A 57,671-nucleotide genomic window follows, 5' to 3' on the forward strand; every position below is an offset into this window, starting at 1 on the left:
TTCAATAATTTGCTGTAAAATTATAAAGGAATTATTATACATTACTGAAACTGAAGGAGGTACAAGCTTGATACGCAAACTGAATGAAGCCGACCGGGAAAATTTGATGGAACTGGTAGGCAAAAATCCGGCTATCAATTTATACATTATCGGAGACGTGGAAAATTTCGGGTTCGAGCAGGATTTCATGGAGCTTTGGGGAGAAAGTGACTCTGTAGACGGGCCGTTAAAAGCAGTGATACTGCGTTTCTACGGAAGTTATTTGCCATATTCAGAGGGGCCTTTTGATGCGGAGGGTTTTGCGGAACTGCTGGGCAGAAACAAAAACGCCGAAATGATCTCCGGCTCTTTAGAGGTCGTGCGGACACTCAGTAAATGGTTGAATATCCGGCAGGAAAAAGAGATGCTTTTCGCCGAGCTGACAGAGATGAATGAGGAAATCCGTACAGCGGCATCCGCTCCTGTGCCCATCCGAAAAGCCACGACACAGGATGTGGATGCTATTTGTGCATTGACGGATGTTATTTCAGAGTTCACCAGCAGTCCGGAGGACGCGCGTAAAACCCTGCATAAAACGCTGGAAAGCGGAACCGGACGCACCTACTTCGTCGAACAGAACGGGGAGGTAATTGCTACTGCGTCAACCGCAGCGGAAAATTCGCGGTCGGCGATGATAGTCGCCGTAGCCACCCACCCGGAATACAGGGGACAAAAATTAGCTTCACGGGTAGTCGCACAGCTTTGTGCCGATATTCTGGCCGAGGGAAAATCACTATGCCTTTTTTATAACAATCCTCAAGCAGGCTTAATCTACAAAAAACTCGGTTTCCGTGATATCGACAAATGGTCCATGACTTATTTACATAAAGAAAATCAACTTACAGGCGCAGGTATATAAGCCTCAGGGCGACAGAATTTCCAACACGATTACCGCTGATTCCTCATGGACTCTTTCCCGGTCCACAGCGGACGGATATCCCGCGATTCATCCCAGGTCTGTTCCGCGGAGATGCAGCGGAACAGCGGTTCTACGTAAGGGGCTGCGCGTGCGTAGCCGTCCAGTGCGCGAAGCTGGTCCTGCAATGGAGCCCAGGCGGGGCGCAGCGGATCTTTGCTGCCGCTGTAATAGGCGGCATGCAGCTCTTCCCGGTCCAGCGGGCGCAAGGTCAGGTCTTCATAGCGGCTCACGATCAGGTGAGCCAGGAAGACCGCGCCTTTGGCGATGACCGGGGACACCAGGAAGCTCGGCAAGGTCCGGTATTCAAAGCCGCCATGCGGCTGAATACGGAAATCGCCGAGCACCCCGTAACGCGGACGCCGCGCCGCAGCCCGGGCGTCCTCCAGCAGCAGCAGCGGCAACGCCAGATAGTTGTCGAGCGCACGCAGCAGCGGCGCCGTCAGCCGGACGCCGCTGAAGTGCAGGTGGCCGCCTAGGGCCCAGCCCTGCAGCGGCATGCCTCCCGCCCGCCAGCGGAGCGAGCGGTCGGATACCATCCGGTCCGCCGTGGCTGCGGCGGACATCAGCTGCGCCAGCAGTGCGCGCGGTTCCCCGCGCGGCGCAGGGCGCAGCTCGGCGACCGGGAACATGCCGCGCGTTCCCGGAGGTCCGGCGTCGCAGCCCGCGACGCCGTCTACGGGCAGGAACCGCGATGCGGGCACGACGCGGCCGGAGGTTTCCCGGAGCAGAAGAAACTCCGGGTCCATGCCCATCAGCATGCCTGGACGGCCAGGCAGCTCCCGGGCCAGGTCGCGGTCCAGTGCCAGCGACGCTGTACGGTAAGGCTCCGGCAGCGGCTTGCCGGCAGGTTCCGCAAGCGGGAGGATCTGTTCCACAAGGTATCGCCTTCCCCGCATAGCCTTTAGCCGGACTTCACCACTGTCCAGGCCCAGGCTGTATAAAGCTCTAACAGCAATTCCCCTCACCAGTCCGGCAGTTCCGCGCCGCTCCGGGACGGGACTGTAATGCGCCTGTTCACCGAGTATTCCGTAATCTCCGGGATTTCCAGGGTCTCCATGATCTTCATGGCTATCAATTTCACCCTCATCTAGCAAGCTAACACCGGTGCCCCCGGACACACTATCCCTACCGATTGAGGCAGCTGGGCGGGTATTCCCCGCTGCAGCACTCATGGCCCGGCCGGTACCCAGCGGTGTGATCACAAGCACCGCCAAATTGAATACTTTAACCAAGTATTGCTGTTTGTGTCTGTCCATATCGGGACCCTTCTTATATGTATGGCCATTTGCAACAGCTATTCTTCCGGCTTGCCCTGCATCCCTCTCCAAGCGATTCCCGCCGGCAGACAGAGCAGCCTCCAGTCCACAGCGCCGCAGCCGGAGCTCTTGTTGCTCCGGAGTTAGCTGCAGGTACTCCTTTAATCCTTCATTCACGCTGGCTCCTCCCTAGTGGTTCGTTCCCCTAACTTTAGAAATAAATAAAAAATAAAAAGGAGGGCATTCGCCCTCTCGCCGCCGCCCCCACTACATATAATGGATTATAACCCACCCGATATTCAGTTGGCGGCGGCGCATTCCTTCCTTACAGCTCATCATCCAGGGCGTCAGGATCCAGATCATCGAAATCAAAGCTTTCACCGTCGAAATCGTAATCCTTGTCTTCCGGATCATCCGTTTGGTCAGTGACAAACACGCGAACCTTGGTCTCAGCCACCAGTTCCGCTTCGAATTCCCGCTCTACGCGAAGTGTCACACTGCCGCCGCCCGGAGAGACACCGGCTTCCACACAATTGGGTTCCTGCGTTGCCTCCGCAGAGACCTCTACCGTGGAAGCACGGTGTCTCGGATCCAGATACGACAGCGGAATGAGCTCCACATAGGAGACCGTTTCCTTGGCTACCTCGGTCTGCTTGTTTTTGTCGTACGAATACCAGATGTTCACATCGTAAGTACCGATTACTTCGATTCCGTTTCCGGCGGCAACCGCTTCGTACTGGTGGTTAATAATCCAAGCCCCCAGAATACTTGTCGGATGATGTGGCGGAGTCACGGTATGAGTTGCGGTAGAGAACTTACGACCTTTGCCGCAAATTGCCTTCGTAATGATCTCCCTTGTTTGACGTTTATGACTTAATGACATCTTTAAACCTCCTCCATACAATCATTCACTATCAAGTGTATGCACGTTCTGGGCATTTGTTGATTGTTAGAGTAGAAATAAATTTGGGTAAGCCCTCCATGCGCCCCGTTATAAGATTCATAGTTCATTTTATTGCAAAAATCCCCCGGTTATGAGTACATAGCAAAAAAACGGACAGCCCATAGGGCAACCGTAGAACTTCCGTTAAGCCGCGACTCCACTCCCGCTATTGTAGCCGTTATTCTTAATATCAGAACAGCAAAGACACCCGCAGCAACCGCCTGCGGGTGTCTTCATACGGGGTTTTATAGCGGTATTACCCGCATAATCCCCAAATCCCGGTGCCTGCTGAGATCAATGAAATCCTCATCAATATTAACCAATGGCCGCAGCGGATCATGCGCGAGAATCATGATGATTTTGCCTATCCGCCCATCCGAGAGCACTACTTCGTTGCCTATCATTGACTGCATCAGCTTATTGATAAAGACACTGCAAATATAAGGGTCAAGCTTGCCGTAGACATTATCCTCCATCTGCCTCAAAACCTCATATAAAGGCGAGGCCTTCCGGTAGTAGCGGTCAGAAGTCATCGCATGGAAAATATCCACCACGGCAACTATTTTACTGAAATCCGTAATCCGGTGACCCAGAACACCGAAAGGGTATCCGCTGCCATCCATGCGTTCATGATGCTGCAGCGCAACGAGTGCCTGCATATGATTGGTGCCGACCGTGTCCCTGATCATCTCGTATCCAATAGTGGTATGCTTTTTCATCATCGCAAGCTCTTCTTCATTCAGGGGTCCGGGCTTGGACAAAATTTCAGCAGGTATCATAATTTTCCCGATATCATGAAGCGTTGCGGCAATGGTCAGCATACTTAGTTCTTCCGGTTTCAGCTTGAGCCACTTCCCCAGAAGTGTAGACAAAATTCCGACTGCAACATTATGTCTGTATGTATAATCATCCTTAGACTGCAACGCAGCCAATATTCCGTAAAAATCGTTTTTCTCACTAACCCGCTGGATAAAGGGAATGACTTCATTGCGCAGCTCAATCATGGGCAGCCGTTTGCTCTTGTTAAAACGTAGTTGCTCAAAGATACTCTCCATCGCAGACGTGCACTCGTCAACCGCAATCTGATAGAAAGCTGCACTGTCCACTTGAACCACATCATGTGGCTCGAGAAAGATTTTGTGCTGACTGATCAGACGGATATGATCACTGCTTAACAAAGTCAGTGCGGGCAGAACAAACACGCCATTATGATTGAAGAGATTCTCAACAAGCTGTTTACCGATATATTGTTCATTGCTGTTGTTCAACAGTCCTCACCTACCTGCGCAGAAATTCACCTATGCGAACTGTCTGCAGTAATTGGAACTTTCACTGCCCCATCTTCTAATGAATAACACGTTAATCCTGTTGCCTGAACAAAAACTGAATGACGGGACAATTACCAGCTCACTTTTAGTTCTTACATTTCTTATCGTTATTTTACGCGGCAATGTTAATACCTCACCGACATTTACATTTTTTAGATTACGAGGATCACCGGAAAGTGGCCGGTCGTTTCAGCGGTTTGGCTTCAACCGGAACCTTATGGCGTTTGGCAATTTTCAGATAAAGCGCCAGCTCCCGGCAGAGCTGCAGAATCGCAGAACGGACCTCGAACTCTTCACGGGTTTCCGGCAGCTCCATCCGCTCGAACTCCTGCTCAAGCGCATCCAACAGCTTCTCCGTCCGTCCAGTGTATTCCTCTGCCAGTACATCATTAGAGAGCTGATCGAACAATTCGGCAACCATATCTCCATGCGGCAGCTGCCGGTACACCTGGGAGAGTAATTGCATCATATTCTGGATTGACTCCAGTTGCTCCTTTCGCATATAGAAATAAATATTCCAGGCCTCATCCGGATGAATCACATGGTTTTCCATTTCCCTGGACGCAGCCGTCAGCCCCCGCTGTACGGCCTCGTTCGCACCGATAAGCTCCTTACCGTCCCAGATATAACCCGGGTCCCGCAGCGTCCTTGCCATTTGTACAAATATAATCGAAAAGTACTTGTCGACCTCCTTGCGGATACCCGCAATTACCCCGCCGGTCTGCGGCATATAGATCAGATTGACCAGCCCCGCCGATCCCAGGCCCACAACCAGCAGCTCAATCTGCTGCAGCAGAACATGAAGTGACAGTTCAGCTTGTCCGAACACGCGGAACACGATTACCGAGCTGGTAACGATGCCCTCCTTAAAGCCCGATTTAACGATCAGCGGGAAACCGAACAGCACATACAAGCCAAGTACCCAATAATGAAAGCCCAGGATGAAAAACAGAATACAGCCTAAAAAGAGTCCCACAAGCGAGGCTGAGAAACGTGCCATTATCGTTCGGAGACTCCTTTTACGCGTAGTTTCCACTCCGAGGATCGCAAGCAGGCCTGCGCTCTGCGCGTTAGGTATGCCTATTGCGGCTGCCAGCAGAATGGACAGCAGCGTCGCCGCCGCTGTTTTGATAATTCGAAATCCCATGTAAATACCTCTCCTTGGCGTTTCATCATTCAGGTAAAGATATAAACATGGTACAAGATTTTCCGGGGAGACACAATATGACATGTTTCTCACCGTCTCGACAATAACAACTTCTCCACATAGACAACCATCTGGTACATCGCCGTAGCCACCGCTGCAATAATCAGCAGACTGGACATGACAAGAGTGAAATTGAACACCTGAAAACCATATATAATCAGATATCCAAGCCCCGACCTCGCTACCAAAAATTCACCGACAATTACACCCACCCAGGACATGCCAACGTTTACCTTCAAGGTAGAAACAACCGTAGGGAAGGATGCCGGCAGGATAACCTTGAAAAACTCCTGTACTCTTGTCGCCCCAAACGACCTGACCACCTTCACAAGATTCGGGTCTACGCTGCAAAAACTGTTATACACAACAAGAGTCGTAATGAGAACAGTGATGGATAAAGTAGTGATGACGATTGCAGTAAATCCGGCACCGAACATCACGATAAAGATAGGCCCCAGCGCCACCTTAGGCATACTGTTGAAAACGACCATGTACGGGTCAAGCACCGCTGATAAAAAAGGCGACCACCAGATGATCACTGCCAGCAATGTTCCAAGCAGCGTTCCGAGTACAAAGCCGACCACGGTCTCCCCTACGGTTATGCCCAAATGCGGCCAGAGGCTTCCGCTGATCATGTCTTCCCAGATCTGACGGAAGACCTTCGTCGGATAGCTGAACAGCAGTTCGTCAATCCAGCCCAGCCGGGCCCCTGCTTCCCATAGCAGAAAAAACAGCAGCAGCAGACTGCCACGCACGGCCATGACCCTGCTCTGCCAGCGCCGTTTTTTCTTCCTGTAATCGTTATGTTTCTGCTCCAGCCATTGTGCGCGGGAAGCCGTTATTTCGCTTTGCTGACTTGATTTCATACGTCTTCCCTCCCAGCCAACTCCATTTCCTTCCAGACGCCATGAAAAAGCTCCGCGAAACCGGGCAAGTCCCTCGCATACAGCGGGGGCGTATTGCGGATTTCCTCCGGAACGGTAAATATCTTACGTATTCTCCCCGGGTTCCGCTGCAGCAGTATCACCCTGCTGCTGACGGCGATCGCCTCTGACAGATCATGGGTAACCAGTACCGCAGTGGTCCCGCGGCGGCGCAGCGTCTCAGATACCAGATCCTCGAGCTGCAGCTTGATTTGATAATCAAGCGCAGAGAACGGTTCATCCAGCAGCAGCAGGCCCGGGTCGGTAGCCAGTGTCCGTACCAGTGCCACACGCTGGCGCATACCGCCGGACAGCTGTGACGGATAGGCTTGCTCTTTGCCCTCCAGCCCCATATCCTTCAGCAGCTCCAGCGTCTTTTGACGTGTGTTTTCGTTCAGATTTCCGGTGAGCTCCAGTCCAAGCAGAGCGTTGTCCAGGATCGTCCGCCAAGGAAAAAGGTAATCTTGCTGGAGCATATACCCTACCTCCGGGGAGGGACCCTTGAGACGATGTCCGTTAACGAACACTTCGCCGCGGGATGGACTGAGCAGCCCGGCTATGATCGACAACAGTGTCGTCTTGCCGCAGCCGCTCGGCCCGACGAGACTGACGAACTCTCCTTGTTCTACACTGAGGCTGAGGTCCTCAATGGCCAGAGAAGCCTCGCGGTCACCCAGATAGGCATGCGTCACTTCCTCCAATTGCACTACTGGCAGCATATCAGCCCCTCCTAACCCTTAGTCTGAAGACAACGCTACTTGACGTTGTCTTTCGCATTTTCCGCAAAGCTGTTGTTCACAATTTTCTCCGCCGGAACCCGTTCTTTCAGCTCTCCGGCATTATCCATAACATCCAGCAGATTGTTCCACTCTTCGCCTTCCACCACCGGATCGACGGCATAGGTGTCCTGCTCTTTATAGCGCTTGATCGCGGAGATCACAATCTCACGCTCCGTTTTATCAAAATACGGAAGTACCGCATCGGCAATCTCTTCCGGACTATGCTCTTTCACCCATAGCTGTGCACGCTGGATTGCATTGGTAAATTTTTGCACAGTATCACTATTTTTCTTGATATAACTACCCTTGGACATAAAAGCCGTATAAGGTAGGTAACCGCTCTCCACCCCAAAGGATGCCACCACCTGGCCCCGGTCTTCCCTCTCAAAAATGGAAGCCTGTGGCTCAAACAGTTGTACATAATCACCTGTCCCGGAGGCAAAGGCACCGGCAATATTGGCAAAGTCGATATTTTGAATCAGCGTGAGGTCCTTTTCGGCATCAATCCCTTTGTTAAACAAAGTAAAGGCACCCGCCATTTGCGGCATACCCCCTTTTCTTTGTCCGAGGAAGGTCGACCCCTTTACTTTATCCCAGTTAAAGTCCGCATCCGGTTTGCGGGCGAACAGGAATGTACCGTCCCGCTGGGTCAGCTGGGCAAAAGTGATAACGGGATCATCCGCTCCCTGCTGATAAACATAAATTGAAGTCTCCGGACCAACAAGCGCCACGTCAATGGCTCCTGAGAGCAATGCGGTCATTGTTTTGTCACCGCCGGGTATAGTCTGAAGCTCCACATCCAGCCCCTCTTCCTTGAAGAAGTTCTGGGATAATGCCACATATTCGGGCGCATAAAAGACGGATCGGGTTACTTCGCCGATCTTCACTTTTACCGCAGCCGAGTCTCCGCCGCAGCCGGCGAGCACTGAAAAACACAAGGCGAGAATCATGAGCGACAGTGACAGCTTTTTCTTGTTTTTCATTCTTCATTCTCCTTTCTTCCCGGGTCTTTTTGCCCTTGTTTACAGCATATGCGAATACCAAAAGAAAGGTTAAAGAGAGTAACTTTCAAGTGAAAGAACTGGCGCGATTCGACTAAGACATCAATAAAGCGCTTACTATATTTTCATATTAATGAAGCTATTTATTGGAGGGGTCCGCAACAGATGAAATACAAGCCTTTGACCTTGCCTAATCGCTCATGCTGCGCACTTTGACCATTTGCAGGAATATCACTACCATGCTTGCCGGATGCTCTGACAACAACATAAACGCCGTCCAGGCTACCGCTTCTACGGCACCAGAACTTTCACCTGCGCCTTCAAGCGGCGGATTACTTGAATGATTCCGGTTAGCGGCAGCAGGCAAAGCATATCTACGAAGATCAGGTATGGGATAGAAGCGAGGCAACAACTGCCAAAAACGTGGCATGGTGGCAGGAATTCCGCAAAGCGATAATCGAGGTAAACCGCTAGCTTATATCGTGTGGGAGGTATGGGAGAATTCAGCTGTTTCCGTAGGGGGCCTATCTGGATCATGCCTTTGATTCGGGGTTTAATTTCAGCCTGGCCGAAGCAGTGCTGAATTCTGCCAATACAGAAAAAGACAGTGGGATTGCCTTTTACTCTGGAGCGAACTTATAAGCTATATTCGCAGATTTCAGGGGGGAGCCTTAGCCAACTGGCGAACAATCCGGATCATGCCAGAATGGCGCAGCTATTCTGCTGACCTTGCCGGACAACCCGTTTATTTATTATGGGGAAGAGATAGGAATGCTTGCAGTGAAGCCCGATGAAGGCCTACGTGAGCCTATGAAATGGACTGCCGATGGTCAAGGAGATGGCCAGACCACCTGGGAGCAGGCGATGAATAACACCGCTAATTCCGGTGCTGATGTGGAGAGTCAGCTGCAGAACAGAGGTTCTCTGCTGGAGCATTAACGTCAGCTTATTTCCTTGCGCAATGAAGTACCTGCACTGAGAGACGGTGGAATTCGCGAATATTCTTCCGGAAACAGAGGCATTATGGCCTTCGAACGGATCACTGCCGGAGAGCAGGTATTGGTGGTTCACAATTTAACTGGCGGGACACAGAACATTTCGCTACATCCCGGCACGAACACCGTTACTTATTCTTCAATAATCAAGACGTTCCGGGGAAAAGCGGGTCAGGCGGACAACATGCTTACACTGCCTGCTTATTCCACAATTATTCTGGAGTAAACACTGGAGATGTTTGCAGCACCCACTCATAGAGAGCAGAGCATATCTGCGCTTTCGTAACCGGAATGGCAACCATCCAGTCCTCCGCGGCTTCGCAGCTCATACGCAGCAGCCAGCCGCTGGAGGTATCTTCAATAAAAAAGGCATGCTGGAGCTTACACTCCTCTTTGCTGCGTGAACACAGCTTAAGCTCTCCTTCAGCCGTTTTGTTCTTCATGACCTTCGCAAGCTGTGCGGATTGCAGCAAATCCCCTGTTTCCGCTGTCAGACATTCTGCCAAAAAACACAAGCTGTAGGTTGCGGCGCTTTCTTTTAGCTCCTTATATCTCCGTCTGGACAGATGCAGACATGGTACATCCTCTACGGTAAACTCTGCAGGCTCAAAGCAATTAAACAGATAATAACAAGCACGCTGCACCTTCTGTGGATCGCTCAGTCTATAGACGAAGGAATCTGAGGGCTCAATGCCTGCGATCAATGTTACATCCTTATGTACCTGCAGGCAGATATCCTGTACTTGCTCACCTTCACAGTATTTTAACCGGCATATTCGGTCCGCGGATGCTGCCATTTGCATCAGATCCGAAATTTCCTTCCCCGCTGGCTTATCTGGGAACAGAAAATTAGCTAAATATACCTTATCCTTTTTATTCACATTGATATATCCTTCCCGGATCCCGCTAACCTTGGAATCACACTGCAATAAAAAAGTCCCAAACTATAAAACTTGTAATCTTTATGTTATCATAAGCTAATTTTAAGGTAAAATTAAGAAACGAGGGGTATGATCTATATCATGAAATACTTGTAGCGAGGTGATTTCAAAATGAGAATGCTCATCACATTTCAGAACAAGCTTGTACCTGTATACTTCACTACAGAAAACAAACAGCCCACCCAGAAGGTTATCCGGTTGCTGAACAGCACGCTGGAGCTCAAAATCCAGAAGGGCAAAAGTGCTCTTCAGAAATGCTTAAATTCTCTGATTAGTATCGAAATTAAAGGCTCTGAAGCTATATTGCACAGTTATAGTGAAAATGATTCATTGGCTCTATCCCTCTATTAATTAGAGGGGTATTTTTTTATGCAATAAAAAAGCACACCCCTTCATTAAGATGGGATGAGCTCCGCTCGTTCTATATGTTGGCCGGGTATCTGTACGTCAGCGGCATATCTCAACTAATCCGGTGATTTCTGTTCTCTTCCTTTTCTGCCTTCTGAATCCGCAGTTTGAACAACTTCACTAAGTTGCGACGAGTCTGCTCTTCGTGACAGTTGTCCAGTTTTTTAATGATAAAACGGTCAATGGACATATCAATCGCTCCTTCTTCAATAAGTTGTATTGCCAACCTGAGGTGAGGAAATCTTTTCCTATAATCCTTGTAACACCTATATAACCGGGTCCTGTATTCCTTAAACTTTGCCCAAAAATGAAAAAGAAGCTGAGTCAGAGCGCTTTTACTACATATTGATGTTCTGCCAAAAAAACAATTCGTTTATAAAGAGATGTAGTAGCCCTGCAAAGAAAAGGCCTTTGCTGTCGAGCGAATAAAAATTTATTTCGACTGTTATTTACAAACTAATTATTAAATGCTATATTATTGATAGTAAGTATTAAATATATATTTAAGGAGAAATCATATGTCTAATGTACTTTTCATCAAAGCCAATAACCGCCCTGCAGATCAATCCGTAAGCGTTCAGCTTTACAACGAATTCCTGGCAAGCTACAAGGAGTCCCACCCGCAAGACGAAATCACTGAACTGGATTTGTTCGCGGAGCAACTTCCTTATTATGACAACACGCTGATTACCGGTGTTTATAAAGCTGCACAAGGCTACGAAGCTACTCCTGAAGAAGCTGCCGGTGCTGCACTGGTTAAGAAATACCTGGATCAGTTCCTTGCCGCTGACAAAGTAGTATTTGCTTTCCCGCTCTGGAACATGACCGTTCCGGCTGTACTTCACACTTACATCGACTACCTGAACCAGGCTGGCACTACATTCAAATACACTGCTGAAGGTCCAGTTGGCTTGCTGACTGGCAAAAAAGCAGCTGTACTCAATGCCAGAGGCGGCATCTATTCCGAAGGACCGGCAGCAAGCGCTGAAATGGCCGTCAACTTCATCATGGGCAACCTGAACTTCTGGGGCTTCAAAGATACTACTCAAGTGATCATCGAAGGCCACAACCAGAACCCTGCACAATCCGCAGAAATCATCGCAAGCGGATTGCAACTGGCCAAGACTGCTGCTGCATCGTTCTAAGAACACGCCAGCATTAAAGGTCCGGTTCTAAAGATAGACATCTGCACTTTAATTAGATATATGCATTGCAATTAGCCGGACTTTTATTTATATATAGCAAGGGCGCAGCTTCTCTGGAGCTGCGCCCTTGCGTTACAAGAGGGGCTCCTTACAGCCATTCTAAGGCTTCAAGGGACCCTCTTGTTCAGGTTACTGTAGCTTAATTATACTGTTCCTCAATATTCCTCCAGCTCCCGGCGCCAGCCGGAATTTCTGGAACGGGAAGGCGCTGCCTTGGTCGCAGCGGCTGCTGTTTTGCGCTTCTGCTTCACTTCTTTGCTGCTCTGGTACAGCAGCTCCTTCTGGGTTTTGCGGTAATTCAGCAGCCGTTTTTCTTCCAGCTCTCCGGTCGATACTGCCGCGAGGACTGCGCAGCCCTCTTCTCGTTCATGTCTGCAATCGCTAAAGCGGCAATCTGCTGCCAGACTGCTGATATCCCCGAATGCGAGATCAAGTCCGCCTTCATCCTCCCACAGCTGCAGTTCACGCATTCCCGGGGTATCGACAATGATACCGCCGTCCGGGAGGATGAACAGTTCCCGGTGAGTGGTCGTGTGCCGCCCCCGGCTGTCCCCTTCCCTGACATCCTGGGTGAGCTGCAGGGTTGCTCCGCTAAGCCAGTTAACCAACGTTGACTTCCCGCAGCCCGAGGAGCCGGTCAGGGCCACTGTCTGACCGCTGCCAATATAGGGCAGCAGTTTATCCCGCCCGTCTCCGAGCAAGGCGCTGACTGCGTACACGGCCACTCCGGGTGCTGCCCGCTCCATCTCTGCAATTTTGCTCTCTGCATCATCACACAAATCCGCTTTGGTCAGCAGGATCACCGGGTTTGCCCCGCTGTTCCAGGCCATGATCAGATATCTTTCCATCCGCCGGACATTAAAATCGTCATTTAACGCACTGACAAGGAATAAAGTGTCTACGTTGGAGGCCACAATCTGTTCCTCATTTGTATTTCCCGCTACCTTCCGCGAAATCACACTTTGCCGGGGCAGCACGCCATGAACAACGGCATGTTCTCCGCCATCCATCATCACCAGCGACACCCAGTCACCGATTGCCGGATAATCCCCGGAATCGTTTAAGGTATGTCTGAGCCTGCCTGCCAGCTCCCCCCAGGTTTCTCCCGTTTCTGTCATAACCCTGTACTTGCTGCCGAAATCGCCGACAATTCTGCCGGGTACAAATGTTTTGTTTTCCAGACTTTGATGCAATTCGTTCCACTTGTTCATCCAGGTTTCATTCCAGCCATATTGTTCTATTGTCATCTAAATCCTCCTGATTGTTTAGTTCGTACACTCCCGGCCCGGCTTCGAAAGAAGCCGGCGGCGGAAATAAATCACTTCGTTTCTTCTGACTAACGTGTATTACGGGAACACAAAAAGCCGCCGGAATCCTCATTCCGGCGGCGGACTTCACAGAAACTCTCCCCTGCACTATGGCAAGGGACAATTTCTGTGAAGTCAAGATCAGAGCATGCCGGTCCCCACCACGAAGAGGAGGATCAGCACATTTCTGTGCGTGAATCCGGTATGCACGATACAATAACCGTATCCGTACTTACCGATCCACACAAAAAAGCCGCCGGAACACATACGGTTCCCGGCGGCTCTAAAAGGCATCGTAGAGCTTACCCGCAAAGCTGCGTGTTACTTACACTGCAGCTGCTGTTCCCGGAAGACACGTATCCACAACAGTTGTTACCAATCGCGCAATTGCAATATAAACTGTCATATAACATCGTCTCCTTCCGAACTAATATGCTGTAATAATAAACTTGCCGGCAGCATATTGTCAACATCAAAGCTAAAGAATCCCCTTCAACTCATCAAGCTCATGGATGGTTTTCCATGGATGCACATCCAGCTTGTCATCCCATTCATGATTACGCTTCAGCCAGATTGTTTCCATACCCGCCTTGCCTGCACCCCAGATATCGTTCACCGGATGATCGCCGATGAACAGCGTCTGTTCCGCTGTCGTGCCCAGACGCTCCAGTGCAAGACGGTAAATAGCCGGATCCGGCTTGCTGATTCCGGCTTCGCCGGAAATGACTATCGACTTAAAGAAGCCGCGCAGTCCAAGAAGATCGATTTTGCCATATTGGATCTGTTTCTTGCCGTTCGTAACCAGACCCAGAATATACCCCTGCTCCCGGCAGTAGTTCAAAATATCTTCGGCGTACTTCATAAGCGCTCCGTGCCCGGTGTAGGTCTCATCATAATAGGTCCGGATGTCCGCAGCCGACACTGCCTTCTCCCATGGCAGCACCTCACTAAGCTCGGCAAAAAAACCGTCCTTGTCCCGGTACCCGTCAGCATCCCGCACAATAATATCCTCTACTACCCGCTGCGCTTCTTCCGGCTGCAAATGCCCGAGGAAATCACGTACAAATTGTTCGCTGAAACTGCGGAAGGTTGAATCACGGTCCATGAGCGTGTTATCCAGATCAAACAGTAGTGCTTGTACTTTGTTCATGCAATAATTCTCCTAATCTATAAATTCTTCCGGAACGTGTTACCAGTAATTCATTGTACTATGCCAGCATGAACAAAGAAAAGACCGTTCTGCTGACAGGCACCTCAGTGCCCCTCAACTGAACAGTCTTCCTCGTGTTAAGTGTAAATCGTTCATTCATTCAAAATGCTCCGGGCGATGGGTCAGCATCATCTCTTCCTCCGTGATGTACAGCGGAAATGGCGGTGTTTCTTTCAGATAACGTTCAGTGTGCAGCAGGCGGTAATGAACCTCCGGCAGCCAGGTATCCTCAAGCAGCGGCAGCTTGCCGGTGTCGTTAATATAATTATCCACAGCCGACTGAACCATATCAATATAATAAGGCACCATCTTGTCAGCTTCCTCAAAAATTTCGAAGGTTTCCCGCGACATGTAAAACTTTTGATGAGGCACTCCGCCCAAATATCTCTTGAGCCGGATAAGGTCAATGCTCTTATCCTCCAGAATCAGTGCGGTACGATTGATCGGAGCAGGCATATCTTCTTCAAATTGCCTAACAGCTTGCTTGATCTGCGGCAAAGTAACAGTGAGATGAACGGGAGGTGTATTTTTTTTCGCGCGTTTGAATATCATACTGAAAGTCTCCTTTCGAAGTATATGTCAGATAACGCTTACAATTCCAGTTTATTCGTTATTCGGACATTTAATCAGTCGAACCTTCAATTGTCACAAAAAATCCCCATATATTAGATCATTATTTGACATTTTCCCAGTGAGTCCACATCTCCGGAGGGTTAAGCTCGTATTTGTCATTTTCCCGGTACATAAACTGGTGCATGATGAACTCCCGGCGGATCGTGGCATAATCTTCATGGAATGGTTTGATAAACTCGTTGATTTCTTTTTCCGTATACATCACACCGGGTTCAAGCTTCTCAACCATATATTGCAGTGCAATCAGCTTCTTCTTGTATTGTGCGGGAATCTGGCGCAGCCGGCCGTCTTTGGCAAAAAAGTTGCGCAGCACTGAGTCCTTCAGACTCTTGTCTGTAGATAACTCGTCCATATCGTCTGCCCCCTTGGCAAAAATAAATTTAAGCGATGCCTCTGAACCCGCCTTGATAAACTCGGGGTTCAGCGAAAAGTAAACCGTATTCTTGTCTCTGCGCTCCTTGATCATTGCGGCCTCACGAAGCTTGGCAGCATGATGGGTTACGGTAGGCTGTGATAAATTAAGTTTCTCTGCCAGCGCCTGTCCGTGCACCTCCCCCTTGGACAGCAGCAGCAGCATGCGCAGGCGTGTCGGGTCGGATAAAGCTTTATGGTAATTCACAATTTTCTCCAGCTGCATCGGGGTCACTCTCCTATAACATTTGCAAGCAATTTTCACAATCAAACTATGTTTAGATATATATCTAATTATACTCTAATCCAAACTCCAGAGCAATAACGATTAGCTGAATATGCTGCACAGATAGCAAAAACATTAAATTTAAGGTACGATTTAGAGAAAAGAAAGTATACACCAGGAGGTTGCCATCCATATGAAAGACGTCATTATTATCGGGGCAGGTCCGTGCGGGCTTTCGGCCGCAATGGAATGCCAGCGCCAAGGGCTGTCCAGCCTGATTATTGAAAAAAACTTTATTGTCCACTCCATTTATCTGTATCCGACCAGCATGCAGTTCTTCAGTACAACCTCTTTATTGGAGATTGGTAATGTACCTTTTACCTCACCCAATGACAAGCCTTACCGCCATGAAGCACTCGTCTATTACCGCCGCGCCGCCGAGCAGCATGGGCTGAAGATTGCCGCTTACGAAGAAGCGCTCTCAGTCGAACGTCTGGCGGACGGAAGCTTCGCAGTACATACGATCACTAAACGGGGGGAACAGCTAACCCATGCAGCCTCAAACGTGGTGATCTCCACCGGTTATTTCGACCAGCCCAATATGATCGGCATCCCCGGGGAGGAGCTCCCTAAGGTCACGCACTATTTCGGTGAAGCCCATCCCTATACGGGGATGAAGGTTACTGTCATCGGCGGCAGCAATTCAGCTGTGGATGCGGCACTTGAATTAATGCGGGTGGGCGCTTCCGTAGATATGGTTTACCGGGGAGCCAGCATTTCGCAGAACATCAAACCGTGGGTACGGCCAATCTTTGAAAGCATGGTGGCTAAAGAAAAGATAACGCTCCATCTGGAGTCACGGGTAACCGAAATCACCCCCGGTTCAGTCATTGTTACTAAATCAAACGGTGAGACACTTGAACTCGACAATGATTTTGTACTCGCCTTAACCGGCTTCCGCCCCAGCAGGACACTTTTGTCTTCCGCAGGGGCAATCATGGACGACGAACAGGATAAACCTGCCTATAACCCGTCCACGATGGAAACTAACATCCCGGGACTTTATGTAGCCGGAGTTATCGCCTCCGGACGTAATGCAAATGAGGTATTCATCGAAACCGGACGGGGTCACGGGAAGCTGATTGCGGATCACATCATTTCAAAACGGCTTATTTAGGATAAGGAGTGTTTCGTTACGATGGATATCACCTCGCTCCTCCTGCTGGGCCTCGCAGCCCTCGGTATTATCAGCAGCAATTCGCCGGTAACGATCGCAATGGTTGTGCTGCTGCTGCTGAGGGTGCTTAGACTGCAGCAGGCTTTTCCGTGGCTCGAAAAGTATGGCCTGACTGTCGGGATCATCATCCTTACCATTGGCGTGATGACCCCGCTGGCGAGCGGTAAAATATCGCTGCAAATGATCTGGCATTCCTTTTACCACTGGAAATCGCTGCTTGCCATTGGGATCGGTATCCTTGTTGCCTATTTGGGCGGGCGTGGAGCAGTGCTTATGGGCAGCCAGCCTACGATCGTTGCCGGCCTGCTGATCGGCACGGTTATCGGTGTCGCTTTCTTCAAGGGCGTACCCGTAGGTCCGCTGATCGCGGCAGGTATCCTCTCCCTGCTGATTGGACGTGGATAATAGTTTAAAGATGGAGACAGGCAGGCCACTCTACTCACTGTGAGCGGAGTGGCCTGCCTGTTTGGCATGTCCAGATGGGGATGAAGCTTATAAACCTGTTCCCTCAACCCGGTATTTCTCCTCGAGTTCTGAGCGGTAATGGGGGTCATAGCGAATGAGCTTGGGAAGTGAGCAATCGGGCATTCCGCTGTCGCTGCCGTCCGGATGAGTGCCCGTTGGCTCAGTTAGGGCCTGTTCCTTGACTCTTCTGACAACCTCCTCGTCTATTTCTACCGTTTCCTCATCCACAACTTCTGCATCAACAATGCTAAGCGGGACGAGCACTGTTTTACAGATCTCCATGCCACTGTGATCTGTGAATGACACATGAATGCTCAAGCTGACTAAACCGCAATCCATAGGCTGGATTGTATAGATCCTCAATAAAAGGTCATTTGGTATTTCGGGCTGCTCAATAATGACTCTGCCACTGGTATCCTGTGGATAACCCTTTGCTTTCCCGTCCCAATGGATCCCTGCTGGAAGCTGCAGTTCAAGTACCGCTTGCTTCCCCCCGCCAAGTGGCTCCAAATGGACCCAGAGGTGATTCATTCCCTCTTCATTCTCCAGCACAGACTTTGCAAGACGCACCTCGATCGTGATTGCCGCTCCAGTCATGGGGTGTTGCCTCCCTTCAGCAGCCGGTTCACCGTTTCAACCAGCTCGGACTTTAGTTCTGCAGATATGCGCGGACTAACCGTAAGCATCACATCTTCATTAATGACTAGGGTCTCATTGCGGAAAATATGCTCCGTTTGGTAGAAACGCAGACGGTCGCCAATCTTAGCCACTTCCTCCGCAGGCAATTCCGCAAGCTTCTCTTGAATATCTGCCAGACTCTCCCCGCTTTTGGACAAGGTGAGGATCGCCCGCAAATATTCCAGATGCCGGCCGGTATAGACCCGTTTGTTGCCGGATAATTCCAGCGGTGGCAGAAGCCCGATTTGCGTATAGTACCGTATCGTTCTTAGATTCATATCCGGCTCTTCCCGCTGAAGAAGATCGGCAAGCTGTTTGCCGGTATAGGTATTCATCCAACCATCCTCCACTTCGCAAAAATGATTTAAACTTCCGACATTAGTTACACTTCACTGTTATAGTTACAGTATACTGTAACTTAAATTCAAATGCAAAGAAAAAGCGGCTCCCGAAGGAACCGCTTGGCAGTACACTCTATTCATGCATCCAGCCGCTGCACATTGAACAGCCGGGCGTAACTTCCGTCAAGCGCCATAAGCCCTTCGTGGGTACCCCGCTCGGTGATCTCTCCATTCTCCAGCACAACAATCTGGTCTGCATGGGTAATCGTGGACAGTCTGTGGGCGACAATCAGCGTTGTGCGCTCGGATGAAAGCGACTGGAGCGCCTGCTGGATCAGATGCTCCGATTCCAGGTCCAGTGCCGAGGTAGCCTCGTCAAGAATAAGCACCTTCGGGTCCTTGAGAAATACCCGCGCAATCGCCACGCGCTGTTTCTGGCCTCCTGACAGCTTCACCCCCCGCTCTCCTACCTCAGTTTCATAGCCATCAGGAAGCTGCATGATGAAATCATGCGCGTTCGCCGCCTGCGCTGCAGAGACAATTTCCGCCTCACCAGCCGCCGGATTGCCGAAGAGAATATTCTCACGTACCGAACCGCTGAACAGGAAATTATCCTGCAGTACCATGCCGACAGTCCGCCGCAGACTCTCCTGTGTCAGCCCCCGGATATCATGTCCATCCATTCGCAGATTGCCTTCACTGATATCATAGAACCGCGGGATCAGACTGATTAGGGAGGACTTTCCCCCGCCGCTCATCCCTACAAAGGCCACCGTCTGTCCGGGGTTTATCCGCAGATTAATATCCTTCAGCACATATTCGTTCTCATCGCCATATTTGAACCATACCTGATCGAACTCTATATCTCCTGTCGGATTGTTCAGCGGCTTTGCTCCAGGCTGATCGACGATATCGTAAGGTTCGTCCAATAGCTCCATGACCCGCTCCAGCGATGCAGAGGCTTGAGTCAACACGGTGGAAGAATTGATCAGCCGCCGCAGCGGGGCATACATCCGGTCCAGGTAACCGAAGAAGGCAACAAAGGTACCCAGCGTCAGATTGCCGTGTATCACCTGATATCCCCCATAACCGATCACAAGCAGCGGGGCGATGTCCGTTAAGGTATTGATAATAGCAAAAGTAACGGCGTTCCAGCGCGTTTGGGCCATCGCCTTTTCCAGAAACTTGCCGTTGATAGCCTCAAATTGCTTCTGGTCCACCCGCTCCATCGTGAAGCTGCGGATAATCGCTATGCCCTGAATCCGCTCATGCAAATAGCCTTGAATCGCTGCCAGCGCCTGGGAACGGTCCTTGGTCAGCAGCTTGAGCCGCTTATAAAGTGTGTTCACGGCAATGCCGTACAGCGGCAGGATGGCTATGGATACAAGCGCCAGCACCGGATTGAGGTAGAACATGAAACCTAGTGCAAACACGAGCGTGAACATATCCAGCCACACGTTCATCATCCCGACTTCCACGAGATTCTTTGACTGCTCCACATCATTGATGAATCTGGATATAGCCTCGCCAACCTTAGTATTCTGATAGTAACGCAGTGACAGGCGCTGCAAGTGGCTGTACAGCTTGTTGCGCATGTCGAACAGCACTTTGCTTGTGATCAGCTGGGCAAAATACTGACGGAAATACTCAACAGGACCTCTAACAATGACGAATAGGAATAATGCGCCTCCGAGGACATACATCAGCTTCGAGACACGTTCCGCGACAGTCAGTGCGGAGTTGCTCAGAAGATCATCCACCACATATTTCAGAATCAGCGGCAGTGTCAACGGAATGCTAAATTTGATCATACCGATAATAAGCGTCAGCACAATCCATTTCATATAAGGCCGGACAAAAACAAAATAAGATTTCCATTGTTTCACAGATGGTTACGCCCTTTCTCTTCACCTTGTTGACTGGGTACTGTTGACATTTGCGCTCCACAGTGTTTTTATAATTTTAAGTCCATCAGTACGATTGCAGTACCTGAACTTCAGGAGGATAACGATGTCTAGACAATTTGTGACAGAAGCGGTCATGATGGCAATTTATGGCCAGCTTCTCATCCCGCAAAGCCCTGTAGAATATATAGTGCCCTATACAACCATCATGGAATTGTATGAACTGCGGGACAGTGACGAGCCGTTAATGAACCGGGCGGATGATGATCAGCACGTCAAATTGAAGATCCGTGAACTGATCGCCTATTTCGAGGAACCCCTCAATTCCAAGAAGATCAACCGCTGTCTGGCTGTTCCATGGGCCAAGAGCTCCGGCATTCTGCTAGGAGGGCAGGCACAGATCACCATCATCAACAGCATTGATAATGCTACATACGGAGAACTGTTTGATCCGATTGAAACTGAGCTGCTGCTCTCTTCCCAGCGTGAGAAAGTACCGATTCTGACCGACCAGTTCGAGCTCATTCAGCGCATCATCGAAGGCGGAGTCCCCGTCCAGGTGTATGACATTGATGACTTTGATTTCGCTATGGAGGAAGAGACTTTCCGCAGCTCGCACTAATGACGTTTTAGAATTTATAGGCCCAACCTTATAGATTCTTGTATCCGTAAATTCTCTATCTGAAAAAGCCCCTGCCTTTTGGCAAGGGCTTTTTCAGACAGCAACCTGTGCTGTAGCATAGCCAGACTGCACTGGGCAGAATTACTCCTGCACTCCACCGGCCACCGGCAGAAGCTCATACTGGTAGTCGATATCATCCTCAGCCTCCACATAGACAATGGATAGGCTGTATCCCTCCATATACCACAAGTCCTGCTCTTCCATATAAAAAATCAGGCCTCCCTGCTCAGTCTTCACAGCAGGACGTCCCGGCAGTTCGGTGGCGATCCCCAGTGAAAACCCGGGATGCAGGCCTCCTCCTGAACTGTAACGGGGAAATAACCGAATGTGCGCCCCTGTCTGCAGATCTAATTCCCGCTTAAACCAGGTGGCGGCTTCTGGGCTGATTACCATCTTCATGTCTTTTAGCTCCTCCCGTTTTTACTTATCATACTGAAAAAAAGTCCATATTCCAAATTATCGCAACGTATTTTATCATACTGCTAATTCGAAATTTGTTCAAAATTACATTTGACAATTCTTAACTGCGGATGATAAACTCTGAACATAACGAAGCGTCTTCAAGTTATTACCAAAACTAAGGAAAGGGTGAGCGCGGTGTTTAACCTTGTTAAAGTTGATTTTTATACTATTGTCGGCAACTGTACACAACTGAATACCAAAGCAGCCCAAGTAGTGGAAAGCACCTGAAGAATCATGTATGTAACGCGTACATCTTGATTTCAGGTTATGCAAGTCTCTTCCATGTCTCAGTGCTGTCTTAGCACCGTTGACATGATAACTGCTGTATATCACAGGCATATCATCCGTTTTCGGATGATATGCCTTTTTGTATGCTGTTAAGGGCTGAACCACTATTGACACCATTCCAACAGCCGACAATACTTCAATACGAAAGGAAGGGATTTCCCTTGTTCTCCGTTCTCCGAAATCTCGGTTGGTTCTTCCGCCGGGAGAAAAGGCGCTACACTGTAGGCCTGATTTTATTAATTGTAGTTGGTGTGCTTGAACTGCTGCCTCCTCGTCTGCTCGGCAATGCCATTGACGAAATCGTACGCGGCTCGATAACCTCCGGTTCCCTCATGAAGTATATTGGCCTGATCGTCCTCATGCTTCTAATTATTTATTGGATCACCTACATATGGATGCATAAACTGTTCGGGGGTTCCAACCTTGTGGAGCGTCTGCTCCGCTCCCGCTTTATGAATCATCTCATGACGATGACTCCTTCCTTCTTCGAGCGCAACCGTACCGGTGACCTTATGGCCCGGGCAACCAATGATATCCGGGCCGTATCGGCAACCGTAGGCTTCGGGATGCTGACTCTGGTAGATTCAACGGTTTACCTTACTGTTGTGCTGCTGGCCATGGGCTTTCTGGTCAGCTGGAAGCTGACACTCGCGGCAGTGCTGCCGCTTCCGCTGATCGCCATCGCCATGATTTACTATGGTAAGGCCATTCATGACCGGTACAGTCTGGCACAGGATGCCTTCGGAGATATGAACGACCAGGTACTGGAATCCGTATCCGGTATTCGTGTGATCCGGGCCTACGTACAGGAACGTATGGACGAGAAACGATTCTCCGACATTACGGAGGATGTATACCGCAAAAATATGGCGGTAGCCCGTGTTGATGCCTTTTTCGAACCAACGATCCGCTTTTGTGTGGGACTAAGCTATATTATCGCGCTTACCTACGGTATTTATCTTGTATTCCGCAATCAAATTACACTCGGAGATTTAGTCTCCTTCAATATGTATCTGGGGATGATCGTGTGGCCGATGTTTGCGATCGGTGAGCTGATCAATATTATGCAGCGCGGCGGAGCATCCCTTGAACGGATCGATGAGACGCTGAATTCCCGTCCCGATGTTGAGGATATTGCTCATCCGGTTCCGGTTGAACACCCGACGCGTATTGAGCTGAAGGATGTAACGTTCCGTTACCCCACTTCGACCATCGACAATTTGAGCGGCGTCAGCTTCTCCCTCTCCCAGGGACAGACGCTCGGGGTAGTCGGACGCACAGGCAGCGGCAAATCGACATTGCTGAAACAGCTGCTTCACGAATATCCGTCCGGTAAAGGCGACATCCTGATCTCCGGTGTGCCGATTGGGCAAATTGCCCTCGACCGCCTGCACGGCTGGATGGGTTATGTGCCGCAGGAGCAAATTCTGTTCTCCAAATCGGTTCGCGAGAACATCCAGTTCGGCTACAATAACGCCAGCGACGAACGGATTATGGAAGCCATCACGGCAGCAGCTTTCCAGAATGACCTCGGTACCTTGTCTGACGGCCTGGATACCTTAGTGGGTGAACGCGGTGTCTCTCTTTCCGGAGGCCAGAAACAACGTGTCTCGATCTCCAGAGCCTTTATCTCAAATCCCGATATTCTGATCCTGGATGATGCGCTTTCTGCCGTTGACGCACGTACAGAAGCCAAAATAATCGAGAACATCCGCTCGGAGCGGGCCGGCAAAACCACGCTGATCTCCACTCACCGTCTCTCTGCTATTGAGCATGCCGATCTGATCGTTGTGCTGGATAACGGACATATAACAGAGCGGGGCACCCATGAGGAGCTGCTGAACATGAACGGCTGGTATCGTGAGCAGTTTGACCGCCAGCAGGTGGAGAACAATTTAACGAATGAATAAATGATGAGCATAGGCTTTTTGAAGCTCCCTAAAAACGTTTAGGAGGTGTCCCTGTTGACACAAAGTACGGGCAAACGCCTGCTGCAGTACGCATTAACTGCCAAAAAAACATTTATCGCAGCACTACTGCTGCTTACTATCGGAGTGGGAGCCGAGCTGGCAGGGCCTTTTATCGCCAAGAGCATGATCGACAATCATCTGCTGGCCATAGAGAAGCCCTACTTCCAGACAGACTCTTCCAAGGATGCCGCTGAATATAATAATTCCTTCTACAAACGCGGGGACCGGTTTGCCGAAGGCGAAGCCAAGGGCCAGGAAATCCGCCTGCTACAGGTTGGAAAAAGCTTCTACTTTATCAATGAAGCCGTAGCGCAGCCTGAAGGCGAGCGGACCTTCCGTGACGGAGAGATGCATATCCAATACGGAGACACTCTGAGTGTCTATCCTGCCGAGAAGCTCTCGGCAAATGAATTATTCGCTTTTTACAAACCTGAATTCCCCGGCATTTATAAACTGGTAGGACTGTACGCGATATTCCTGGTCATCTCGATCATAGCGGAATTCGGTAAAACCTACTGGTTGCAATCGTCGGCCAATCAGGTCATCCGCAAGCTGCGGACCGATGTATACGCCCATATCCAGCGGCTGCCGGTTTATTTCTTCGACAATCTGCCTGCGGGTAAGGTCGTCTCCCGGGTTACGAACGATACAGAAGCGGTCAAGGATCTGTTCATTGCCGTATTATCCAACTTCAGCACAGGGATTATCAATATTATCGGCGTTTATGTCGCCCTGTTCCTGCTGGATATTCACCTCGGACTGGTCAGTCTGTTCATTGTCCCGATTGTGATTCTCTGGATCGTGCTGTACCGCAAAGTTGCCACCAAATACAATACCATCATCCGCTCGCGGCTTAGTGAGATCAACGCCATTATCAATGAATCGATTCAAGGGATGTCAATCATCCGCATTTTCCGCCGCCAGAAGCAGAGCAGTGAAGAATTCGAGCGCCTGAACGATGATTATCTGAAATATCAGAATAAAATGCTTAACCTGAATGCCTTCACTTCGCACAACCTGGTGAACTCGCTGCGCAGCCTCTCCTTTGTACTGGTATTATGGTACTTTGGATTCGGCAGCCTGGATGGCTCTACCTTTGTGTCGCTGGGTGTGCTGTACGCCTTCGTCGACGTGCTCGGACGGATGTTCCAGCCGATTACCGGGATGGTCAACCAACTGGCCAATCTGGATTCCTCGATGGTCTCTGCCGGCCGCGTATTTACACTTATGGATGAACCCGGCGAACCGGTGACCGATGGTTCCATGCCGCGTTACAAGGGAGATGTGGTGTTTAAAGACGTTTCCTTTGCTTACAAAAAAGACTTCGTCCTGCGCGACATTTCCTTTGAGGCCCGCTCTGGTGAAACTGTCGCTCTGGTGGGGCATACCGGCTCCGGTAAAAGCTCGATCATCAATCTCCTGTTCCGCTTCTATGATCCGCAGCGCGGAAGCATTACCATTGATGGTCAAGAAGTTAAAGATCTGCCGAAGCAGTGGCTGCGAAGCCATATGGGTATTGTGCTTCAGGATCCTTACTTGTTCACAGGGACCATCGCTTCCAATGTCAGTATCGGAGACGAGCGGATCACACGGGAGCGGGTGGAACGGGCACTGCGGGAAGTCGGTGCGGATAAGCTGCTGTCTCATCTGCCCAAGGGCTTCGACGAGCCGGTGGTGGAGAAAGGCAGCACGCTTTCAGCCGGCCAGCGTCAGCTGATTTCATTTGCCCGGGCGTTGTCCTTTGATCCGGCCATTCTTATCCTGGATGAAGCGACCTCCAACATCGATACGGAGACAGAGAGCATCATACAGGAAGCGCTGGAGGTGCTGAAGAAAGGCCGCACCACCTTCATCATCGCTCACCGCTTATCCACGATCCGCAGTGCGGATCAGATTCTTGTCCTGCATCACGGTGAAATCGTTGAGCGCGGCAGCCATGATGAGCTCATGGCGCTGGGTGGACGCTACTTCCGCATGTACCAGCTTCAACTCGGTGCCGGTGCCGAAGCAGTAGCCAACTCGGCTTCCGCATCTTCTTCCGCCTCTGCCGCAGTCCTGCAGCCTTCGTTCAAGCAGGGCTAGTGATTCAACAGCTTCTCCCCAAAAAGAGACAGTTCCTCATGTATTGAGGAGCCTGTCTCTTTTTAATTTACTTAATAGTAATACTTCCTGTAAGTTTGTAATCGGATCTGCTGCGAGATATCCTAAAAATGAATTCATGACCAAGGCATACGCACCGTAAAACACACCTAAAGAGGTAAACGTTTTTTGATTTTTAAAATAAGACATGCCCACAAAACAGAAAAATAGAGCAACGGCCCCCCATACTCCGATAAAATATGTAGAACCAACTCCAATGCTTATGAATATCATTAGCCAAATTATTATTTCTTTGACACTAAAGTAATAGCGGGAAACGGATTGATAAATAAAAAAGAAGCTTATTATTTGAATTATCATTATTAAATGGATCATTTTAAACACCACCAGTCTTCACACGAAAAATCCCCTTTACCACCAATTGTCATATTAACTTAATGACACTTTCCAGTCTATCACTAAACTTCCCTTAGTCCTGCTAAATTGTATTTGTATACAGAACATTTGTTCTATATAATGGAAACTAATTCATAGGATTGGAGTGATTGATAATGATTACTTACAATATAAGCAAGAAGCAGGCTAGACTTTTTTTGCTGCAGCATCAGGGGCTAATCTCCGGTGGTCTTCCTGGCGGCAAGACGGGGATTTATGAATTCGTGCGCCATGTAGGCTGTATTCAGTATGATCCGCTCAATATTGCCGGGCATAATCATGAGCTTGTGCTTCAGGCACGGATTCCCGGCTTTATTCCCTCTCAAGCCAATGAGCTTCTGTACCAGGACAGGCTGCTGATCGACGGCTGGGACAAGAACATGTCGATCTATTGCACAGAGGACTGGCCCTGCTTTCAGCGGCTGAGGGAAGCAGCCTCCGGGCGTCACCAGGGAAATGAACCTTTGGAAGCAACGGTGCTGCAAGTCCGTGATGCGCTAAGTCAGCGCGGCCCCCTCTCTTCTCTGGACCTGGAAGGCAAAGAGAAGATTAACTGGGCCTGGGCCCCTGCCAGATTGTCTCGGGCAGCTCTGGAAACCATGTACTTCCGGGGTGAAGTGTCCATTCATCACCGTGTGCACACACGCCGCTACTACGATTTCACGTCACGCCTGCTGCCGGAGCAGGTCGTTGCAGCAGCCGATCCCAATCCCACGACTGAACAATACCATGACTGGTACGTGCTGCGGCGCATTGGCAGCATCGGACTCCAGTGGAATAAGTCGGGGGACGGATGGCTTGGCATCTCCGGTCTGAAGAGCAAAGAGCGGACCGCGGCAGTGCAGCGTCTGCTGCAGAAGGACAGCCTGCGTGAGGTGCAGGTGGAGGGTATTAAGCTGCCGCTTTACATGCGGACAATGGATGCGCCCGAGCTTGAAGCTGTGCTGCAGCTGGGGGAAGAGGCTGAAGATTCAAGAAGTTTTTCTCCGGGAAGTTTCGCCGCTGCTCTGGCTCCCTTGGACAATCTGTTGTGGGATAGAGAACTGATCCGGCAGCTGTTCGGATTTCATTACCGCTGGGAGGTATACAAACCTGTGTTGGAACGGGAATATGGTTACTACGTGCTTCCGCTCCTCTATGGTGACCGTTTTATCGGCCGGTTTGAGCCGGTCATGAACAGAAAAAGCGGCATCCTTACCATTACCCGCTGGTGGTGGGAGCCTGAGGAGGTGCTTACTGCAGAGAGGGTACCCGCACTGCGGCAAGCTTTGTCCTCCCTAGCGCGCTGCACTGGAGCATCCGCTATTCAATTTGCCCCGGAGGTAATCAAGGCATGTGGACTTGAAGCGCTGGAGACAGCAAATCTGTAGCACAGCTCCTCATTAAACACAAAAGAACTCTCCTATGAACAGCATTTCTGCTATCTGGGAGAGTCTTTTTGCCCTTCTATGTATACACGTTAGCGAAGCGGTTTCTGCACGATATAATCTACGAAGCCCTGAGTGATCAGTTGACCGTCATATATTCGCTCCAGCACCCTGTCTTCCTTATACAGCAACTTCATCCCGCTGAACAATTCATCCGGTTCTGTAGCGGTATAGTAAGAGTGGATCACCGGCAGATCATCGTCAAACTGCTCGTACTGGTTCTGTCCAAGATCGCCGCCTTCACCGCAGCGGAAATCATTCACCGTCAAAAAGTTAACAAACATGATCCCACCAGGCTTCAGCACTCTCTTCATCTCTTCTATGGATTGGACGACCTCCAATTTCCTCATATGAAAGATAGAATTATAGGAGTAGACGAAGCTGAATGACTCATCATCAAAGGCAAGCTGCCGCATATCCCCTCGCTGTATATCCAGTTCATAGCCCTTTTCTGCAGCCCAGGTCTGAGCTATATCTATTTGCTCCGGATTACAGTCTATGCCGCTGGCCACATACCCATACTGGGCGAATAAGCCAAGTGGAGGACTGTCTCCACCTGCTCCGCAATCCAGCACAGTCCGCTCAAGATCACTTTCATTACAGAAACTAAGGTATCTGTACAGTGGAATTTGCTTATAAACTTCATTCACATTAAATCCTCCTCCTCAAGACCCAATTTCGTGTACATCTCCGTGCAGTAGCCCTGCAGCTTGATTTCCAATCTTCTGGCCTTGTTCTTGAAACGCTTCAGCTCACGGATCATGTGGGCCCTGCCGGCCGGAGTGAAGGTCTCCTGAATGCGTTCCTTGAAATAGTCATGGACAATATGGTTGCGCTGCTTCCAGACTGCTTGCAGCTGCACCGTCTCCTCTTCCGAGAATGGAAAATGATGCTGGATTTCTTTGATGAGCTGGCCGAGTGAATTGCTGAGTTTGCGCTGATACAGATCTGCGAGATCCGCTTCAGTAGGTGTCTTCCCCTGAGACAGCTTCGTAAGCAGCAGCAAATTGGTCAACTGCTGCTCAAGAGCCTGACAATAATAGACTGCCAGCCCGAAATAAGCAAATAGCTCTTTGGATTGTTCACTCTCCGGTATTTGTGTATCCTTCATCTTTCCTCCCGTTTCTCTCTCTTCATTTTTTCATAAAATGAATTCTAATGGCTTCACGCCAAGTCTGTTTCTCACAAGTTTTTGTTAACATCCATTCGGCTGGTGCGGTACAAATAAAAGCAGATCAGCACGGAAATATAGGCCAGCGCGTGGGCGAAGGAACCCAGCAGTGATGAAGCAGGCAAATCATCCGCGTTCATCAAAGCATCCATAACCGGTGACACCGGCGGCAGCAGGATAGGCATGACAGGACCCGGGACAAGCTCCTGCAGTTTGGTACCGCCTATAGACAGTGTGATGATGATCAGCATTGATCCCGCAGCATAGCTGTTTTTGGAAACCCAGGAGGACTGCAAATAGAGCGAGATTGCAATTCCCAGGAACCCCAGCAGCGCATGTCCGGCTAAAGCAAGAAATAAACGGTACCCTCCCACGGGATCGCTAAAATTCCCCGTAACTATAGGATACAGCACAATCACGAGGCTGAGCAGCAGAGTAAGCACCCCCATTGTCAGCATTTCCCCAATGCTGTGCTTAACCGCACTTCGCAGATGAACCACAGCTACCTGCCGCTGCACCGCCTGCTGATGATTCAGAAAGCTCAGTCCCAGCCAGGCACAACCGACGAATAACATCACTGCCGACGCCGCATAGCTGTTCATCACCGGGTTAGGCTTATAGGAGTAGAGAATCAGCACAGCGATCAGAGTTCCGGCAACGGGAGCGAAATACCGCTGAGAAAAGGTATAACTGCGGAGAAAATACGCGATCAGCGATCTCATAAAGGTTGTTCCTCCTGGACAGTCTTCGGGTCCATCCATTGCATAAGCCCCGATAAGCCGCGGCGCCGTTCTACAGAAATCACCGATCCGCCCGCATCAAGCACATACCTGAGACATTGATCTGTCCATTCCCTTTCCACAGTTAAACCGGAACATTCCATCCCGTACTCATCCCGAACCGCTTCTATACAGATCACCCCGGGCATCTCCGCCAAAGCCGATTTTTGTTGAGGAGCAATAGCTGTGCACATTATGTATGTGGAAGGCTTATCCTGCAGATCCGCTGTTTCTGATACCTTCATGACCGTTTGGCCTGCTTGAAGCACATGTACGCCATCGGCAAGGGTTTCCACACAAAGCGGCTCATGAACGGAGAATACCATCGCTGTACCGCCTTGCTTCAACTCTTGAAGAAGTTCAATCAGCGTATGCTGTGCCGGAAGATCCAGGCCGGACATAGGCTCGTCAAGCAGCAGCAATTCTGGCTTCGGAAGCAGACTTTGAATCAGATTCACCTTTTGCAGCATACCTTTCGAATAGCTGGTCATGGGATACGTCCGGAACTGCTCCAGATGAAAAGCCTCCAGTAGCGCTGTTATGCGCTCTTTCAGTCCCGCCTCCGGCATCCCGCCGATCCGGCCCATACTGCGTAAGTACTGTTCAGCAGAAAATTTAAGACCCGGGAAAGCCTCGGGTGCATAACCAATCGAAATCGTCCCCTTGCTGCGCTCAATTACCCCGGATGTAAGCTGGGTAAGTCCAGCTAAAATGGAGAGCAGCGTACTTTTGCCGGAACCGTTACGTCCGATCAAAGCCAGAGCCGTTCCACTTTCCACCGCGAGTGAGACTTCACGTAAAACTGGGCGTCCTCCATAAACCTTGGTAGCCCGGGTAAGTTCAATCAAAGGGCCGCTGCAGTCCGTCAATCGGTGTTCACTAATACTTCGAAACGCCATTCGGCTGTCTTCCCCCTTAGCCAGAAGCCAAGCTTGCTTAACGCATCTAATGGACAACTGGTTCTTCCACTCTATAATTCGCCGGAACTGCACTGAATTCCTTTGAGAAAGAACAGATTGAGGATCCATTCCATACAAAAAAACCAGAACCGTCAGTATAATTACTGGTTGGTCTGGTCTTGTATAGTCTGCTGCAAAACAGAAATTTTAATTTATGCGTACACCTCAACGACATCGCTGATTAGACGGCAAGCTAATGCGGCATTGCGGCAGGAATCGATGCATTCCTGGCAATGAGTATGCTCATGTCTGCTGCTCTCGTCGGCACAACGTTCGCAAATTTCAGCACATAAGCGAAGGATTTCCGCTACAAATGGACTTTGGCGGGTCATTGCCTGAACGGCGAAAGAGCAAATGTCCGCGCATTCCCGGTCAAGCCGGATGCTCTCCCGAAGTGATGCTAGATCATATTCTTTCAGGCTTGAGACATAGCTGTAGTTACAGGCGTTCATACATTTTATACAAGCGTCAATGCACTCCTGATATTGAATTCGGGTCATAGCCTAATACCTCCTGCAATTATTATAGGGTATGCCTATCTATTAACCTGCAAGAAAAGGAACGAACCAATTCCCCTGTCAAAGGAAGCTTAATTAAAGGCTCCTCTTCACTGTACCCGGCCGGATCAAAGTACGCTTCTCCAGCTGAAGCAGCCTGCTGCGCAGCTCGCTTGAAGAGAAGTGCTCACCGATAAATACTGCAACATCAGGGACATCGCCCTGAGGAGTTATTTTCATGAAATCAGCTTCCCTGTAGGCATATTGGAACAGAAAGCGGCTCGCAGTGTCATTAAAAGTTACGATCCCCTTAGCCCGGTATACATCCCGTGGAAGCTCCTTAACGAACTGCTCGAACTCCTCACTGTTCACCGCACGTTTAAAATAATGGGTATATGCCATTACATGGTCATGGGTATGATGGGATTCTCCCCCAGTCTCCGTACTTAAACCGCCGTCTGCCGGACCGGCTGCTTCATCCTCTGCATCCGCCTCTGGACGGGCCTCCGCATGAACTCCGCCGACGCTGCCAAGCAGCACTTCCGGCTCCAATTCACAGCGCACCGCAGGCATGATCTGTGCGTAGGCATTCCATTTGCGCAGCACGGCGGATATCTCTTCCGCTTCCTCTATGGTTACGCGGTCGGTTTTGTTCAGTATCAGCACGGACGCGCAGCGGATCTGCTCCTGCATCAGCCTGTAGGTAGCGCCCTGCTGGGACCGGTACAGCTCCAGCAAATGTGCGGTATCCACAACGGTAATCAGCCCTTTAAGCTCTACCAGCTGATACAGCGAGGTTTCGGTTACGGCATCTACGATTTCCAGCGGGTTCGCCGCACCTGTCGCTTCAATGATAACAACATCGGGTGATTCTTTCTTCACCAGCGTAGTCAGTTCCGTACTGAGATCACCGCGGCTTGTGCAGCAGATGCAGCCACCCAGCATTTCTGCCATCGGTACGGATTGTTCAACCAGCAGCCCGTCGAGGTTCACCTCGCCAAGCTCGTTCATGATAACTGCCGGGCTAAGTCCCTGTGTCTTCCAGTGAGCAAGCAGCCTTTGCAGCAGAGTCGTCTTGCCGCTCCCCAGAAATCCTGACAATATGTAAACTGGCAATGCCTGTTCCAAGTTTCATCTCTCCCTACAAAATTCCGTTATGGTAGCGAGTGTACTACAAGTGCCCATATGCACGCAAGGAGGCCGGAGTCGAGCGGGGGATTTCGACTCCTGTCAAGGCCGCAGCTTGTCTTTGACTAATCCTTCCCCTAATATGGGTTAAAGAAGGATTAGGCTGAGCGCATGCCGTCCCGTTGGACAGCTGTCAGCCATAATGAATGATGAAGGAGCTGGTCTGCATGTCATCTGTAGAGGAACACCGGCGTGAAGCGCCCCAAACGGTGGCCTGCCATATTATAACGGTCTCGGACACGCGTACCCTGGAGACCGACACCGGAGGCGCCCTGATAGAATCTATGCTTAAAGAGGCTGGATTTGTAGTCACAGGCCGCGACATCGTCAAGGACGATTACGAAGATATCCGCGAGCTGGTCTACAAAAGCTCCGTGCACTCCGGCATCGAAGCCGTACTGCTGACCGGGGGAACAGGGATTTCACCGCGGGATACCACCTACGAAGCCGTCGCTTCCCTGCTTGACAAGTCGCTGCCGGGCTTCGGGGAGATTTTCCGGCTGCTGAGCTTCACGGAAGATATCGGCTCCGCTGCGATCCTCAGCCGGGCTATAGCCGGGACGATCGGCAATACGGCTATCTTCTCCATGCCCGGTTCCACCGGTGCAATTAAGCTGGCCATGGAACGGCTGATTATTCCTGAGCTGCGCCATGTCATGCGTGAAATATATAAACAGCCGTAACTGGAATATAGGACAGAGTAATGGAATGCCCATTTTTACTGGAGGATGAACAAATGAGCAATCCCATAAAGAGATAACAGATCTTGCAGATCACAATAATGCTGCCCTTAAAGGCGAAAGAACAAATGCGTGTACTTTATTCACGCGGTGTTCTTTCGCCTTTTTCAGCTGTGGAAAAATCCGTTGACAACCGGGGCTGTGAAATTTATACTATTGAACACTTTACGCGAAAGTGGTTTTTGATTAACCAAATGGTTAATCGGAAAGGAACGAGATGAGCTCACTCTTAACCTTGCAACGCAAGATCAAAACCGTCATTAGTCCGTATCATGAACTGCTGTGCAGTCTGCATGTGCTGCATCAGCCTCAGCATCATCCGAAACGGCTGCATTGGGCCAGGGAACTTACAGCGCAAATGCCGCACTTGTTGTGCGAGGAGATTCAGACTATCGGGAAGATATCGGACGGATGGCTGTCCCTGATGACACCAGAACGTCCCGGCTCCTCCTTGACATGCTCAGAAGGCATCGCACTGCTCAAGAGTCTGCCCGATGCAGAATTTATGCACCTTTTGCTGAACAGCAAGGTCTCGCTTGGAACGATTCTTGAATGGCAGCAGGGCAAGTTAGCAAACCCTCACGGAGAACAGCCGGATGAAGCCGGGCTGTTTCTGCTGAAGAATCTGAAAGACGTCCGCCACCTGCTGCTTGTTGTGCTGGAGACCTACGAGAGGGAGTATTTCCGCAAGGAATGGGATTACATCGCCCCGTGGATTAGCACAGCCGCCACACAGTTTCAGGCAGATGTAATCCGCTCGGCCGAGAAGGCACTGAATTCGCTGCACCCGCGCCTGCTCGCCGGGAACGGAACCTTTACCGCCCAGAAGGCAGTCACCTACTATTTTCCCTATGAGCGTCTGCAGCAGGTGTATGTATTGCCTTCAACCTTCATCCACCCGCATCTGCTAATGGACTGGAGCGAGGATACACTGACCCTTCCGCTGGCCGTGGATATCCCTGGCCTGCCTTACAGCGAAGCACCTCCGGAGGATCTGCTGCGCCAGTTGAAGGCGCTCGGTGATGGAAGCCGCCTGCGAATTCTAAAGCTGCTGTGGCAGGCTCCGCATTGCACGAAACAGCTGGCCCCGCTTCTCGGCATCTCAGAAGCGGCTGTATCGAAGCAGTTGAAGCAATTGGTTGAGGCCGGACTGGCGGGTTCCGAGAGGAAAGGCAATTACTTGTTCTACTTCTGCAACAAGGAAGCCTTTGACAGTCTGATCAACCTGCAAAGGCAATTTTTCGAACAATAACGTTGATTACTGAAAAAGGAGTTGTTTCTTTGTGTGGCAAACCGCAATCGCAACCGCAGTCAGGAACCAGAGATCCAATCTGAGAGCTTACCCCTGGACCTTTACCTTCGGTCATATTATTGAAGGAGGCTATCTTGTCCTCATTTCTTATTTCTCGTATTACTATTTGATCCGGGGCGAACTGGATACGCAGTTCTCTGTTTTTGCAGGCAGCAGCAACTATCTGGCCTATGTAATCATTGGAGGAGCACTAAGCATTTTCTCCACCAGCATGATCATGAATGTCTCCCGTGCGCTGATGACAGAATGGCGGGAAGGAACTCTGGAAGCGCTGCTGCTCTCCCCTTCCAGGCGGAACGGATATTTTCTGGGCAACGCCGCCCAGCAGCTGTACCGCAGCGGTTTTGAACTGATCACGATCCTGTTGTTCGGATATCTGGCAGGCCTTCGGCTCCCCACCCCCCATCTGTTGTCGGTATTGACCAGCGGACTGCTTTTCTTGCTGTCCTGCTATGCGATGGCTCTGGTGCTGGGAAGCATCATGCTGTACACAAGAGATACATACATCGTACAAAACACTTTTTTTGCGGTAACTACGCTGCTCTGCGGATTTCAGTTCCCGCGGCAATATTTGCCCGGTTATCTGCAGCAGGCAGCCGAGATTTTTCCGCTGACCTCTGCACTTGAGCTTCTGCGCAGCAGTCTGCTTACCGGGGAGGAAGTTGGACTGCGTGATGTTCCCCTGGTCCTGCTGCTGTCGTTCCTTTACATCGCAGTAGGCTTATGGTGCAACCGGCGCGTTGAGCGTGGAATGTTTGAACGATTTTAGCCAGTGAAGGAGTGAATAGCAAATGATTCAAATGAATGAGGTTACCAAAACGTACGAAACGAGGAACAGAACCGGCTTATTCCGCTCCGAGCTAAAAAGAGTGACTGCCGTTAAAAACCTGTCGCTGAACATTGATAAAGGGGAAATTGTCGGATTGCTGGGCCTGAATGGTGCTGGCAAAACGACAACCATCCGTATGTTATCCACCCTGCTTGATCCCACCTCAGGGAATATTCAGATTGACGGAGTCTCTTTGGCCGGAAACCGGCGTGATGTGCAGCAGAAGGTCAACATGATAGCCGGTGGAGAACGCATGCTCTACTGGAGACTCACAGGAAGAGAAAACCTGCAATATTTCGGCAAATTATACGGTCTCAGTGCTTCCAAAATTCGTGTGGAAAGTGATCGACTGCTTACTGAAGTCGGCCTGACTGAAGCCGCAGACCAGCCTGTGGAGCAATATTCCAAAGGAATGAAGCAGCGCCTGCAGATTGCCCGCGGTCTAATCAATGACCCGAAATATTTATTTCTCGATGAGCCGACACTCGGGCTGGATGCGCCTATTGCCAGGCAGCTGCGCAGCACTGTGCGGCAGCTCGCCAAAGAGCAAGGCAAAGGCATCCTCCTGACCAGCCATTATTTGCAGGAGGTTGAAGAGCTCTGCGACCGGGTGTATGTACTGAATCGCGGCGAGCTGCTGCTGTGCGACAAGCCGGAAGCGATTGTCCGGCAGGTTGCCGGATCGCAGACCGCCCATCTCGATGTCACCGGTTGGGATGAAGCCTTGCGCCCGCAACTGCTGGAGCATCTGGGCCAGCTGGGCCATCCGGCAGAGCTGGCGGGCAGCTGCCGAAGCGATGAATCCTCATTCGGGAGCGATGCCTTCTACCGCATCTCCGTGCAGACCCCTTCCGCCGACAGGCTGATTACGGAGCTGCTGCCCTGGACCGCAGCCAACGGTCTGGTGATCACCGGTTTTTCCTGCGACAAGCCCAATCTGGAGGATGCGATCATTTTGCTCTCAGAAGGACGGGTGTCATGAGGCCCGGCGGTTTATGGCTGACGGTTGCAGCCGAGCTGCGCAAGCAGCACCAGAACCGAACGAAGGGCCGGACTGTGTTTTTCTCCCTGCTGTTTTGGCCGGCGCTCGCCTTCTTGACTTCCTATTATTCGATGAAGCCTTATCGCAGCGGAGAGGGCTCCACGCTCTCGCAGGTTATCCCTGACGGCAGAATCCCCCTTTTTTTGCTGAGCGGTTATCTAGTCTTTCAGCTGTTCTGGACAGCTGTAGAATCGGCATGGCTGTTCGAATTGGAGCGCAAAGGCGGAACGGTGGAGACCGTCTTCCTGACCCCGTCCTCGAAGATGGGTTTTCTGTATGGGCGTTCTCTGTATTCTCTGCTTCACGGCATCTGGATGTTCGCCTCCTTTTCACTGCTCACCTTCATCTTTGTAGCGGATATGTCCTCTGTAAACTGGCTAGCGCTGCTGCTGGTCCTCCTGGTAACGCTGGCAGCGGCCATAGTCTGGGGAGCCTTGCTCTGCGCGGTATCCTTGTTCTCCAGGGAATCTTCGTTTCTGTACTATATCTTCCAGGCACCGATGCAGCTGTTCGGGGGCGTACGCATACCTCCGGCGGTCTTCCCGGCTTGGGCTACAGGATTATCTGCACTGTTCCCGGTCACCTACAGCTTGATTCTGGTACGCGGGGCACTATATAACAACATCGGCACAGGCTGGTGGTGGTCTCTCGTCATCCTGATTATCGGCAGCCTCGCGCTGATCGGCTGCACCCGCTACACGCTCCACCGGGCAGAAAGACATGCCAGAATGAAAGGCAACTGGACTTTATTTTGATACTATCACAGCATTACGCATGGATAAGATTTAGCTCACCTTATACACAAGAAATACAGATAGAAACAGGCCAGCCGGGAATCGGGCTGGCCTGTTTCTATCCGTTGCGGGATCTCCCTCAGTTTGCTGGTTCTTTGCATTTTACCACCATTCAATGGGCACCCATATGTCCCCAAAGTCCGTTAAAGAACGCTTTTACCTTTTTAGAATATTTGCCCCTCTCTTTATCCATCGAGGTGTACACAATTGGAATCCCGGCTTTGTTGCCCGTTTCTGATTCTGTCACAGACGTTTCTCCTGGTGCGACCGCTCCATATACGTCCGGAATATTGCCTCTTAGCTCTGCCCGGATGGTGAATAATTGATCTGCATCATGTTGTGAAGGCTGGTAAGAGCCTGTCAGCATAGTTCCTACAGTCCAAACGGCAGCAAGCCAACCAGCAATATAGCGCTTCATATCCGATACCCCCTAAGCCAAGTATTCTTAGATCCTGTTAACTATAGGATGGCTGGGGGTTCAAAATATATACAGCAGGATTAGAGTAGCGGGGGATCCGTATGTACGTCTTTATCGGGATCCGTGGTTATCCAGCGTGTGAAGACAACCTTTAATCCCGCTCTTGTAGGAGCACAGACATGAGGACCCGCCTGTACACCGGACTCATAAGGAAAACGGGCGACCCGCAGGGTCCGCCAGGGATGCGACTGCGTTCTGGCTCTGATGATGACTGCATCCTTCATGCGCGAAGCGCGGAAAGTTACGGTCTCTCCGGCCCATTCTGCCACGGGAGACAACGACCAGTCGGAGTATCCGTCAGTTACAACCGCACCGGCATGAGGCACGCCATCATTCATCTCTATGCCTGCTTTAATCCAGACTGTAGGGCTATGCCACAGCATAATTCCCGCCTGATCATATAGTTCCGTGATGTCCTGCAATGAAAAGCTGATCTCAACAGCTTCTCCCTCCTTCCATGGAGCCAGCAGTGCATGCCCGTTGTCATGCTGAAATTCATACATCGTTTTTTGCCAATAATCGCTGCCCTCTACTGCTTCGACAATCAATTGATCTCCCTGTACGGTACAGCTCTTCGGTTCATTGGTCCATATCCCGTCCTGCCAGTTGTTCGTCTTTACCATTTAGGCACCTCCACATTCCGTTTTCACATCAGCCATTAACTTAGCTAGGCACAAGTTACCATAACAACAATATAACCTAACATTGCGTCGGGATGAAGCTTATAAATGCTGTCCGCTTAAGTTAAACACGGTGTGGAGGCAAAATAATACCTGATTTATGCGGGAACGCTAATGAATTTTCTATCAACAGCTCTGCCTGATCCGAACTATGGAGAAGCATTATTGCCAAGTGTAAGCTTGATTCTGTGCAAATAAACCCGGCAGAAGAATCCGCCGGGCTTTGTGCTTATATTCTTTTAAATAGTGAAAAATAATATATATAATGGCTTACAGGTTGACTTTGATCTTACAAGTCTGGATGCTCATGTTTCGCTTTCAGACGGTTCCAGCGGCGTTGTACTTCGTTCTCAAAGCTGCGTAGCGCAGGCTCGTTCTCAGGCTTCAGCAGATGGCGGGTTTTGCCCATCGTCTTCAGCCATGCGGAGACCTCCACCCGTTTATTCTTGTCTTCCGGATTATACGTAATGTTCGTCGATCCTTGCTCTACTTCATAGAGCGGGAAGAAACAAGACTCGACAGCCAGGGATACGATGTCGGTTCCATCCTTGTCTTCAGACATCCAGTTCAGCGGGCAGGCAATCAGAATCTTGCCATAGACCAGACCTTCATTCTGAGCATACCATTGTGCTTTGGCCGCTTTCTTCAGCAGATCCTGCGGGTAAGCCTCACAGCCGGTGAACACATAAGGAATGTTCGTAGCCGCCATAATTTGCGCGGTGTCTTTATGCTGTGTTACTTTGCCCTGCTGGGTTTTCCCGATGCTGGATGTCGAAGTACGGTGTCCGAGCGGTGTAGAATACGATTGCTGTGCGCCTGTATTCATATAACCTTCGTTATCGTACTCCACGATGATCATCTTGTGGCCGCGCAGCGCTGCACCAATGGCCGGTCCCATACCGATATCCATCCCGCCATCGCCGGTAACCATGACAAAGGTAAAGTCCTCTTGCAGGCCCAGTCCATCCAGCTCACCGCGGCGTTTGCGTTCCCAGAACATTTCCACCACACCGGACAGCGTAGCTGCACCGTTCTGGAAGAGGTTATGGATAAACGTCGATTTGTGGGACGAGTACGGATAACCTGTTGTGGTTACCATTGCGCAGCCCGTATGATAAAGCGCTACGATATCTCCTTCAATCCCTTTGAAGAACAGCTCCAGGCCCGAGAAAATACCGCAGCCCGGACAAGCGCCATGACCCGGTGACAACCGTCTAGGTTTCTTCATCAGGCTACGGACCGGAGGCACCTTCACACTCAGCTTGCCGGTCACTTCATCCTGCTTCACCGTAATCAGGCCGGTCTTGAGCGACTCGAAATTCATCGGTTTCAGCAAACGTTTCGGAGCTTTTTCAGCTTCACCAGGATTATGTCCATAATAATCGAACGGCACTTCTACACGATCCGCGACCACAGCGTCCATGGCGAGCTGGAAGAAATGATGTCCATCTTCAGCGAAGAAATCCTTACCGCCCAGTCCATAAATGCGGCTGATTACTTTGGTAGTGGTGTTGCCGTAAGTGAACAGGGCCGCCTTGATTTCGTTGACCATATTGCCGCCGTGTCCGCCAACAGAGTCAGCGCGGTCCCCGACAGTGATCGCTTTAACATTCTTCAACGCTTCGGCAATTTGCTTCTGCGGGAAAGGACGAATCATATTTGGCGAGATCGCACCGGCTTTGATGCCTTGCAGGCGAAGCTGATCTACCACATCCTTGATAATTTCGGAAGCGGAGTTCATCAGAAATACCGCTACGTCCGCATCCTCCATCCGGTATTCCTCAATCATAGGGTAATGGCGTCCGGTCAGTTCAGCAAATTCCTGGGCGATTTCCTCGAACACTTCACCGGCATTGTACATCGCTACCGATTGCTGGTAACGGTTGTTGATATAATCCGGTTCATTCATATAAGGACCTACCGTAACCGGATTATTGCGGTCCAACGTATCGGTAAAACCGGTTGGCGGCTGTTCGCCTACGAACTTCTGAACATCCTCGCGGTGGGCGAAAGCCTGCACACGACGTTTCTGGTGGGAGGTGAAATAGCCGTCAGAAGCAACCATAACCGGAAGACGGACCTTGGCATGCTCTGCCAGCTTCAGCGCCATCAGGTTCATGTCGTAGACGGACTGCGGATCACGGCACATCAGGATTGGCCATCCGGTGTTCAGGGCAAAATACAAATCCGAATGGTCGCCATGAATATTCAGCGGACCGGAAATGGAGCGGCAGACCAGGTTCATGACCATAGGCATCCGCGTACCGGCTTGTACAGGCAATTGCTCCAGCATGAACATATAGCCTTGAGCACTGGTCGCGTTGAATACGCGTCCGCCTGCTGTAGAAGCACCATAACAAATCCCTGCCGAGCTGTGCTCGCCATCCGAAGGAACCAGCATAATATCATGCTGTCCGCTAGCTTTCATCGTATCAAGGAACTGGGCAACCTCCGTCGACGGGGAGATCGGGAAATAACCCATGACATGGTAATTAATCTGATGTGCGGCATATGCCGCCATTTCATTTCCTGATTCATACAGGAATTTCTGTTCCACCTTGGCGGAACCTACTTCTTTTTCATAATCAATAGCCACTGTTCATTCCACCTTTCTTCAGAAGATTAAGACTGCGATATAAGATCGAATTGATGATGCACCGTATGACTGTCCGCATAGCCTTCCTTCTCACGCAGAATGGACAGCGCAGAGGTCGGACAGGCGCCTACACATTTCAGGCAGCCCTTGCAATATTGATAGTCAATGCCCAGCAGGAACATTTGCGAGCGGCCCTTGCGGTCGAGCCGTTCTTCCCAGACAAAACACTGATCGGGGCAAACAGTATCGCACTGTGCACAGTGGATGCAGGATTCATTCTCATATGCAGGAATCATTCCGGAACGGGAAATACTCAGATTCTTGAGGAAGCTGCTGCCCGGGTTAATGATGGTACCGCCCATCGGCTGGGTCTCATAGCCCAGCGCTGAAATGTCGGAACGTACATATTCCGGCATGCTGTCGCCCTCAGGCAGCTCAAAGTCCATAAACTTCACTTCATTGAAGCCCCGTTCAAAGGTGGTAATCGCCGATTGTACAGCTTGCGGATATTTTTTGCCAAGAGATTTCTCAATTACGCCCTTCATGGTTTCGGTATCCAGGAAAGGACAAAGCCGGAACAACGCACCCAGCATCGCCATATTGACCCGGTTCTTTTCTTTCAGGGCAATGCTTGTCGCATCGATCACCGCGATCGTGCCTGCCTTCATCTTGAGCAGCTCTTTCAGCTCCTCCGGCGTCTTGGCCGAATTCACAAGAACGGTACTGTGCTCATAAATGCCGCTGGTCACATTGACGGTTTTGGCCAGTGCTTCATGGAAAACCCCAACGACGTGTGGACGCTCAACCGGCGAAGTATCGCGGATATGTGTGTCCAAATCACAGAAACGGATATGGGCCTTTACTGCTGACCCCTTCTTCTCCGAGCCGTAAGACGAAAAACTGACGCCGTTCAGACCCGCGCCCACCACGCCCGCTTCCGCGAGCATCTTACCGGCCAGATTCGCTCCCAGCCCTCCAATGGACTCCAGACGAATCTCAAAGAAACCGAGATCGTTCAATTTTGGTAATTGTACCACCGACATAACCCCTTCCTTAGTGTCAAGTAGAATAACATCCTTTTGACTTTTTCAACGATTGTAACTTGAATTTGCAAGTCGCGAAGTGACATATCTTGCATTTTCCACGCTTTGGGAATCACATTTATTTATGGATTTTAGATGATTTCTTTATACGCGACAGAGTGGCGTTACTTTAATAGAAGGTAATCTGCCATACAAGCAACAATATATGAAAATTGTGTGAAAAATCCGTGTTTCCCAAGGTTTTTGTGGATACAAGGTCACCCTTAATTTAGCAATAAAATTAAAAATTAAGATGTTAAATTTATCACATTAATCATGATAAATATCACAGTTAGCATACACTTCCCAGCAAAAAACGGGTCTGAAAATCGCAAAAGCCCATCCGGAGATGGGCTAGGATTGCTGTAATTCTCAAAGGTTTAGTAAGTCCACCAGTTACCCGACATCACAATCATCGAGAACAGCTTGATGCTGTCTTCATAGTAATCTTCCGCTGCGCTGCCTGCCGTATGGCTCCAAAGTGAATTCAGCCAGCTCTGGTTAGCCGAAGAGGTCATGGCACTCACCCCGAACGGAGCATAAAAAGCACCGCTGTTGTAGCTTCCGAAGGTGGTCCCATTGAGCTTGTAGCCATCCTTAATATTGCCCGGCGTATTGCTGGCTTTAGTCTTGATCCAGCTGCTCAGCTGGTTAAGCTGGGATAAGGCCCGGTTGTCTCCTGAGATCAGGTAATCGGTTGTAATCCGCCATGGGGTACGGCAGGAATTATAATTATAGTGCCCGTCGTTGGCATCCTCAAGGAAATTGGCTGGCGCCGGTTTGTAGACCCCTCCGGAATAGACCACGAAGTCGGGCAGCAAACCGGTGGTAGCGCTATAGCCTGTATACAGGCTGTTGATGATCGTATAGGTTTTATCTGTAACATTTTGCCAGCGGGTATCCCCGGTTGCCGCTTGAAATGCCTTTAAATGACTCAGCATAAAGTCCGATGGCCGGGTAGCGGTATTGTAAGAGCCGCTGTTCGCCCAATCGCCGAGACGGATGGTCCACTGCGTCTGATTGATTTCATCGTCCATAATTGCATTAATAATATGATTGGCTGCCTGCAGATAGTTAACTGTGCCGCTGCTGCCCCACTGCTTGTCTGCGAGCAGGAGCGAGTAGGCGATATCCATATCACCGTCCGTAGCAGAATCTTCCCCCTCGATATTCTCAAAGCTGCTGTTCTGCTTCCACGACATCAGGTAAGGATTAAGAGAGCTGGGATGTGCAGTGTAATAATTATACAGTCCATCGAAATAAGTCTGTGCGTTGCTGTCATAACCACCCATAAGTACCGTGAACAGCATACCGTAGCCATGGGCTTCGGAAACGGTTTCGCCAGCCGAATTATATTTAACGTAATATTTGCCTGTGCCTGCCGGTTTCAGATAAGCCGCTTTCCAGGCATTCCATTTTGTTTTTACAGAGTTGTCCATACTTGTCTGTGTGACATGGTTAGGCTTGATTGTGCCGCTCGTATAAGTCGTATGCTGAGGGAAAGGTTTGTTTACAGCAGCAAATGCCGAACCAGCCGGTAGGAGAAGTAGCGCCAGACAGAGTAACAAGAAGCTTTTCCAGCCAAGTTTATGCTTGCCTCGACTTTTCATAAATGATTCACTCCTCAATAGTAGAATAAGAATCAATTGCGAAAATAAACCGGCGAAACCAGAACTCCCCCCTCTCAATTGGATCAATGAAACTTTCCGGCAGCAGAAATGAAAGTTAAAGCGTTTTAACTTTCATGACAAAAAAGATAATTCAGTTTCCTGAATTCGTCATGAAAGTAAGAACATCTTTAATATATAATCTCTGTTATTTTCTGTCAATCCGTATTGTGTCTTGCACACCGAATTGAAGGTAAAAAGCTGCCCCATCCGCAGATTGCCTGCAGGGGACAACTTGTCTATCACATTCTATTAAAAAGCCTCTTCTACTCGATATCCTGCTGCATATGCTCTGCAATCAGCTGCTGCTTGCGGTCCCACACCTGCTCGCTGAGATTCACGCGGTACACCTCAGGATTAAGTATGCGCAGATACTCAGGCCAGAACAGGTCGAGCTGCTCCTGATGGTAGCGGCGGATCTCATCCAGCTCCGGTAATTTATAAACCTGGAAACCATTGACGTAGATTGGCTCCAGCATCGGCAGCGCCTCGTAACGTTCCACATGCTTCTTCATATAGGGGTGCAGCGGATTGAACAGCTTCAGCCGGGCACCACGGCGCGGGCCCGTTTCTTCAGGGAAGCTGATATAATCGGCCAGCGCCTTGCCATTGGTGCCGACAATCCGGAACACTTCCTTCTTCCCTGGCGTAGATACTTTCTCGGGGTTGGAGGAGATTTTGATCGTTGGTACCATTTCACCGGAAGGGGACTCCATCTCCACCAGCTTGTACACTCCGCCTAGGGAAGGCTGATCAGATGCCGTAATCAGCTGTGTTCCCACACCCCAGGTATCTATGGCAGCTCCCTGCGACTTCAAGTTCATGATCGTGTTCTCATCAAGATCATTGGAAGCGACGATCTTCACATACTGCAGTCCAGCTTCATCGAGCATCTTGCGTGCCTGGCGTGACAAATAGGCCAAGTCTCCGCTGTCGAGCCTGATGCCGTTCATGCGTTTACCCTCCGCCTCTAGCTTCTTCGCGGTGTTAATCGCATGCGGCACACCGCTGCGCAGCGTGTCAAATGTATCCACCAGCAGCGTAACGCCATCCGGCAGCACCTTGGCATAAGCATCAAACGCCTCCTGTTCGCTGGCGAAGCTCTGTACCCAGGAATGGGCATGTGTGCCCTTCGTGGGTATGCCGAACATTTTACCGGCCAGCATATTGGAGGTGGCATGGAAGCCGCCGATATAAGCCGCACGTGCTCCCCACACCGCCGCGTCGGCTTCCTGAGCACGCCGCGTGCCAAACTCCAGCAGAATATCATTCGGTGCCACCTGCTTGATACGGGAAGCTTTGGTGGCGATCAGCGTCTGATAGTTCATGAAGTTCAGGATGGCTGTCTCCACAAGCTGAGCCTCCATGATCGTTCCTTCCACTCGGATCAGCGGCTCATCGGGAAAGACAAGCGCTCCTTCCTTCATGGAATGGATACTGCCCTGGAAATGAAACTGCAGCAGCTCCTCCAGAAAAGCAGGTGCATAATTCTCTTCCTGCTCGGACAAGTAACGGATGTCTTCCTCAGTGAAACGCAGTTCACTGATGTACTGAGCGATCCGCTCCAGGCCTGCGAACACAGCAAAGCCGTTCCCGAAGGGAAGCTTGCGGAAATAGGCTTCGAATACGGCCTTGCGTTTGTGGCTCCCGTTGACCCAATGGGCGTACATCATATTAATCTGATATTTGTCCGTATGTAGAGCAAGCTCTCTCCTCATATCCTCATCTCCTAGTATCTTCACTGCTGCATCTGCAGGTCTATAGTTTTCTCTATTTTGCAGTAACCACTTTTGCTCCGAGGCTGCCCCGGAAATGACCCAGCGCCCAGACATGCCCATCGGCATTGAAGCTCGCTACAGCATCTTCGTGTATGATGATTTCAAAACCTTTGTTATATGCATCCACTGCAGTATGCAGCACACAAATATCTGTACATACCCCTATCAGATGCAGCTCGGCAATCCCGCGTTCACGCAGTTTCAGCTCCAATTCCGTGCCGCTAAAGGCGCTGTAACGGGTTTTGTCCATCCAATAGATGTCTTTCTGGTTCGCTTCATATACGTTATGCAGCTCCCCATACAGCTCACGCCCCCGGCTGCCGCGCAGATTATGCGGTGGAAACAGTCTGCTCTCCGGATGATAGGAATCATTGGCTTCATGTAAATCAACCGCCATCACCACGAAATCGCCACTCTTCACAAATTGCTCCGTCAACTGGTTCACTCTGGACGCAATGTCTATGCCGGGCTGTCCAACAGGCAGGCTGCCGTCAATAAAATCATTGGTGAAATCGATCACGATCAATGCCTTCATCTAGTGACCTCCTAAAAGTTTTGTGAGCATCTACTCCATTGAATAGCTTCGTACAAAACTGCTTCGAAAGCATACGCTAAGTTTTGTGAGCATCTACTCCATTGAATAGCTTCGTACAAAACTGCTTCGAAAGCATCCGCCTGGTTTTGTAAGTATCTGCTTTAAGTATAAATTGATAATAATGGCTCGTGGTCCGTAAACATATAGAGCTGGGCAGGGCGCTGGGAGTATTGGTTGGAGCTGAGCGGATTGCCTGCTTCATCGCTTACTTCCTTTAATATACCCTGCCTGCTGCGGGTTGACGTAATTTTGCGGATAAAGTTCGGTTCCTTAAATTCCGGCACTACGGTCTGAATGACCTGATACAACTCGCTCAGCGTAAAATGCCGCGGTAAAAACTGTCTGGCTATCGTCGTCTGCAGCATTTGCTGCTGAATCCGCAGATAGGCGTCGTTAATAATATCACGGTGGTCAAAAGCCAGCTCCAGCTCTTCGAGCGCTTCCTGCAGCGTAAACAGCCCTACCTCACCCGCGTCATCGGAGGCTTGTCTCTGCTCCAGCATCCACTCCTCCACCAGTGCGAAAAAGGCGTGGCTGATAATCCAGCCGCGCGGATCCCGGCCCGGTGTACTGTAGACACCAAGGTATTCCAAATGTCCGCCGTCCACACCGGTTTCTTCCTTCAGTTCACGTGTGGCTGCATCATATATAGATTCATCTTCCTGGCAGAAGCCACCCGGCAAGGCCCACATGCCCTCGCAAGGCCATTTCTTCCGACGGATCAGCATGACTTTCAGTTCGCGCAGCGGAAGCGTCTTCGTGACCGTCTTCCGTTCCCGTTTGGTCAAGGTAAACATGACAATATCGGCCGGAACTCCGTCCGGTGTACGGTACTTTTTGGCGTTATAGTTTTGTTCCGCGTTCTCGCTCACTCTAGATCATCCTTTGCTGCAGCTTTAATTTAACTGTTCGTATCTTTTAATGTACCAAACCTGAACTTCTAAAATCAATTAATTATGATGTCCTACCTGAACAAAGGGACGGATCTGCATCCGCCCCCAGAAACTTATTTAATCGCCGCATGTGGACGGAGGCGCTTCAGTGCCGGCTTCCACGTTGATTTTTTCAGACACGGTGTCTCGGATTACAGATATAACGAGCTGCAGCAGATAGTTAATATCGCTCTGGCTCTGCTGAAATTCGTTCACGACCGGTATGCCGTCAATTTCATCCTGCAGCACTTCAATTTCACGCTCAATCTTGGCCACCATCTCTTTATTCTTGAAGCTCTCAAAGGCCACAATCTCCTTCTGCTTCTTCTTGATCGTGGCGATCAGTCCCTGCACCCGCTCATGATTCAGAATCTTTTGCTCGGCCTGCTGGAAATGCTGCACCTCTTCGCTGGTCGAAATGAGTGAAGCGAGCTCCTTGGCTTTGCCCATAATATCCTCGCGCACGATCAGATCGCGGGTATTGTAGGTCGGCATGCCGTATTCGTTCAAACGCGGTTCTTCCTGGGTCACTGACATCGCTCCATTCCTCTATAATTAGAGGACAGCCGCGGCTTCCGCCACATAGTCCCCTTTAATGTACCATGTTTTCGTATCGGTAATTCTGACTTGCACCAAACTGCCGATGAGATCCTTCGAACCTTCCAAATGCACCAGTTTGTTGGCACTGGAACGGCCCGAAAGCACTTGAGCGTTATTCTTGCTCTCCCCTTCCACCAGCACCTCGACCAGTTCGCCCAGCATCCGGTCATTGCTGATCCGGCTCTGCTCTTTAATGAGGTCATTCAGCCGCTGCAGGCGCTCGCTCTTCACCTCAGCAGGTACATTGTCCTCCATCGCAGCTGCAGGCGTACCCTCGCGTGGTGAATAAATGAAGGTATAAGCCATATCATATCCTACTTCACGCACCAGCGACAGTGTTTCTTCGAACTGTTCCTCGGTTTCACCGGGGAACCCCACGATGATATCTGTCGTCAGCACGGCAGCCGGCACACTGGCCTTAATCTTGCGGACAAGCTCCAGGTAAGCCTCGCGTGTGTATTTGCGGCTCATTTTCTTCAGAACGGCAGTACTTCCGGACTGTACCGGCAGATGAATATGCTCTGCAAGATTGCCGCCTTTTCCCAGTACTTCAATCAATTTATCGTCAAAATCGCGGGGATGCGAAGTCATGAAGCGGATGCGTGGAATGTCGATCTTGCGCATATCGTCCATGAGGTCCCCGAATGTATAATCCAAATCCGTAAAATCCTTGCCGTATGCATTCACATTCTGCCCCAGCAAAGTCACTTCCTTAAAGCCCTGACGGGCCAGCTCCCGAACCTCGGCGATGACATCCTCCGGACGGCGGCTGCGCTCCTTGCCCCGGGTAAACGGTACGATGCAGTAGGTACAGAACTTATCACAGCCGTACATGATATTCACCCAGGCACGCATCCCCTCCCGCTTCTTCGGCAGGTTCTCGATAATGTCGCCTTCCTTGGACCAGACTTCAACTACAAGCTCCTTGCTATAAACCGCTTCCTTAACAAGCTGCGGCAGCCGGTGGATATTGTGCGTGCCAAAGATCATATCAACGAAGCCGTATTTGGACATGATACGGTTAACCACGCCTTCCTCCTGTGACATGCAGCCACAGACTCCAAGCAGCAGACCCGGTTTCTCTAGCTTCAGCGTCTTGAGATGGCCCAGCTCCCCGAACACCTTGTCTTCGGCATTCTCGCGGATCGCACAAGTATTCAACAGAATAATATCTGCCTCATTGCGGTCTTCGGCGGCTAGATAACCCATTTGCTCCAGCATACCTTTCATCGTCTCCGTATCATGCTCGTTCATTTGGCAGCCGTAGGTGGCGATGAAATAATAATGCTGTTTGTGGCGGTTTATCTCCCGGAATTGCTCCATGGCCTGGTTAGTATCGGTATCTTCAAAGTCAATAACTTCTATTTCCTGCTTGCCCCGGCGCTTACCCTCTTTATAGTCCGGGTTGGAATTGATCTGTACGGTACGTCCTTTGATTCTATACGTAGTTTTGCCTTCTTCTTCACTGATGACTTTGGCATCAGAAAAATCAAAATACTTCGAGTAATCTTTCGAACCACCCTTGCCGAATTTTAAGTCCGGTGAGTTATTCCCCATTGTCATTATTCCACGTCCTTTATACTGAAGCTTTGTAAAATAAACTCTAGAATTTTATTCTTGCTAATAAAAAATTATAGCATAAGGATAAAATGCAATCCAAGTTTTACAATTTTAAAAGACAATCTGGTAGAATAAAATAAATCCCCTGATACAATTAGAATTCTACATACTAATAAACCCTCCTACATAATAAGTAAGAAGGTTCGTCTAAAATTATTATTCCGTACATTTATTATCTGCGGATATACATCCGTAAATAGACCAAATCGAACTTGGAATCCTTGACGCAGATACAGTAAAACATCTTCATAGCTGCACATCATCTCCCCTGAAAAGTATTGCTTGTTCCAAGTTTAACAAAGCACCGCTACACATACGTTACACATTTCTACAAAAAACCACATATTACGATAAAATATTAGCTATTTTTCAGATATAATCATTATATAAAGCAGCGTAGAGGGGTTCAGCAATGGCTTATATTTCAAAGGACAACATCGGCATCCATTATGAATACGAGACGGCAAAAAAGACCAGTGACACCACAGAAACCTTGGTGCTTATCCATGGCCTGGGGTTTGATCTGAGAAGCTGGGACCTTATGGTTCCATATATGACTGACAACTACCATATTGTAAGATATGATCTCCGGGGACATGGATTGAGCGGAAGCTCTAAGACTACCCTTGATAAACTGGCCGCATTATTTGTCGAAAATTTGCGAATGCTGCTGGATGATCTCCAGATTCAATCCTTCCATATCATCGCCCATGGGGCCGGGAGTATTATCGCCCTTTATTTTGCCAAAGCGTATCCGGATCGAGTAAGAAGCACTGTTCTTTTGTCGCTTCCCTTGTTCAATTCGTCGGGGACAGCCAATAAATATAAGGATTACCGCAAAAAGCTGATGACTTATCAATCCATGCTGGCGCTTGCGGATCACGTGATTCCTAACGCCACCCTTTATCCGCGCCATAGCGCTGAAACGGAAGCGCTGTACAGCGCTTTTGCCAAAGTCACCTTTGACGTTTATCTGGAACTGCTGGATTTCTTTGCGTATGCACATAACGAGATTATGGATCTGTTCAAACAGCATACCCATCCGACATTAATGTTGACTGGGGAACAGGACCCGATGTATCCTCCCTATCTGTCCAGCCTGATTGCATCGGCCAATCCGAATTGCCGGTTTATGACCTTGTACAATGCATCCAACATGGTTTTTTATGATCAGCCGGAGGAAACCTTTAAACAGATTGAAGTCTTTCTGAAGAGTAAGTGGATGAACAGGGCTCCTTTGGACCCTTTGCTGTTAAATTTGCATTCCGAATTACTGGACATGGTTAACAATAATCCGGACGATAACGCCCCATCCGTACAATTGAAGATCAATTTACTCAACAGATTTACGGTTGCCGTAGATGATATTCCGATTATTAGTGGCTGGGGAAGGAGAAGCGCCAAGGATTTGCTGATTTATTTGCTGCTGAATCCCGTCGTCACCAGAGACCGGCTCTGTGAAGAATTATGGCGGGATATGGATCTTGTCAAAGCCAGAGGTCAGCTTCGGGTATGCCTCACCCATCTGAAGCAGCTGCTGAACAATGAGGTCACGAAGCTGATCTACAGCGATAAACAGCAAATTTCCCTGCAGACTGCTGTGGACTCCGATGTGCTGACTCTGCTGGCGGAGATTAACCGGGCTAATGAGGAAACTAATCCTGAACTGAAGGAACCACTGATTCATTCTGTTTTTGCGCAGATCCAGCCTGACCTATTCAGAAATCTAAACCAGGAATGGAACCTGCACCTGAGAGTCAAAATGGAGATTCAACTGGTTACACTTGCCCATCAGCAATCAGATTATCTCGCGTCTCAAGGCAAGTTCACTGCGGCTATAGCGTTTTTAAAATATGTACTTTTATTTAATGCGGAAGAGTTCGATGCCTACGAGCGAATCGCTAACCTGTATGAACAAAATCAGCAAAAGCATGAAGCGAAGAAATGGCGGCTCAAGGCGGAACAGCTGCAGCACACCAAAAGTATGTAAATTGTTAAATCATCATTGCTTCGTTAAATAGACACAGGCATTATTGCCTCCGTACCCATGGCTTGTAATCAGTACTTCGGATGTGGCTTTCTGGAGAGTCTTTGTGATTAATGGAAGATGCTCATAGCCATGTTGATCTGTCCGGATGGTTCCGGGAATAAAATGATGCTGAAAGCCGAGCAAGGAGGCAATAATCTGCGCCAGGCCGCTGACACTGAACGGATGGCCGATCAGCCCTTTGATCGAGGTCAGCGGTACTTCATGCTGAAAGATATCCCTGGAGACTATATCCTCGATTCTGTCATTAGCGTCGTAGCCCAAGGCCTGGCTGTTAAAATAGTCAGGTCTTTTGTTGCCCAGCACATCATTTACCGCCTGCTTCATATTTCTTCCGGTTTTGTCCTGGCCATTCACCGATTCAGCGTCATTATTCGTAGACACGGCATCTATATACCCATAAATAGTTGCATTGCGGCTAAGCGCATGTTCCTCGGTTTCCAGAATCAGGCTGGCTGCCCCCTCCGACAATATGAAGCCTTTGCTTTTTTTGTTGAACGGCGAGCCGGAGTTCCAGATTTCCTGATTGAATGGCAGCGCTCTTATTTTTCCGAACCCGTACACTGTCACTTTATTGTTGCTGCTATCCGCTGCCCCTACAATTGCCGTGTTTATCTTTCCACTTTGCAGATACAGCATGGCGTCCTCCAGCGCTTCAAGTCCGGCAGTGCAGCCGGTCGTTACCGTCTTCGAGATTCCTGTCAGATGAAAAAAGCTGGAGATGGAGGAAGCCAGACTGTGATAATGCACCAACCCGCAGCAGTAAACAGGCATTTCTCTGAACTTGCCGGCAGATGCGTAATGGACCATATCCTCCAGCGGAGTTGTACCGCCCATGGTGGTCCCAAAGAACACCCCCTTCTTATTGCCAGGGTCCGTCAAATCTAGTCCAGCCATCACTAGTGCTTCGGCGCTTGTACTAATGGCCAGCTTGGAGATTCTCGGCAGAACCCGGTACTGCTTATCCTCCAGCGTCCCCAAATCCCCAAGAACTTCACCAACCCATAAAGGCTCCTGATTCGGTGTAATATCATTTCTGGCTGTGAAATCATACTCGCCGCTGATCAGATGATCCAACAAATCGTTGTTGTTCTCTCCGTTAGGAACCTTCACGCCAAAACCGGTAATTGCTATTCGCTTATTCATCGTTCTCCACCCTTTTCCTGATAATTAATAAAAAGAAAACACAAAGAGGACTTCTCCCACTTGCGCGTTTTGGATGCTCCATCCAAAACTCTCCCATGCGGTTGAAGCCCTCTCTCTCATGATTGCCTTCCTCCTAAAGTTAGCCGGCTGCCGTTCAGTTCAGTGTCTTTGTAGACTCGAACGTAAACGGAATGATCTCGTCCATTCTGCCGCTTTGCACTTTGGCCGGCCACTGCGGATCACTGAGCAGCGCTCTGCCGACCGCCACCAGATCAAATTCCGCTTGTTGCAGTTTCTCCAGCAGGCGTTCGATGTTATCTTCCTCATTTTCCTCCTTCACCGTACTGGTGAACTCGCTGTTGAGACCTACAGAACCTACCGTGATGGTTGGTTTGCCGGTAATTTTCTTCGTCCAGCCGGCCAGATTCAGCTCGGAGCCTTCGAACTCCGGCAGCCAGAAGCGGCGTGTGGAGCAGTGGAAGATATCGACTCCGGCATTGCTGAGCGGTGTCAGGAAACGGGACAGCTCTTCCGGTGTTTGGGCAAGCTTGGCAGAGTAATCTCCGCTCTTCCATTGCGAGAAGCGCAGCACAATCGGGAAATCCGGTCCAACCGCACGGCGGCAGGCATCAATAACCTCGACCGCAAAGGTAGTCCGCGCTTCAAGATCACCGCCATATTGATCGGTGCGCTGATTGGTCTTCTCCCAGAAGAACTGGTCGATCAGATAACCATGTGCCCCATGCAGCTCAATGCCGTCAAAACCAATCCGCTTGGCGTCTACGGCCGCCTGGGCAAAAGCAGCGATGATACCGTCGATCTCCTGCTGCGTCATCGGCTCTGTAATCTGCTGGCCGGCCAAATTCAGCCCGGATGGACCAATTGGCAGCGCTTCAGCATTCGGCAGCTCGCCAATGTTGCGGGCCATGCCGACATGCCAGAGCTGTGGAATGATTTTGCCGCCGGCGGCGTGAACTTCTTCCACAACCTTAGCCCAGCCGGCCAAAGCAGCCTCCCCGTGAATATTCGGAATATTCGGATGGCTGACGGCTGACGGATGGTTGATCGCTGTGCCTTCGGTTACAATCAGGCCCACTCCACCCTCTGTACGTTTGCGGTAATACTCGGCAACTGCTTCGGTTGCTACCCCGTTCGGTGAATATGCCCGGGTCATTGGCGCCATTACGATCCGGTTTTGAAGGGAAAGCGTTCCAACCTGAAAAGGTGTAAACAATTTATCGGTATTCATATACTACCTCCATTTAATAATATAATTACTTTAAGTAAGGATATTATGACGCTAGTTGAAGGCAATTGCAAATCCTGGCAGCAGATCTTCAGGACAGCCGCTGCTGCGCAAAAAACCGGACAAAGGCAGATAATCTGCCCATGTCCGGTTGCCCTTCGCTATGAAGTGTATTTTATAACTCCAGGATGCCGGCTTTCGGTGTAACATGGAAAGCCGCCGCCAGATCCGCCAGCTGGCGGTCGGTAATTTTCTGTTTGATTTCTCTGCCAGCGATCAGGTTATAGACAATCGCCGCTTTCTCAATCGTTTCCACCAGACCAAAGGTAGCATCCATCGTGCCGCCGGTCACAAAAATGCCATGCTGCGGCCAGATAACTACCCGGTATTCCTTCATTTTATCAGCTGTGGCGCGGCCGATTTCACTGCTGCCGGGAACGATCCAAGGAATAACACCCACGCCGTCCGGGAAAACCACCAGACATTCGGTGCACATTTCCCATAAGGTTTTGGTGAATTTCAGCTCATCCAGATCATGCGTGAAGGTCATGGCAATGACATTGGTAGCGTGGGTATGCAGTACGATCCGGTGGTTGGGGTCCACCTTCAGGCGCTCAATATGGCTCATGAAATGGGAAGCCAGCTCGCTCGTTGGCACGGCGTTGTTGCGCAGACCCCAGAGCACTTCTACACTCTCGCCGCTGTCCGTGACACGCAGCACACCGAGATTGGCTTCCGGGTCTTTGATTACATTCCTGAAATATTTGCCGGAGCCGGTGACGATGAAATATTTGCCGGCCAGCTCAGTGACCGGGAAAGTCAGGTTAATCGTCCGCAGCGGCTCCCGTACGTTAATGTATTTAGCAACCTCATCCTCTTCCAGCAAATAGCTGACGTTACCGCCGTTCAGCTCATCCCAGCCGAGCGACCACATGTGATGGGTAATCTCCGACATTTCCTGAATAAATGGCGCCTCGATGCCGGCAATGTATCCTTTGGACTTCATTACGGATGTACTCATATGTCTTCTCTCCTTTATATACACTGCTTAATTAGTCACGTCTTGGTTAGCCGTTGCCTATCTTGCCGCCAGCACTTCCTGCTCGTAGCTCTTGACCTCAGCCAGCCATTGTTCACGGACCGGTGTATTCTGCGAAGCGCAGTAATAATCCCAAACCGCGCCAAATGGATAAGACTTAAATTCTTCGACAAGTGCGAGCCGGGAAGTGTAATCACCGGCCAGTTCAACAGCCTTCAGCTCCGCTACTGGTTCCAGCATCGCACGCAGCAAGGCTTTGAGCGTGTTGCGTGTGCCGATAACCCATGCCGCAATATGATTGATACTGCCGTCGAAGAAGTCCAGACCAATATTCGTGCGCGGCAGCAAATCTCCGCGGACCAGCTCCCGGGCAATCTCCAGCAGTTCATCATCCATGGTCACCACATGGTCACTGTCCCAGCGGACCGGTCTGCTGACATGCAGCAGCAGCTGCTCGCTGAACATCAGAATGGAGGACAGCTTATTGGAAATCACTTCAGTCGGATGGAAGTGGCCGGCATCGAGGCAAATCGCTTTGCCCCGGGTCAGCCCGTAGCCCATATAAAATTCATGCGATCCGACCACATAGCTCTCCGAACCGATGCCGAACAGCTTGCTCTCCACGGCATCAATATTATACTGAGGATCAATCTCTTCGCTGAACACTTCATCCAGCGATTCTTTCAGCCGCATCCGCGGCGCCAGCCGGTCCACCGGGGTATCCTTATAACCGTCAGGCACCCAGAAGTTAGTGACGCAGGGTTGTCCCAGTTCACGCCCGAAATGCTCGGCGATCCGCCGGGAAGCCTTGCAATGCTTAATCCAGAAGCTGCGGATGGCTTCGTCTGCATGGCTCAAAGTGAACCCGTCTGCCGCATTCGGATGGGAGAAGCAGGTCGGATTAAAATCAAGTCCAAGCCCCTGCTCCTTTGCCCAGTCTACCCACGATGCAAAGTGGCGCGGTTCCAGCTCGTCCAGATCCACCTTTTCATCTGTGTCGGCATAAATCGCATGCAGGTTAACCTTATGCTTGCCCGGAATCAGCGATAAGGCCTTCTCCAAATCCTGACGCAGCTCCTCTGGTGTGCCGGCGCGGCCGGGATAACTTCCGGTTACGGCAATCCCGCCGCTAAGCTCCTTATCCTTAAACAGAAAACCTCTAACGTCATCTCCCTGCCAGCAGTGCAGTGAAATCTTGATCCCTGCCAGCTTCTCCAGTACTTCATCCACATTAATGCCATGAGCGGCGTACAGTATCTTGGCTTCGTTAAAGCTGTTCATGATGCTCTGATCCATGGCGCATCCTCCTAAAAGTTTTGTGAGCGATACTTCCGGGAATACTCTTCGAGCAAACTTGCTCCGGAAGCATACGATTTAGTTTTGTGAGCATCTGCTCCATCGGTTTACTTCGGGCAAAACCCGCTTCGAAAGCGGAGCTTATGCGCTTTCACCTGCAGCCGTTTCCGCTGCATTCAGCTCCTCCCAGCGGACCAGCAGCCCGCCAAGCTGCGGCATAGGCCGGGGTAGATAGGATTTGATCTCAAACGATTGCCCGATCAGTGCTCTGGCCTCGTGGATGTCCGCGACCTTGCCCGACTGGATCAGCTGTACCGCAATATTTCCCAGTGCGGTAGCTTCAGCGGGTCCTGCAAGGACCTCCTTGCCGATTACGTCTGCGGTCAGCTGGCACAGCAGCTCGTTGTTTGCTCCACCGCCGACGATTTGCAGCACTTCGATGGCTGTGCCAGTAAGCGCTTCGAGCTCTTTCAAATAGCTGCGATAGGACAACGCCAGACTGTCAAAGATGCAGCGTGCCAGTTCACCCGGCGACTGCGGAACAGGCTGGCCGCTCTCGGCACAGAATAGGCGGATTTCTTCTATCATATCGTCCGGATTCAAAAAACGCGGATCATTGCAGCCAATCAGGCTGCGGAAGCCTTCAGCGGCAGCGGCCTGTTCAGCCAGCTCAGCGAAGCTGTAGCGGTTGCCGTCCAGCCTGCGCACCTCCTGGATCAGCCACAGTCCCATAATGTTTTTGAGGAACCGGTAGGTGCCATAAGCACCCCATTCATTGGTATAGTTGGCTTCTCTTGCACTCCGGTTATTAATCGGCTGATCCAGTTGAGCGCCAAGCAGCGACCAGGTGCCGCTGCTGATATATGCTGACGAACGCCCGCTTTGCGCCGGGATGCCAAGGACGGCGGAAGCCGTATCATGGGTTGCCACGCAAATGAGCCGGCATTCCGGCAGATCATACTGCTGCATCAGTGAATCACTGATGCTGCCTAGATCTTCACCGGGCTCGGTCAGCCCGGCGAACTGCGCTCTTTCAAGCTGAAGCAATGCAAGCAGCTCAGGATCGAAATCACGGCTTGCGAGATTGAGCAGCTGAGTGGTCGAAGCATTGGTGACCTCGTTGATCTTTCGGCCGCACAATCTATAGTAGAGATAATCGGGCACCAGCAAAATCTGATCCGCCTTAGCCAGCTCTTCACGGTCATGGACATACAGCTGGTATAACGTATTAAATGTTAACTGCTGAATCCCCGTCTTGGCATAAACAGCTTCCGGAGAAATGAGCTTCGCCACCTCTTCCATGACCCCATCCGTCCTGCGGTCCCGGTAAGCATATACCTCCTGGATTCGGTTTCCCTCAGCATCCAGCAGGACGTAATCTACAGCCCAAGTGTCAATCCCTAGGGTGCATTTCGTCACGCCTCCGGCTTTTGCTTTTTGCAGCCCGATAAGGATCTGCTCCAGTAAGTAATCCACATCCCAGAAGCAGGAATCGTTGCGCTCGGTGAATCCATTGCTGAAGCGGTGAATCTCCTCCAGGGTGAGACTCCCGTCCACGATGGTTCCGAGCACTAGCCGCCCGCTGGAGGCGCCGATATCGACGGCGATATGATTATTCATAGGGAATCTCCTTATTAAAGATGTTCTAGAGGATTTTACGGAACAGGACAATGACTTCTTCTTTGGTAGGAATGAATGGATTTCCTGGTGCACAGGCATCCTTCATCGCATTTTCAGCGAGCAGGTCAAGATCGACCTCATCTACACCCAGCTCGGATAATTTGGCCGGGATGCCGACTTCCTTGGACAGCGCTTTAATTGATTCGATTACGAAACCG

The 57,671-nt window shown here is 50.3% G+C and carries 59 protein-coding genes (1 of these 59 cut by a window edge); 18 read left to right on the forward strand and 41 right to left on the reverse strand.

Translation table 11 applies throughout. The annotated features are described in order from the left end of the window. The first annotated feature begins 67 nt into the window (after positions 1-67). On the forward strand, positions 68-898 hold the full coding sequence (locus NST07_RS19100) for a GNAT family N-acetyltransferase (protein WP_341093811.1): 831 nt from the start codon (positions 68-70) through the stop codon (positions 896-898). Positions 899-927: 29 nt separating this feature from the next. Here NST07_RS19100 and NST07_RS19105 read toward each other — a convergent pair whose 3' ends face one another. The 8 genes from NST07_RS19105 to NST07_RS19140 form a co-directional block, all read right to left on the reverse strand. Then, on the reverse strand, positions 928-2,391 hold the full coding sequence (locus NST07_RS19105; protein ID WP_342479946.1) for a hypothetical protein: 1,464 nt from the start codon (positions 2,389-2,391) through the stop codon (positions 928-930). A 148-nt stretch (positions 2,392-2,539) separates the two neighbouring features. After that, positions 2,540-3,097, reverse strand: coding sequence for an outer spore coat protein CotE (locus tag NST07_RS19110; protein WP_038593037.1), 558 nt, complete (start codon positions 3,095-3,097; stop codon positions 2,540-2,542). 305 nt (positions 3,098-3,402) lie between these two features. Next, positions 3,403-4,425, reverse strand: coding sequence for an HD-GYP domain-containing protein (locus NST07_RS19115; protein WP_038593039.1), 1,023 nt, complete (start codon positions 4,423-4,425; stop codon positions 3,403-3,405). A 226-nt stretch (positions 4,426-4,651) separates the two neighbouring features. After that, positions 4,652-5,632, reverse strand: coding sequence for an aromatic acid exporter family protein (locus NST07_RS19120; RefSeq protein ID WP_341093813.1), 981 nt, complete (start codon positions 5,630-5,632; stop codon positions 4,652-4,654). An 89-nt stretch (positions 5,633-5,721) separates the two neighbouring features. Then, complete coding sequence (locus NST07_RS19125) at positions 5,722-6,558, reverse strand: ABC transporter permease (RefSeq protein WP_341093814.1); 837 nt, start codon at positions 6,556-6,558, stop codon at positions 5,722-5,724. Beyond that, positions 6,555-7,334 carry an ABC transporter ATP-binding protein gene (locus NST07_RS19130; protein WP_341378855.1) on the reverse strand — a complete coding sequence of 260 codons (780 nt, stop codon included), beginning with the start codon at positions 7,332-7,334 and terminating at the stop codon, positions 6,555-6,557. Before NST07_RS19130 ends, NST07_RS19125 begins: the two co-directional genes overlap by 4 nt. Positions 7,335-7,369: 35 nt before the next feature. Beyond that, positions 7,370-8,377: an ABC transporter substrate-binding protein gene (locus NST07_RS19135; protein ID WP_341093818.1), complete on the reverse strand. Its 1,008-nt coding sequence runs from the start codon at positions 8,375-8,377 to the stop codon at positions 7,370-7,372. A gap of 208 nt (positions 8,378-8,585) precedes the next feature. Continuing rightward, complete coding sequence (locus tag NST07_RS19140) at positions 8,586-8,825, reverse strand: hypothetical protein (RefSeq protein WP_342479947.1); 240 nt, start codon at positions 8,823-8,825, stop codon at positions 8,586-8,588. Positions 8,826-9,166: 341 nt separating this feature from the next. On the opposite strand from NST07_RS19140, the gene NST07_RS19145 reads away from it, so the two are divergent. Both NST07_RS19145 and NST07_RS19150 read left to right on the forward strand, forming a co-directional pair. Then, entirely contained in the window at positions 9,167-9,334 is a 168-nt protein-coding gene (locus NST07_RS19145; RefSeq protein ID WP_342479948.1) for a hypothetical protein, read from the forward strand. 9 nt (positions 9,335-9,343) lie between these two features. After that, the gene (locus NST07_RS19150; RefSeq protein ID WP_341097698.1) at positions 9,344-9,616 is read left to right on the forward strand and encodes an alpha-glucosidase C-terminal domain-containing protein; all 273 of its coding nucleotides are present in this window, start codon (positions 9,344-9,346) and stop codon (positions 9,614-9,616) included. Here the strand turns inward: NST07_RS19150 and NST07_RS19155 are convergent. Next, the gene (locus NST07_RS19155) at positions 9,603-10,271 is read right to left on the reverse strand and encodes a hypothetical protein (RefSeq protein WP_342479949.1); all 669 of its coding nucleotides are present in this window, start codon (positions 10,269-10,271) and stop codon (positions 9,603-9,605) included. The genes NST07_RS19150 and NST07_RS19155 overlap by 14 nt on opposite strands. 171 nt (positions 10,272-10,442) lie before the next feature. On the opposite strand from NST07_RS19155, the gene NST07_RS19160 reads away from it, so the two are divergent. Then, a complete protein-coding gene (locus tag NST07_RS19160) occupies positions 10,443-10,682 on the forward strand; it encodes a hypothetical protein (protein WP_038593052.1) in 240 nt (79 codons plus the stop codon). Between the two features lie 109 nt (positions 10,683-10,791). Here the strand turns inward: NST07_RS19160 and NST07_RS19165 are convergent, their stop codons facing one another. After that, positions 10,792-10,929, reverse strand: coding sequence for a hypothetical protein (locus NST07_RS19165; protein WP_179091687.1), 138 nt, complete (start codon positions 10,927-10,929; stop codon positions 10,792-10,794). Between the two features lie 328 nt (positions 10,930-11,257). On the opposite strand from NST07_RS19165, the gene NST07_RS19170 reads away from it, so the two are divergent. Further along, positions 11,258-11,884, forward strand: a complete 627-nt coding sequence (locus NST07_RS19170) for an FMN-dependent NADH-azoreductase (protein WP_341093824.1) — start codon at positions 11,258-11,260, stop codon at positions 11,882-11,884. A gap of 215 nt (positions 11,885-12,099) precedes the next feature. Here the strand turns inward: NST07_RS19170 and rsgA are convergent, their stop codons facing one another. After that, a complete protein-coding gene (gene rsgA, locus NST07_RS19175) occupies positions 12,100-13,191 on the reverse strand; it encodes a ribosome small subunit-dependent GTPase A (RefSeq protein ID WP_341093826.1) in 1,092 nt (363 codons plus the stop codon). A gap of 189 nt (positions 13,192-13,380) precedes the next feature. Here rsgA and NST07_RS19180 point away from each other — a divergent pair, with 189 nt between their 5' ends. Next, a complete protein-coding gene (locus NST07_RS19180) occupies positions 13,381-13,692 on the forward strand; it encodes a hypothetical protein (protein WP_342479950.1) in 312 nt (103 codons plus the stop codon). Positions 13,693-13,729: 37 nt separating this feature from the next. Here the strand turns inward: NST07_RS19180 and NST07_RS19185 are convergent, their stop codons facing one another. The 3 genes from NST07_RS19185 to NST07_RS19195 form a co-directional block, all read right to left on the reverse strand. Next, the gene (locus NST07_RS19185; RefSeq protein ID WP_342479951.1) at positions 13,730-14,401 is read right to left on the reverse strand and encodes an HAD family hydrolase; all 672 of its coding nucleotides are present in this window, start codon (positions 14,399-14,401) and stop codon (positions 13,730-13,732) included. A gap of 156 nt (positions 14,402-14,557) precedes the next feature. Then, a complete protein-coding gene (locus NST07_RS19190) occupies positions 14,558-15,013 on the reverse strand; it encodes a DUF3939 domain-containing protein (RefSeq protein WP_038593064.1) in 456 nt (151 codons plus the stop codon). Positions 15,014-15,134: 121 nt separating this feature from the next. Next, positions 15,135-15,731 carry a metalloregulator ArsR/SmtB family transcription factor gene (locus tag NST07_RS19195; RefSeq protein ID WP_341093830.1) on the reverse strand — a complete coding sequence of 199 codons (597 nt, stop codon included), beginning with the start codon at positions 15,729-15,731 and terminating at the stop codon, positions 15,135-15,137. Between the two features lie 193 nt (positions 15,732-15,924). On the opposite strand from NST07_RS19195, the gene NST07_RS19200 reads away from it, so the two are divergent. Beyond that, positions 15,925-16,908 carry a YpdA family putative bacillithiol disulfide reductase gene (locus tag NST07_RS19200; RefSeq protein WP_342479952.1) on the forward strand — a complete coding sequence of 328 codons (984 nt, stop codon included), beginning with the start codon at positions 15,925-15,927 and terminating at the stop codon, positions 16,906-16,908. Positions 16,909-16,929: 21 nt separating this feature from the next. Next, entirely contained in the window at positions 16,930-17,373 is a 444-nt protein-coding gene (locus NST07_RS19205) for a DUF441 domain-containing protein (protein ID WP_341093833.1), read from the forward strand. Positions 17,374-17,460: 87 nt separating this feature from the next. Here NST07_RS19205 and NST07_RS19210 read toward each other — a convergent pair whose 3' ends face one another. The 3 genes from NST07_RS19210 to NST07_RS19220 form a co-directional block, all read right to left on the reverse strand. Continuing rightward, entirely contained in the window at positions 17,461-18,030 is a 570-nt protein-coding gene (locus tag NST07_RS19210) for a hypothetical protein (protein ID WP_342479953.1), read from the reverse strand. Next, complete coding sequence (locus NST07_RS19215) at positions 18,027-18,446, reverse strand: MerR family transcriptional regulator (RefSeq protein WP_341378864.1); 420 nt, start codon at positions 18,444-18,446, stop codon at positions 18,027-18,029. The genes NST07_RS19210 and NST07_RS19215 overlap by 4 nt, the downstream gene beginning before the upstream one ends. Positions 18,447-18,589: 143 nt before the next feature. Further along, positions 18,590-20,338 carry an ABC transporter ATP-binding protein gene (locus NST07_RS19220; RefSeq protein WP_341093839.1) on the reverse strand — a complete coding sequence of 583 codons (1,749 nt, stop codon included), beginning with the start codon at positions 20,336-20,338 and terminating at the stop codon, positions 18,590-18,592. A gap of 124 nt (positions 20,339-20,462) precedes the next feature. On the opposite strand from NST07_RS19220, the gene NST07_RS19225 reads away from it, so the two are divergent. Beyond that, the gene (locus NST07_RS19225) at positions 20,463-20,978 is read left to right on the forward strand and encodes an ADP-heptose synthase (protein WP_076109478.1); all 516 of its coding nucleotides are present in this window, start codon (positions 20,463-20,465) and stop codon (positions 20,976-20,978) included. A gap of 141 nt (positions 20,979-21,119) precedes the next feature. On the opposite strand, the gene NST07_RS19230 is transcribed toward NST07_RS19225, so the two are convergent. Beyond that, positions 21,120-21,437: a hypothetical protein gene (locus tag NST07_RS19230; RefSeq protein ID WP_341093840.1), complete on the reverse strand. Its 318-nt coding sequence runs from the start codon at positions 21,435-21,437 to the stop codon at positions 21,120-21,122. A gap of 512 nt (positions 21,438-21,949) precedes the next feature. Here NST07_RS19230 and NST07_RS19235 point away from each other — a divergent pair. Then, on the forward strand, positions 21,950-23,698 hold the full coding sequence (locus NST07_RS19235) for an ABC transporter transmembrane domain-containing protein (RefSeq protein WP_341378865.1): 1,749 nt from the start codon (positions 21,950-21,952) through the stop codon (positions 23,696-23,698). Positions 23,699-23,752: 54 nt separating this feature from the next. Continuing rightward, on the forward strand, positions 23,753-25,840 hold the full coding sequence (locus NST07_RS19240) for an ABC transporter ATP-binding protein (RefSeq protein WP_342479954.1): 2,088 nt from the start codon (positions 23,753-23,755) through the stop codon (positions 25,838-25,840). Between the two features lie 36 nt (positions 25,841-25,876). Here NST07_RS19240 and NST07_RS19245 read toward each other — a convergent pair whose 3' ends face one another. Further along, complete coding sequence (locus NST07_RS19245) at positions 25,877-26,218, reverse strand: hypothetical protein (protein ID WP_342479955.1); 342 nt, start codon at positions 26,216-26,218, stop codon at positions 25,877-25,879. 191 nt (positions 26,219-26,409) lie between these two features. On the opposite strand from NST07_RS19245, the gene NST07_RS19250 reads away from it, so the two are divergent. After that, on the forward strand, positions 26,410-27,663 hold the full coding sequence (locus tag NST07_RS19250; RefSeq protein ID WP_341093846.1) for a winged helix DNA-binding domain-containing protein: 1,254 nt from the start codon (positions 26,410-26,412) through the stop codon (positions 27,661-27,663). 89 nt (positions 27,664-27,752) lie between these two features. On the opposite strand, the gene NST07_RS19255 is transcribed toward NST07_RS19250, so the two are convergent. From NST07_RS19255 to NST07_RS19280, 6 genes are all read right to left on the reverse strand, one after another. Beyond that, a complete protein-coding gene (locus NST07_RS19255; RefSeq protein ID WP_341093848.1) occupies positions 27,753-28,370 on the reverse strand; it encodes a class I SAM-dependent methyltransferase in 618 nt (205 codons plus the stop codon). Beyond that, positions 28,367-28,831 (reverse strand): hypothetical protein, encoded by a 465-nt coding sequence (locus NST07_RS19260; protein ID WP_038593114.1) that lies wholly within the window; start codon positions 28,829-28,831, stop codon positions 28,367-28,369. The genes NST07_RS19255 and NST07_RS19260 overlap by 4 nt, the downstream gene beginning before the upstream one ends. A gap of 71 nt (positions 28,832-28,902) precedes the next feature. Continuing rightward, complete coding sequence (locus tag NST07_RS19265; RefSeq protein WP_341093850.1) at positions 28,903-29,613, reverse strand: hypothetical protein; 711 nt, start codon at positions 29,611-29,613, stop codon at positions 28,903-28,905. Next, a complete protein-coding gene (locus NST07_RS19270; RefSeq protein ID WP_342479956.1) occupies positions 29,610-30,569 on the reverse strand; it encodes an ABC transporter ATP-binding protein in 960 nt (319 codons plus the stop codon). The genes NST07_RS19265 and NST07_RS19270 overlap by 4 nt, the downstream gene beginning before the upstream one ends. Positions 30,570-30,781: 212 nt before the next feature. Further along, on the reverse strand, positions 30,782-31,129 hold the full coding sequence (locus NST07_RS19275) for a four-helix bundle copper-binding protein (RefSeq protein ID WP_038593119.1): 348 nt from the start codon (positions 31,127-31,129) through the stop codon (positions 30,782-30,784). Between the two features lie 93 nt (positions 31,130-31,222). Beyond that, complete coding sequence (locus NST07_RS19280; RefSeq protein ID WP_341093853.1) at positions 31,223-32,254, reverse strand: GTP-binding protein; 1,032 nt, start codon at positions 32,252-32,254, stop codon at positions 31,223-31,225. Positions 32,255-32,481: 227 nt separating this feature from the next. Between NST07_RS19280 and NST07_RS19285 the strand changes: the two genes are divergently transcribed. The 5 genes from NST07_RS19285 to NST07_RS19305 all read left to right on the forward strand — a co-directional run bounded on the left by NST07_RS19285 (position 32,482) and on the right by NST07_RS19305 (position 36,992). Further along, on the forward strand, positions 32,482-32,997 hold the full coding sequence (locus tag NST07_RS19285; RefSeq protein ID WP_179091686.1) for a MogA/MoaB family molybdenum cofactor biosynthesis protein: 516 nt from the start codon (positions 32,482-32,484) through the stop codon (positions 32,995-32,997). A gap of 274 nt (positions 32,998-33,271) precedes the next feature. Beyond that, complete coding sequence (locus NST07_RS19290) at positions 33,272-34,306, forward strand: DUF5937 family protein (RefSeq protein WP_341093854.1); 1,035 nt, start codon at positions 33,272-33,274, stop codon at positions 34,304-34,306. 31 nt (positions 34,307-34,337) lie between these two features. After that, a complete protein-coding gene (locus tag NST07_RS19295; RefSeq protein WP_341093855.1) occupies positions 34,338-35,135 on the forward strand; it encodes an ABC transporter permease in 798 nt (265 codons plus the stop codon). Between the two features lie 22 nt (positions 35,136-35,157). Next, a complete protein-coding gene (locus NST07_RS19300; RefSeq protein WP_342479957.1) occupies positions 35,158-36,177 on the forward strand; it encodes an ABC transporter ATP-binding protein in 1,020 nt (339 codons plus the stop codon). After that, a complete protein-coding gene (locus tag NST07_RS19305; RefSeq protein WP_341093858.1) occupies positions 36,174-36,992 on the forward strand; it encodes an ABC transporter permease in 819 nt (272 codons plus the stop codon). Before NST07_RS19300 ends, NST07_RS19305 begins: the two co-directional genes overlap by 4 nt. A gap of 151 nt (positions 36,993-37,143) precedes the next feature. On the opposite strand, the gene NST07_RS19310 is transcribed toward NST07_RS19305, so the two are convergent. The 10 genes from NST07_RS19310 to miaB all read right to left on the reverse strand — a co-directional run bounded on the left by NST07_RS19310 (position 37,144) and on the right by miaB (position 49,002). Continuing rightward, positions 37,144-37,449 (reverse strand): hypothetical protein, encoded by a 306-nt coding sequence (locus NST07_RS19310; RefSeq protein WP_341093860.1) that lies wholly within the window; start codon positions 37,447-37,449, stop codon positions 37,144-37,146. A gap of 80 nt (positions 37,450-37,529) precedes the next feature. Then, positions 37,530-38,132, reverse strand: coding sequence for a DUF1349 domain-containing protein (locus NST07_RS19315; RefSeq protein ID WP_341093863.1), 603 nt, complete (start codon positions 38,130-38,132; stop codon positions 37,530-37,532). A gap of 346 nt (positions 38,133-38,478) precedes the next feature. After that, positions 38,479-40,785 (reverse strand): thiamine pyrophosphate-dependent enzyme, encoded by a 2,307-nt coding sequence (locus NST07_RS19320; protein WP_341378875.1) that lies wholly within the window; start codon positions 40,783-40,785, stop codon positions 38,479-38,481. 26 nt (positions 40,786-40,811) lie between these two features. Next, complete coding sequence (locus NST07_RS19325) at positions 40,812-41,822, reverse strand: 2-oxoacid:acceptor oxidoreductase family protein (protein WP_341093867.1); 1,011 nt, start codon at positions 41,820-41,822, stop codon at positions 40,812-40,814. 425 nt (positions 41,823-42,247) lie between these two features. After that, positions 42,248-43,477 carry a glycosyl hydrolase family 8 gene (locus NST07_RS19330; protein ID WP_341378876.1) on the reverse strand — a complete coding sequence of 410 codons (1,230 nt, stop codon included), beginning with the start codon at positions 43,475-43,477 and terminating at the stop codon, positions 42,248-42,250. 323 nt (positions 43,478-43,800) lie between these two features. Beyond that, the gene (locus NST07_RS19335) at positions 43,801-45,252 is read right to left on the reverse strand and encodes a nicotinate phosphoribosyltransferase (RefSeq protein WP_342479958.1); all 1,452 of its coding nucleotides are present in this window, start codon (positions 45,250-45,252) and stop codon (positions 43,801-43,803) included. 52 nt (positions 45,253-45,304) lie between these two features. Further along, complete coding sequence (locus NST07_RS19340; RefSeq protein WP_341093871.1) at positions 45,305-45,847, reverse strand: isochorismatase family cysteine hydrolase; 543 nt, start codon at positions 45,845-45,847, stop codon at positions 45,305-45,307. Between the two features lie 161 nt (positions 45,848-46,008). Continuing rightward, complete coding sequence (locus NST07_RS19345) at positions 46,009-46,779, reverse strand: NUDIX domain-containing protein (RefSeq protein WP_038593164.1); 771 nt, start codon at positions 46,777-46,779, stop codon at positions 46,009-46,011. A 138-nt stretch (positions 46,780-46,917) separates the two neighbouring features. Continuing rightward, on the reverse strand, positions 46,918-47,334 hold the full coding sequence (locus tag NST07_RS19350; protein ID WP_341380381.1) for a YlbF family regulator: 417 nt from the start codon (positions 47,332-47,334) through the stop codon (positions 46,918-46,920). 60 nt (positions 47,335-47,394) lie between these two features. Then, positions 47,395-49,002 carry a tRNA (N6-isopentenyl adenosine(37)-C2)-methylthiotransferase MiaB gene (miaB, locus tag NST07_RS19355; protein WP_342479959.1) on the reverse strand — a complete coding sequence of 536 codons (1,608 nt, stop codon included), beginning with the start codon at positions 49,000-49,002 and terminating at the stop codon, positions 47,395-47,397. A gap of 469 nt (positions 49,003-49,471) precedes the next feature. Here miaB and NST07_RS19360 point away from each other — a divergent pair, with 469 nt between their 5' ends. Further along, a complete protein-coding gene (locus NST07_RS19360) occupies positions 49,472-51,049 on the forward strand; it encodes an alpha/beta fold hydrolase (RefSeq protein ID WP_342479960.1) in 1,578 nt (525 codons plus the stop codon). Between the two features lie 12 nt (positions 51,050-51,061). Here NST07_RS19360 and NST07_RS19365 read toward each other — a convergent pair whose 3' ends face one another. From NST07_RS19365 to NST07_RS19390, 6 genes are all read right to left on the reverse strand, one after another. Then, positions 51,062-52,252, reverse strand: a complete 1,191-nt coding sequence (locus NST07_RS19365) for a beta-ketoacyl synthase N-terminal-like domain-containing protein (protein ID WP_342479961.1) — start codon at positions 52,250-52,252, stop codon at positions 51,062-51,064. A gap of 154 nt (positions 52,253-52,406) precedes the next feature. After that, the gene (locus tag NST07_RS19370) at positions 52,407-53,501 is read right to left on the reverse strand and encodes an NADH:flavin oxidoreductase (RefSeq protein ID WP_341093876.1); all 1,095 of its coding nucleotides are present in this window, start codon (positions 53,499-53,501) and stop codon (positions 52,407-52,409) included. A gap of 172 nt (positions 53,502-53,673) precedes the next feature. Beyond that, positions 53,674-54,519 carry a rhamnulose-1-phosphate aldolase gene (gene rhaD, locus NST07_RS19375; RefSeq protein WP_341378882.1) on the reverse strand — a complete coding sequence of 282 codons (846 nt, stop codon included), beginning with the start codon at positions 54,517-54,519 and terminating at the stop codon, positions 53,674-53,676. Between the two features lie 57 nt (positions 54,520-54,576). After that, complete coding sequence (gene rhaA, locus NST07_RS19380) at positions 54,577-55,833, reverse strand: L-rhamnose isomerase (protein WP_342479962.1); 1,257 nt, start codon at positions 55,831-55,833, stop codon at positions 54,577-54,579. Positions 55,834-55,974: 141 nt separating this feature from the next. Next, the gene (gene rhaB / locus NST07_RS19385) at positions 55,975-57,453 is read right to left on the reverse strand and encodes a rhamnulokinase (protein ID WP_342479963.1); all 1,479 of its coding nucleotides are present in this window, start codon (positions 57,451-57,453) and stop codon (positions 55,975-55,977) included. A gap of 25 nt (positions 57,454-57,478) precedes the next feature. Further along, a protein-coding gene (locus NST07_RS19390; RefSeq protein ID WP_342479964.1) for an iron-containing alcohol dehydrogenase crosses the window boundary here: on the reverse strand, positions 57,479-57,671 show its 3' portion. Its footprint extends 959 nt past the window's final position; 193 of the gene's 1,152 nt are visible here — the last part of the coding sequence; its start codon lies off the right edge, out of view — the gene reads right to left on this strand; it ends in the stop codon at positions 57,479-57,481.

It is taken from the genome of Paenibacillus sp. FSL L8-0340, from assembly GCF_038593145.1.
In the GTDB taxonomy this organism is placed as follows: domain Bacteria; phylum Bacillota; class Bacilli; order Paenibacillales; family Paenibacillaceae; genus Paenibacillus_AQ.

Coding starts and splice junctions, on each gene's coding strand:
- NST07_RS19200 (WP_342479952.1), top strand. CDS start 15,925: ATGAAAGACGTCATTATTATCGGGGCAGGTCCGTGCGGGCTTTCGGCC.
- rhaA (WP_342479962.1), bottom strand. CDS start 55,833: ATGGATCAGAGCATCATGAACAGCTTTAACGAAGCCAAGATACTGTAC.
- NST07_RS19210 (WP_342479953.1), bottom strand. CDS start 18,030: ATGACTGGAGCGGCAATCACGATCGAGGTGCGTCTTGCAAAGTCTGTG.
- NST07_RS19260 (WP_038593114.1), bottom strand. CDS start 28,831: ATGAAGGATACACAAATACCGGAGAGTGAACAATCCAAAGAGCTATTT.
- NST07_RS19310 (WP_341093860.1), bottom strand. CDS start 37,449: ATGAAGCGCTATATTGCTGGTTGGCTTGCTGCCGTTTGGACTGTAGGA.
- NST07_RS19350 (WP_341380381.1), bottom strand. CDS start 47,334: ATGCCGACCTACAATACCCGCGATCTGATCGTGCGCGAGGATATTATG.
- NST07_RS19335 (WP_342479958.1), bottom strand. CDS start 45,252: ATGAGGAGAGAGCTTGCTCTACATACGGACAAATATCAGATTAATATG.
- NST07_RS19160 (WP_038593052.1), top strand. CDS start 10,443: ATGAGAATGCTCATCACATTTCAGAACAAGCTTGTACCTGTATACTTC.
- NST07_RS19145 (WP_342479948.1), top strand. CDS start 9,167: ATGCTTGCAGTGAAGCCCGATGAAGGCCTACGTGAGCCTATGAAATGG.
- NST07_RS19305 (WP_341093858.1), top strand. CDS start 36,174: ATGAGGCCCGGCGGTTTATGGCTGACGGTTGCAGCCGAGCTGCGCAAG.
- NST07_RS19315 (WP_341093863.1), bottom strand. CDS start 38,132: ATGGTAAAGACGAACAACTGGCAGGACGGGATATGGACCAATGAACCG.
- NST07_RS19330 (WP_341378876.1), bottom strand. CDS start 43,477: ATGAAAAGTCGAGGCAAGCATAAACTTGGCTGGAAAAGCTTCTTGTTA.
- NST07_RS19190 (WP_038593064.1), bottom strand. CDS start 15,013: ATGATATTCAAACGCGCGAAAAAAAATACACCTCCCGTTCATCTCACT.
- NST07_RS19360 (WP_342479960.1), top strand. CDS start 49,472: ATGGCTTATATTTCAAAGGACAACATCGGCATCCATTATGAATACGAG.
- miaB (WP_342479959.1), bottom strand. CDS start 49,002: ATGACAATGGGGAATAACTCACCGGACTTAAAATTCGGCAAGGGTGGT.
- NST07_RS19250 (WP_341093846.1), top strand. CDS start 26,410: ATGATTACTTACAATATAAGCAAGAAGCAGGCTAGACTTTTTTTGCTG.
- NST07_RS19340 (WP_341093871.1), bottom strand. CDS start 45,847: ATGAAGGCATTGATCGTGATCGATTTCACCAATGATTTTATTGACGGC.
- rhaD (WP_341378882.1), bottom strand. CDS start 54,519: ATGAGTACATCCGTAATGAAGTCCAAAGGATACATTGCCGGCATCGAG.
- NST07_RS19110 (WP_038593037.1), bottom strand. CDS start 3,097: ATGTCATTAAGTCATAAACGTCAAACAAGGGAGATCATTACGAAGGCA.
- NST07_RS19125 (WP_341093814.1), bottom strand. CDS start 6,558: ATGAAATCAAGTCAGCAAAGCGAAATAACGGCTTCCCGCGCACAATGG.
- rsgA (WP_341093826.1), bottom strand. CDS start 13,191: ATGACAATAGAACAATATGGCTGGAATGAAACCTGGATGAACAAGTGG.
- NST07_RS19225 (WP_076109478.1), top strand. CDS start 20,463: ATGTCTAGACAATTTGTGACAGAAGCGGTCATGATGGCAATTTATGGC.
- NST07_RS19130 (WP_341378855.1), bottom strand. CDS start 7,334: ATGCTGCCAGTAGTGCAATTGGAGGAAGTGACGCATGCCTATCTGGGT.
- NST07_RS19135 (WP_341093818.1), bottom strand. CDS start 8,377: ATGAAAAACAAGAAAAAGCTGTCACTGTCGCTCATGATTCTCGCCTTG.
- NST07_RS19170 (WP_341093824.1), top strand. CDS start 11,258: ATGTCTAATGTACTTTTCATCAAAGCCAATAACCGCCCTGCAGATCAA.
- rhaB (WP_342479963.1), bottom strand. CDS start 57,453: ATGAATAATCATATCGCCGTCGATATCGGCGCCTCCAGCGGGCGGCTA.
- NST07_RS19165 (WP_179091687.1), bottom strand. CDS start 10,929: ATGTCCATTGACCGTTTTATCATTAAAAAACTGGACAACTGTCACGAA.
- NST07_RS19270 (WP_342479956.1), bottom strand. CDS start 30,569: ATGGCGTTTCGAAGTATTAGTGAACACCGATTGACGGACTGCAGCGGC.
- NST07_RS19290 (WP_341093854.1), top strand. CDS start 33,272: ATGAGCTCACTCTTAACCTTGCAACGCAAGATCAAAACCGTCATTAGT.
- NST07_RS19195 (WP_341093830.1), bottom strand. CDS start 15,731: ATGCAGCTGGAGAAAATTGTGAATTACCATAAAGCTTTATCCGACCCG.
- NST07_RS19140 (WP_342479947.1), bottom strand. CDS start 8,825: ATGCCACGTTTTTGGCAGTTGTTGCCTCGCTTCTATCCCATACCTGAT.
- NST07_RS19370 (WP_341093876.1), bottom strand. CDS start 53,501: ATGAATACCGATAAATTGTTTACACCTTTTCAGGTTGGAACGCTTTCC.
- NST07_RS19300 (WP_342479957.1), top strand. CDS start 35,158: ATGATTCAAATGAATGAGGTTACCAAAACGTACGAAACGAGGAACAGA.
- NST07_RS19245 (WP_342479955.1), bottom strand. CDS start 26,218: ATGATAATTCAAATAATAAGCTTCTTTTTTATTTATCAATCCGTTTCC.
- NST07_RS19185 (WP_342479951.1), bottom strand. CDS start 14,401: ATGAACAAAGTACAAGCACTACTGTTTGATCTGGATAACACGCTCATG.
- NST07_RS19285 (WP_179091686.1), top strand. CDS start 32,482: ATGTCATCTGTAGAGGAACACCGGCGTGAAGCGCCCCAAACGGTGGCC.
- NST07_RS19365 (WP_342479961.1), bottom strand. CDS start 52,252: ATGAATAAGCGAATAGCAATTACCGGTTTTGGCGTGAAGGTTCCTAAC.
- NST07_RS19265 (WP_341093850.1), bottom strand. CDS start 29,613: ATGAGATCGCTGATCGCGTATTTTCTCCGCAGTTATACCTTTTCTCAG.
- NST07_RS19120 (WP_341093813.1), bottom strand. CDS start 5,632: ATGGGATTTCGAATTATCAAAACAGCGGCGGCGACGCTGCTGTCCATT.
- NST07_RS19275 (WP_038593119.1), bottom strand. CDS start 31,129: ATGACCCGAATTCAATATCAGGAGTGCATTGACGCTTGTATAAAATGT.
- NST07_RS19205 (WP_341093833.1), top strand. CDS start 16,930: ATGGATATCACCTCGCTCCTCCTGCTGGGCCTCGCAGCCCTCGGTATT.
- NST07_RS19230 (WP_341093840.1), bottom strand. CDS start 21,437: ATGAAGATGGTAATCAGCCCAGAAGCCGCCACCTGGTTTAAGCGGGAA.
- NST07_RS19215 (WP_341378864.1), bottom strand. CDS start 18,446: ATGAATACCTATACCGGCAAACAGCTTGCCGATCTTCTTCAGCGGGAA.